This window comes from Photobacterium sp. Ph5, from assembly GCF_022129445.1.
Classification (GTDB): Bacteria; Pseudomonadota; Gammaproteobacteria; order Enterobacterales; family Vibrionaceae; genus Photobacterium.
The window spans coordinates 1-54,523 of the sequence record NZ_JADQAQ010000031.1 but is presented as its reverse complement, the minus strand read 5'-3'; the positions used below and the strand labels follow the sequence as shown (position 1 = coordinate 54,523).

Annotated in this window: 48 protein-coding genes; 17 read left to right on the top strand and 31 right to left on the bottom strand. The window is 42.6% G+C overall.

What is annotated here, in order from left to right; all coding sequences use genetic code 11:
- The first annotated feature begins 351 nt into the window (after nt 1-351).
- Both I3259_RS20255 and brnQ read left to right on the top strand, forming a co-directional pair.
- On the top strand, nt 352-474 hold the full coding sequence (locus tag I3259_RS20255) for a hypothetical protein (protein ID WP_006647695.1): 123 nt from the start codon (nt 352-354) through the stop codon (nt 472-474).
- A gap of 115 nt (nt 475-589) precedes the next feature.
- Nucleotides 590-1,897, top strand: a complete 1,308-nt coding sequence (gene brnQ, locus I3259_RS13010) for a branched-chain amino acid transport system II carrier protein (RefSeq protein WP_238030010.1) — start codon at nt 590-592, stop codon at nt 1,895-1,897.
- Between the two features lie 66 nt (nt 1,898-1,963).
- Here the strand turns inward: brnQ and I3259_RS13005 are convergent, their stop codons facing one another.
- The gene (locus tag I3259_RS13005) at nt 1,964-3,022 is read right to left on the bottom strand and encodes a hemolysin family protein (protein WP_238030009.1); all 1,059 of its coding nucleotides are present in this window, start codon (nt 3,020-3,022) and stop codon (nt 1,964-1,966) included.
- 227 nt (nt 3,023-3,249) lie between these two features.
- Here I3259_RS13005 and hupA point away from each other — a divergent pair, with 227 nt between their 5' ends.
- Nucleotides 3,250-3,522 carry a nucleoid-associated protein HU-alpha gene (gene hupA, locus I3259_RS13000; RefSeq protein WP_005372678.1) on the top strand — a complete coding sequence of 91 codons (273 nt, stop codon included), beginning with the start codon at nt 3,250-3,252 and terminating at the stop codon, nt 3,520-3,522.
- A gap of 42 nt (nt 3,523-3,564) precedes the next feature.
- Nucleotides 3,565-4,251, top strand: a complete 687-nt coding sequence (locus I3259_RS12995) for a DUF1481 domain-containing protein (protein ID WP_238030008.1) — start codon at nt 3,565-3,567, stop codon at nt 4,249-4,251.
- Nucleotides 4,252-4,298: 47 nt separating this feature from the next.
- Here I3259_RS12995 and purD read toward each other — a convergent pair whose 3' ends face one another.
- Both purD and purH read right to left on the bottom strand, forming a co-directional pair.
- The gene (gene purD, locus I3259_RS12990; RefSeq protein ID WP_238030007.1) at nt 4,299-5,588 is read right to left on the bottom strand and encodes a phosphoribosylamine--glycine ligase; all 1,290 of its coding nucleotides are present in this window, start codon (nt 5,586-5,588) and stop codon (nt 4,299-4,301) included.
- A gap of 106 nt (nt 5,589-5,694) precedes the next feature.
- Complete coding sequence (purH, locus tag I3259_RS12985; RefSeq protein WP_107207959.1) at nt 5,695-7,287, bottom strand: bifunctional phosphoribosylaminoimidazolecarboxamide formyltransferase/IMP cyclohydrolase; 1,593 nt, start codon at nt 7,285-7,287, stop codon at nt 5,695-5,697.
- 241 nt (nt 7,288-7,528) lie between these two features.
- Here purH and zntR point away from each other — a divergent pair, with 241 nt between their 5' ends.
- A complete protein-coding gene (zntR, locus tag I3259_RS12980; RefSeq protein ID WP_238030012.1) occupies nt 7,529-7,990 on the top strand; it encodes a Zn(2+)-responsive transcriptional regulator in 462 nt (153 codons plus the stop codon).
- A 10-nt stretch (nt 7,991-8,000) separates the two neighbouring features.
- On the opposite strand, the gene I3259_RS12975 is transcribed toward zntR, so the two are convergent.
- Entirely contained in the window at nt 8,001-8,204 is a 204-nt protein-coding gene (locus I3259_RS12975; RefSeq protein ID WP_005372666.1) for a hypothetical protein, read from the bottom strand.
- 181 nt (nt 8,205-8,385) lie between these two features.
- Here I3259_RS12975 and I3259_RS12970 point away from each other — a divergent pair, with 181 nt between their 5' ends.
- Nucleotides 8,386-8,667: a pyrimidine/purine nucleoside phosphorylase gene (locus tag I3259_RS12970; protein WP_238030006.1), complete on the top strand. Its 282-nt coding sequence runs from the start codon at nt 8,386-8,388 to the stop codon at nt 8,665-8,667.
- A 71-nt stretch (nt 8,668-8,738) separates the two neighbouring features.
- Here I3259_RS12970 and malI read toward each other — a convergent pair whose 3' ends face one another.
- Complete coding sequence (malI, locus tag I3259_RS12965; RefSeq protein ID WP_238030005.1) at nt 8,739-9,764, bottom strand: Mal regulon transcriptional regulator MalI; 1,026 nt, start codon at nt 9,762-9,764, stop codon at nt 8,739-8,741.
- 286 nt (nt 9,765-10,050) lie between these two features.
- Here malI and malX point away from each other — a divergent pair, with 286 nt between their 5' ends.
- From malX to I3259_RS12950, 3 genes are all read left to right on the top strand, one after another.
- On the top strand, nt 10,051-11,631 hold the full coding sequence (malX, locus tag I3259_RS12960) for a maltose/glucose-specific PTS transporter subunit IIBC (RefSeq protein ID WP_275949793.1): 1,581 nt from the start codon (nt 10,051-10,053) through the stop codon (nt 11,629-11,631).
- Between the two features lie 71 nt (nt 11,632-11,702).
- Nucleotides 11,703-12,881 carry a MalY/PatB family protein gene (locus I3259_RS12955; RefSeq protein ID WP_238030003.1) on the top strand — a complete coding sequence of 393 codons (1,179 nt, stop codon included), beginning with the start codon at nt 11,703-11,705 and terminating at the stop codon, nt 12,879-12,881.
- Between the two features lie 304 nt (nt 12,882-13,185).
- Nucleotides 13,186-14,823, top strand: a complete 1,638-nt coding sequence (locus I3259_RS12950) for a methyl-accepting chemotaxis protein (RefSeq protein WP_238030002.1) — start codon at nt 13,186-13,188, stop codon at nt 14,821-14,823.
- Nucleotides 14,824-14,929: 106 nt separating this feature from the next.
- Here I3259_RS12950 and fis read toward each other — a convergent pair whose 3' ends face one another.
- The 9 genes from fis to acs all read right to left on the bottom strand — a co-directional run bounded on the left by fis (nt 14,930) and on the right by acs (nt 24,116).
- Nucleotides 14,930-15,226, bottom strand: a complete 297-nt coding sequence (fis, locus tag I3259_RS12945; RefSeq protein ID WP_005372656.1) for a DNA-binding transcriptional regulator Fis — start codon at nt 15,224-15,226, stop codon at nt 14,930-14,932.
- A gap of 23 nt (nt 15,227-15,249) precedes the next feature.
- Entirely contained in the window at nt 15,250-16,215 is a 966-nt protein-coding gene (gene dusB / locus I3259_RS12940; RefSeq protein WP_199187146.1) for a tRNA dihydrouridine synthase DusB, read from the bottom strand.
- 176 nt (nt 16,216-16,391) lie between these two features.
- Nucleotides 16,392-17,276, bottom strand: a complete 885-nt coding sequence (prmA, locus tag I3259_RS12935) for a 50S ribosomal protein L11 methyltransferase (RefSeq protein WP_238030001.1) — start codon at nt 17,274-17,276, stop codon at nt 16,392-16,394.
- A gap of 163 nt (nt 17,277-17,439) precedes the next feature.
- On the bottom strand, nt 17,440-18,897 hold the full coding sequence (gene panF, locus I3259_RS12930; RefSeq protein ID WP_238030000.1) for a sodium/pantothenate symporter: 1,458 nt from the start codon (nt 18,895-18,897) through the stop codon (nt 17,440-17,442).
- Nucleotides 18,890-19,171, bottom strand: a complete 282-nt coding sequence (locus I3259_RS12925; protein ID WP_238029999.1) for a YhdT family protein — start codon at nt 19,169-19,171, stop codon at nt 18,890-18,892. Before I3259_RS12925 ends, panF begins: the two co-directional genes overlap by 8 nt.
- Before the next feature lie 197 nt (nt 19,172-19,368).
- The gene (accC, locus tag I3259_RS12920; RefSeq protein ID WP_105061397.1) at nt 19,369-20,712 is read right to left on the bottom strand and encodes an acetyl-CoA carboxylase biotin carboxylase subunit; all 1,344 of its coding nucleotides are present in this window, start codon (nt 20,710-20,712) and stop codon (nt 19,369-19,371) included.
- 14 nt (nt 20,713-20,726) lie between these two features.
- Complete coding sequence (gene accB / locus I3259_RS12915) at nt 20,727-21,188, bottom strand: acetyl-CoA carboxylase biotin carboxyl carrier protein (protein ID WP_238029998.1); 462 nt, start codon at nt 21,186-21,188, stop codon at nt 20,727-20,729.
- A gap of 27 nt (nt 21,189-21,215) precedes the next feature.
- Entirely contained in the window at nt 21,216-21,668 is a 453-nt protein-coding gene (gene aroQ / locus I3259_RS12910) for a type II 3-dehydroquinate dehydratase (protein WP_238029997.1), read from the bottom strand.
- A 498-nt stretch (nt 21,669-22,166) separates the two neighbouring features.
- A complete protein-coding gene (acs, locus tag I3259_RS12905; RefSeq protein WP_238029996.1) occupies nt 22,167-24,116 on the bottom strand; it encodes an acetate--CoA ligase in 1,950 nt (649 codons plus the stop codon).
- 385 nt (nt 24,117-24,501) lie between these two features.
- On the opposite strand from acs, the gene I3259_RS12900 reads away from it, so the two are divergent.
- Nucleotides 24,502-25,677, top strand: a complete 1,176-nt coding sequence (locus I3259_RS12900; protein ID WP_238029995.1) for a 3-phenylpropionate MFS transporter — start codon at nt 24,502-24,504, stop codon at nt 25,675-25,677.
- A 169-nt stretch (nt 25,678-25,846) separates the two neighbouring features.
- Nucleotides 25,847-29,299, top strand: coding sequence for a PAS domain-containing hybrid sensor histidine kinase/response regulator (locus I3259_RS12895; RefSeq protein WP_238030011.1), 3,453 nt, complete (start codon nt 25,847-25,849; stop codon nt 29,297-29,299).
- A gap of 85 nt (nt 29,300-29,384) precedes the next feature.
- On the opposite strand, the gene I3259_RS12890 is transcribed toward I3259_RS12895, so the two are convergent.
- The 6 genes from I3259_RS12890 to aspA form a co-directional block, all read right to left on the bottom strand.
- Nucleotides 29,385-31,088, bottom strand: coding sequence for a sodium:solute symporter family protein (locus I3259_RS12890; RefSeq protein WP_005372636.1), 1,704 nt, complete (start codon nt 31,086-31,088; stop codon nt 29,385-29,387).
- Between the two features lie 11 nt (nt 31,089-31,099).
- Nucleotides 31,100-31,366, bottom strand: coding sequence for a DUF4212 domain-containing protein (locus I3259_RS12885; RefSeq protein WP_238029994.1), 267 nt, complete (start codon nt 31,364-31,366; stop codon nt 31,100-31,102).
- Between the two features lie 203 nt (nt 31,367-31,569).
- The gene (locus tag I3259_RS12880) at nt 31,570-32,205 is read right to left on the bottom strand and encodes a response regulator transcription factor (protein WP_238029993.1); all 636 of its coding nucleotides are present in this window, start codon (nt 32,203-32,205) and stop codon (nt 31,570-31,572) included.
- A 165-nt stretch (nt 32,206-32,370) separates the two neighbouring features.
- Nucleotides 32,371-32,943 (bottom strand): thioredoxin fold domain-containing protein, encoded by a 573-nt coding sequence (locus tag I3259_RS12875; RefSeq protein ID WP_238029992.1) that lies wholly within the window; start codon nt 32,941-32,943, stop codon nt 32,371-32,373.
- Nucleotides 32,944-33,078: 135 nt separating this feature from the next.
- Complete coding sequence (locus I3259_RS12870) at nt 33,079-34,386, bottom strand: anaerobic C4-dicarboxylate transporter (protein ID WP_238029991.1); 1,308 nt, start codon at nt 34,384-34,386, stop codon at nt 33,079-33,081.
- A 131-nt stretch (nt 34,387-34,517) separates the two neighbouring features.
- Entirely contained in the window at nt 34,518-35,981 is a 1,464-nt protein-coding gene (gene aspA / locus I3259_RS12865; RefSeq protein WP_238029990.1) for an aspartate ammonia-lyase, read from the bottom strand.
- A gap of 448 nt (nt 35,982-36,429) precedes the next feature.
- On the opposite strand from aspA, the gene I3259_RS12860 reads away from it, so the two are divergent.
- On the top strand, nt 36,430-36,945 hold the full coding sequence (locus I3259_RS12860; RefSeq protein WP_238029989.1) for an FxsA family protein: 516 nt from the start codon (nt 36,430-36,432) through the stop codon (nt 36,943-36,945).
- A gap of 80 nt (nt 36,946-37,025) precedes the next feature.
- Here the strand turns inward: I3259_RS12860 and I3259_RS12855 are convergent, their stop codons facing one another.
- Nucleotides 37,026-38,393, bottom strand: coding sequence for an MATE family efflux transporter (locus I3259_RS12855; protein ID WP_238029988.1), 1,368 nt, complete (start codon nt 38,391-38,393; stop codon nt 37,026-37,028).
- A 209-nt stretch (nt 38,394-38,602) separates the two neighbouring features.
- Here I3259_RS12855 and I3259_RS12850 point away from each other — a divergent pair, with 209 nt between their 5' ends.
- On the top strand, nt 38,603-38,893 hold the full coding sequence (locus I3259_RS12850) for a co-chaperone GroES (protein ID WP_005372610.1): 291 nt from the start codon (nt 38,603-38,605) through the stop codon (nt 38,891-38,893).
- Nucleotides 38,894-38,934: 41 nt separating this feature from the next.
- Nucleotides 38,935-40,578 carry a chaperonin GroEL gene (groL, locus tag I3259_RS12845; protein WP_105061388.1) on the top strand — a complete coding sequence of 548 codons (1,644 nt, stop codon included), beginning with the start codon at nt 38,935-38,937 and terminating at the stop codon, nt 40,576-40,578.
- 887 nt (nt 40,579-41,465) lie between these two features.
- On the opposite strand, the gene I3259_RS12840 is transcribed toward groL, so the two are convergent.
- The 3 genes from I3259_RS12840 to epmB form a co-directional block, all read right to left on the bottom strand.
- The gene (locus I3259_RS12840) at nt 41,466-41,924 is read right to left on the bottom strand and encodes a molecular chaperone GroEL (protein WP_238029987.1); all 459 of its coding nucleotides are present in this window, start codon (nt 41,922-41,924) and stop codon (nt 41,466-41,468) included.
- 434 nt (nt 41,925-42,358) lie between these two features.
- Nucleotides 42,359-43,261: a 30S ribosomal protein S6--L-glutamate ligase gene (rimK, locus tag I3259_RS12835; protein WP_045137470.1), complete on the bottom strand. Its 903-nt coding sequence runs from the start codon at nt 43,259-43,261 to the stop codon at nt 42,359-42,361.
- A gap of 438 nt (nt 43,262-43,699) precedes the next feature.
- Nucleotides 43,700-44,722 carry an EF-P beta-lysylation protein EpmB gene (epmB, locus tag I3259_RS12830; RefSeq protein WP_238029986.1) on the bottom strand — a complete coding sequence of 341 codons (1,023 nt, stop codon included), beginning with the start codon at nt 44,720-44,722 and terminating at the stop codon, nt 43,700-43,702.
- 33 nt (nt 44,723-44,755) lie between these two features.
- On the opposite strand from epmB, the gene efp reads away from it, so the two are divergent.
- Nucleotides 44,756-45,322: an elongation factor P gene (gene efp / locus I3259_RS12825; protein WP_006647659.1), complete on the top strand. Its 567-nt coding sequence runs from the start codon at nt 44,756-44,758 to the stop codon at nt 45,320-45,322.
- A 178-nt stretch (nt 45,323-45,500) separates the two neighbouring features.
- Here the strand turns inward: efp and frdD are convergent, their stop codons facing one another.
- From frdD to frdA, 4 genes are read right to left on the bottom strand one after another with little or no spacing between them, the layout of a single operon-like run.
- Nucleotides 45,501-45,863 (bottom strand): fumarate reductase subunit FrdD, encoded by a 363-nt coding sequence (gene frdD, locus I3259_RS12820; RefSeq protein WP_005372597.1) that lies wholly within the window; start codon nt 45,861-45,863, stop codon nt 45,501-45,503.
- Between the two features lie 10 nt (nt 45,864-45,873).
- Complete coding sequence (gene frdC / locus I3259_RS12815; protein ID WP_045084711.1) at nt 45,874-46,257, bottom strand: fumarate reductase subunit FrdC; 384 nt, start codon at nt 46,255-46,257, stop codon at nt 45,874-45,876.
- 2 nt (nt 46,258-46,259) lie between these two features.
- Nucleotides 46,260-47,000 carry a succinate dehydrogenase/fumarate reductase iron-sulfur subunit gene (locus tag I3259_RS12810; RefSeq protein WP_238029985.1) on the bottom strand — a complete coding sequence of 247 codons (741 nt, stop codon included), beginning with the start codon at nt 46,998-47,000 and terminating at the stop codon, nt 46,260-46,262.
- A complete protein-coding gene (gene frdA / locus I3259_RS12805) occupies nt 47,000-48,823 on the bottom strand; it encodes a fumarate reductase (quinol) flavoprotein subunit (protein ID WP_238029984.1) in 1,824 nt (607 codons plus the stop codon). Before frdA ends, I3259_RS12810 begins: the two co-directional genes overlap by 1 nt.
- A gap of 531 nt (nt 48,824-49,354) precedes the next feature.
- On the opposite strand from frdA, the gene epmA reads away from it, so the two are divergent.
- A complete protein-coding gene (epmA, locus tag I3259_RS12800) occupies nt 49,355-50,323 on the top strand; it encodes an elongation factor P--(R)-beta-lysine ligase (RefSeq protein WP_238029983.1) in 969 nt (322 codons plus the stop codon).
- 277 nt (nt 50,324-50,600) lie between these two features.
- Here epmA and I3259_RS12795 read toward each other — a convergent pair whose 3' ends face one another.
- The 3 genes from I3259_RS12795 to rsgA form a co-directional block, all read right to left on the bottom strand.
- Nucleotides 50,601-51,317 (bottom strand): carbonic anhydrase family protein, encoded by a 717-nt coding sequence (locus I3259_RS12795; protein WP_238029982.1) that lies wholly within the window; start codon nt 51,315-51,317, stop codon nt 50,601-50,603.
- 294 nt (nt 51,318-51,611) lie between these two features.
- Nucleotides 51,612-52,478: an archaetidylserine decarboxylase gene (asd, locus tag I3259_RS12790; protein ID WP_238029981.1), complete on the bottom strand. Its 867-nt coding sequence runs from the start codon at nt 52,476-52,478 to the stop codon at nt 51,612-51,614.
- A gap of 198 nt (nt 52,479-52,676) precedes the next feature.
- Entirely contained in the window at nt 52,677-53,729 is a 1,053-nt protein-coding gene (rsgA, locus tag I3259_RS12785; protein WP_238029980.1) for a small ribosomal subunit biogenesis GTPase RsgA, read from the bottom strand.
- A gap of 72 nt (nt 53,730-53,801) precedes the next feature.
- On the opposite strand from rsgA, the gene orn reads away from it, so the two are divergent.
- A complete protein-coding gene (gene orn / locus I3259_RS12780; protein WP_238029979.1) occupies nt 53,802-54,347 on the top strand; it encodes an oligoribonuclease in 546 nt (181 codons plus the stop codon).
- The last annotated feature ends 176 nt before the right edge of the window (nt 54,348-54,523 follow it).

Here is a 54,523-nt window from a genome sequence, read left to right as displayed (position 1 = left end):
CGTTATTACTAATATTGTAGTTGCAATAACGGGGCGGACCATACATTTTTGTATCGGGTGAAAGTGCGTTTTTCAGCATAAAAATATTTCGTTATATAAGCAAAATTTCGTAGAAAAGACCGTTATTTCATCGATTGTATTGTTTTTGTTTCAGTATGTTTGGGTTTGGTGAAGTTTTTAATTCTGGTTTTTGGTTTTGTATCCAGTTAATGCCACTACTTACTGGTTTAACTTTGCACCATTCCACTTATTTTATTTTGGCTATTGTAATTCGATCCCTTCGCCGTTTATAACATCACAACACCAAAGCACATTGCTTATGGTAATAATGATTTTTTATGGGGAGGTACAATGCATACAGTCACAGCAATGACATTCGCTACCTGTTTTTGTGGCCGTAAAATTACTGCGCAATATGCGATGTGTGACGGTAATATACGCCAACTTCTCATGCTCTCTCTAAAACGTATTTAGAGCTGGCAGCTTATACCTAAACATTACTGTCAGCTTGCGAAGAAGCTGATAGGTTCCTTGAAATATGTCCCCATCTCGCTTTCTCCAAGCTGAAAGTCACAATAAAAGGAATACTATGTTAAGTGCACGCAATATTGCCGCATTAGGCTTTATGACATTCGCCATGTATTTAGGCGCAGGAAATTTAATTTTCCCTCCATACTTAGGCTATCAAGCTGGAGATAACTTTTTAAGTGGCATGACGGGCTTTCTCTTAACGGGGGTTGGTTTACCTGCGATTGCGTTGGTGATAGTGGCTTGGGTTAGAGGTTCAGATAACTTAACCGCAGCATTACCGAAACCTTTAGCGACTAGCTTTTGGGTGATGCTGTTTATTGTGATTGGCCCCGCTTTTATTATTCCTCGTACGATCACAGTGGCTTACCAATTTAGCCTTGCTCCTTTTATGGGTGATGCTGGGCTTATCCCTTTTTCTATAACATTTTGTATCGCTGCTATTTTGTTCTCGTTATATCCTGGTAAGTTGGTGGACACCCTCGGTAAGTGGTTAACGCCAATATTACTTACGATTTTAGGTGTGATGGCTGTTGTCGCTGTTTTATATCCATCAGGTTATGTCACTGAAGCGACAGGCGCTTATGTTAATGGTGCGATGGCTGAAGGCTTAACCCAAGGTTACATGACGATGGATGCGTTAGGATCGATTGGTTTTGGCTGGGTTATCTTCCGTGCTATTGAAGGCATGGGGGTGAAGGAGCCGAAAGCTATCGCTAAATATACTTTTATCGCCGCATTAATGTATTCAAGCGCAATGGCATTGGTGTATTTGTCTCTTGCTTATATTGGCGTAACAAGTGAAGGGCTGGGATTAAACTTCACTAATGGTGGCGAGATCTTAACCGCTTTTACCAATTACCATTTTGGTGTGTTTGGTACTTTGTTATTAGGTGCGGTATTAGTATTGGCGTGCTTAACAACGGCGATTGGGGTGACAACTGCGGGTAGTGAGTTTTATAGCCGTACGTTTACTCCTGTGACTTATCGTAAAAGTGTCATCATAATCATGGTGCTATCAGGCATTATTGCTAACGTTGGCTTATCGCAATTGTTGAAAGTGACATTACCTGTGGTTGTTGCGTTACACCCTATTGCGATTTCATTACTGATTATTGCACCGTTACGCCATCAATTATCACAAAAGATGGTACTGGCAACCTTAGCCGTTGCGATGATTTTTGGCTGTATTGATGCAACGCATATTCTTGAAGCTATGCCAGCACAGATGGATAAGGTACTAGAGGCTAACCTACCGTTATATCACTATTACGCAGGTTGGATTTTACCTACGGTAATCACTTTGGTTATCGGATTAATTGCGCAGCGTTTGACAGTAAAACGCCAAGTACTGACTAAAGAATACTAATGTACTGAGTGGGTTAAAGAGATAATAAAAAAGGGACCGAAAGGTCCCTTTTTTCATGATAGAGGATTATTTTTCTTCATCATTATTTTGAATTACGCCATGCTTTTTCTTCCACTTTTCCCAACGTTGGAAAGCCAGTTGCTGCATGTCGGTATTTTTATCGGCTTCATCGACAATCTCTTCACCAACAAGGCTTTCGAAGATGTCTTCTAGCGTCACAAGGCCTTGTACAGTGCCGTATTCGTCAACGATTAAGATAAGCTGTGAACGTTCTTGCATTAAGCGTTCAAAAGCCTTAGGTACGCTAACGTTATTCATAATAACGGGCAGTGGGCGCATTAATACACCGAGCTCTTGACCCCCTTTTCCTGCTTGGCTTTCTGCAAATAGCTCTAGGCGGTGAACGAAACCGACAATATTGTCACTCTGATCGCTATATACCAATGGGCGAGAGAACGGGCTATTTTTATGCTGAGACAAGAATTCATTAATGGTTTGCTCAGCATTAACACGGAATAGTACCGGGCGTGGCGTCATAATTTTCGTTACGCTTACATCACGGAATTGCAGTAAGTTGGTTAGAATTTTTGACTCGCCTTCACCTAACTCACCCGTTTCGTGTGCTAGCAATGCCATTGCTGAGATTTCATCACGTAATTTTGGTTGCTCATGACCGCGTGATAAGCGACGCGTAATTTGTTCTGATACCCATACTAGAGGGATCAGTAGCAATACCATCCAACGCAGCATACTCGCTGAGAATGGTGCTAGTTGACGCCAGTATGTGGCACCAATGGTTTTTGGCACAATTTCAGACAGTAATAAAATACCTATTGTTAATACGCCTGAGAAAACACCCAGCCACTCGCTACCAAATACGATAGTCGCCTGTGCACCAGCGGTTGCCGCACCGATAGTGTGAGCGATGGTGTTTAGGGTCAAGATCGAGGCAAGAGGCCGATCAATATTATCTTTGAGCGCGGTGAGTTTTGCCGCTGCAGGGTGGTTTTGCTGGCGTAATGTGGCGATATAACTTGGTGAAATACTAAGTAACACCGCTTCTAATACAGAACAAATAAACGAAACACCAATCGCAACGGAGATGTAAATCGTAAGGAGTACCATGTCAACCTATCAGTAAATTAGCGAATATCCGCTATATTAATCGGGGCTGGACAGAATAAATACAACTATTTTCATGCGGTATTTAGTAACATTTTGTGAACTTGCGCTCAGATTGTGGTTAAAGAGTCCGCATCTGAGTCGAATAAAGCAGACAAACCTTTGCCACACGGGCTTCTTTTGAATTAGAGTTGTCCCGTCTTACGAAAAAACCTTAGAAGGGAAACCTAATGAACAAGACCCAACTGATTGACCTGATCGCAGAAAAGGCGGATCTATCTAAAGCACAAGCAAAAGCAGCTTTGGAATCTACTCTTGACGGCATTACTGATGCGCTAAAAGACGGTGACCAGGTTCAACTAATTGGCTTTGGTACATTTAAAGTAAATCATCGTGCAGCTCGCACTGGCCGTAACCCACAAACTGGTGCTGAAATTCAAATTGCTGCAGCTAACGTTCCTGCGTTTGTTGCTGGTAAAGCACTAAAAGATGCATTGAAGTAATTGTGATACCGCCAGAATGAATTATTCGTCTGGCGTTTTTTTATGTCTAAAATTTCATTTCTCTTTTCTTTTCTTCTTCCTTTCCTCCTTTCTGGATGTGTTGCAGGAAACCTTGCTGATAACATGACATTACCAATCACGATGGTGAATGTTGCTGAGCAAAAATCAGATGGCACACATATCTATTGGTATTTATCCCAGCAGAGTGCTCCAGAGCGGCTAGGAGAGCGTGTTTATAGTATCAAGCAAGGTGATTATCAAAGTGATTACCTGTGGCAGTCAGGTAAGCTTAAGACGCTGTTGCAACAGGGGGTACGGTTAATTGATGGTCAGCAAGTTCCTTTTGAATTACAGCTTCGTTTTGATAGTCAAGGGCTAGCGGTTTATCAACGCTACAAAGAAAATGGTCATATTTTACCGTTGACGATAAATGAGATAGCAGAGCTCAAACAGTACAGTGAATATTTAGTCCATCGAGTTGAACGACTAAAAAAATCAAAACAGTATTTTGAGCAAGGTTATAGACAGCAACAACAGCTGCTCTCTTGTCAAACTCAACAACCGATCGCTATTGATGATCCTAATGTCTTATCCGTATTTGCCCCATCGGGATATTGGGCGGCAATTGGCGAGCAGAAAAACGGTAAGTTAAGAATTAATAAGTTGTTATCGGGTGTGGTGAGTGAGACTTGTCTACAAGCACCGACATTGATTGATACGAAGCAATAAAAAAACGCGCTCATTAAGCGCGTTTTTTAACTCTGAGGGAATGAGTTTTATTGCTGTTGCTCACGTGCAATGGCGCGATAACCAATATCGTCGCGATGGAACATGCCATTCCACGAAATTTGTTTTGCCAACGCATAAGCGCGCTGTTGTGCTTCAAGAACAGTATCGCCCATCGCCGTTGCACATAACACTCGACCACCGTTGGTGACGATATTACCGTTGTTATTTGCAGCCCCTGCATGGAAGACTTTTTCGCCAGCGATTTCTTGTTGTGGTAAACCTGAAATCACATCTCCTTTGTTGTAGCTTGCAGGATAGCCGCCAGCAGCTAAAACAACACCGATAGAAGCGCGAGGATCCCACTTAGATTCTACAGTATCGAGTTTTTCATCAATCGCTGCTAAACAGAGTTCAACTAAATCTGACTGCATACGTAGCATGATAGGTTGGGTTTCAGGGTCACCAAAACGGCAATTATATTCGATCACCTTAGGTGTGCCATCGCTCATGATCATCAAGCCTGCATAAAGGAAACCTGTGTAAGGTGCACCTTCTGCAGCCATGCCTTCAACGGTTGGGTAGATCACTTCTTTCATTACACGGTCATGGATCTCTTGTGTAACAACTGGGGCTGGAGAATATGCACCCATACCGCCAGTGTTAGGACCTGTATCACCATTACCAACACGCTTGTGATCTTGGCTGGTGGCCATAGGTAAAACGTTTTTACCGTCTACCATTACGATGAAACTGGCTTCTTCACCGTCTAAGAATTCTTCGATAACAACACGGTGACCGGCTTCGCCAAAAGCATTGCCTGCCAACATATCACGAACAGCATCTTCTGCTTCTTGCTCAGTCATTGCGACAATAACGCCTTTACCTGCCGCTAGACCGTCTGCTTTTACCACAATCGGGGCGCCTTTTTGCTTTAGGTAAGCAAGAGCAGGTTCGATTTCAGTAAAGTTTTGGTATTCCGCCGTTGGAATGTTGTGACGTGCCAGAAAGTCTTTAGTAAATGCTTTAGAGCCTTCAAGCTGAGCTGCTGCTTCTGTTGGGCCAAAAATTGGCAATTTAGCTGCACGGAAGGCATCAACCACACCAATAACTAGAGGTGCTTCAGGGCCGACAATGGTTAAACCAATTTGATTATTTTGCGCAAATTCGACTAATGCTGCGATGTCTTCAACACCTATCTCAACATTTTCCAGTTTTGGCTCTAATGCTGTACCTGCATTACCAGGTGCAATAAATACTGTTTCTACTTGCGGGTTTTGCGCAACCTTCCAGCCTAATGCGTGTTCACGGCCGCCGTTACCAATGATCAGTACTTTCATCGTTAATCCTTATTGCTTCGCGCTAAATACTTAAAAATCTCTGCTCTTTAAAAAAGAGCAGAGACTAAATCGATAGTGTTTATTCACTTAAGTTTGTGATGACAACTTAGTGGCGGAAGTGGCGCATACCGGTAAATACCATCGCCATGCCATGCTCGTCAGCGGCAGCAATGACTTCATCATCACGCATTGAACCACCCGGTTGTATAACACAAGTAATACCTGCTTCTGCTGCTGCATCAATACCATCACGGAACGGGAAGAATGCATCTGATGCCATTACGCTGCCTGCGACTTCTAGGTTTTCGTCAGCAGCTTTAATACCTGCAATTTTGGCAGAATAAACGCGGCTCATTTGGCCTGCGCCGACACCGATGGTCATATTGCCTTTTGCATACACAATCGCGTTTGATTTCACGTATTTCGCTACTTTCCAGCAAAATAGAGCATCACGCAGTTCGTCTGTAGTTGGTTGACGTTGAGTGACAACGGTTAAATCATCAACTGATACCATGCCTTGGTCACGGTCTTGAACCAATAAACCACCATTAACACGTTTAACGTCAAAGCCAGTGGTTTTGGTTGTCCATTCGCCACACTCAAGAAGACGTAAGTTTTTCTTGGTTGCAACAACGGCTGCCGCTTCTGCTGATACTTTCGGCGCGATAATAACTTCGACAAATTGACGATCAACAATCGCTTGTGCAGTTGCTGCATCTAATTCACCGTTGAACGCAATAATGCCGCCAAATGCTGAGGTTGGGTCTGTTTTGTAAGCGCGATCGTAGGCTTCAAGTAAATTGTCACCAAGTGCTACGCCACATGGGTTAGCATGCTTTACAATCACACAAGCGGGTAAATCGAATTCTTTCACACACTCTAGTGCAGCATCTGTATCTGCGATGTTGTTGTATGATAGCGCTTTACCTTGAAGTTGCGTTGCCGTTGCGACAGACGCTTCTTGTGGGTTTGCTTCAACATAGAATGCTGCTGCTTGGTGGCTGTTTTCACCGTAGCGCATGTCTTGTTTTTTCTCGAACTGCTGATTGAAAGTGCGTGGAAACTTCGATTCCTCATCACCTTCTTTGTTGTCGCCGTATGATGGCACCATAGTACCGAAGTAGTTGGCGATCATACCGTCGTAAGCTGCAGTATGTTCAAAAGCCGAGATAGCTAAATCAAAGCGTGTTGCCTGAGTTAGTGAGCCATTGTTCGTGCTAATTTCTGTTAGTACGCGGTCGTAATCGTGCGCATTAACGACAATCGCTACATCTTTATGGTTTTTTGCTGCAGAGCGAACCATTGTTGGTCCACCGATATCGATGTTCTCAACCGCATCGGCTAGTGTACAACCGGCTTTGGCAACGGTTTCAGCGAAAGGGTAAAGGTTAACAACAACCATATCGATAGGGTTAATGCCGTGCTTTTCCATTACTTCGTCGTCAGTACCACGACGACCTAGTACGCCACCATGAACTTTTGGGTGAAGGGTTTTGACACGGCCATCCATCATCTCTGGGAAACCGGTGTAATCAGAAACTTCGGTGACTTGAATGTTTTTTTCGGCAAGTAAACGAGCGGTACCGCCAGTCGATAAGATTTCTACGCCGCGATTGGCAAGAGCCTGTGCGAATTCCACAATACCTGTTTTGTCTGATACGCTGATCAGCGCACGGCGAATAGGACGAGCGTTTTCCATGGCTACTATCTCTTTTAATTACACGGTGAATAGAATATTTCCCAAGACCAAGCCCATTTGGTGTGAATTGGTTTTGGGAAATATCCTGATTCTCATCACATCTACAAAGTGTGGGTGATGACAATAGTGATTTATCAATAATGGTCATTTGTGCGTAATGTGACCATTATTTTACATGAATAGGAAGATTACGCAAACGTTTGCTTTTGGGGTGTCTTTAGGAGAAATAAGCAAGATGGCGATGTATTTGATTGGTCAATTAGCAAAGTTATGTCAGGTCAGTAGCGATACATTACGGTTTTACGAAAAAAATAATTTGCTCCAGCCTGCAGGCCGAAGCGACAGTGGTTATCGTTTATATAGTGAGGATAATTTATCGCGAGTTAAATTTATCTTACGGGCTAAAGCTATTGGTTTAAGTTTGGAAGAAATTCGTGAGCTATTAGATATCCGACTGGAAGCAAGTCAACATAGTTGTGCGGAAGTAAAAGCGATCACTCAAGCGAAGCTTGATGAAGTGGACATGAAAATAAAGGAACTCACGCGTATTCGACGCGCGTTAAAAAAGATCAATGATGCGTGTTGTGGCCATGTGGATGATGATGCGAGCCATTGCTCAATCCTTGAGGCCTTGAACGATAGTTGTGATACGCCGGATCCTAAGGGTGACACCAAGCCATGTTGTTCAAGGCACAAGAAATAGAACGTGTAACTTAATCGCTGGTGGCTTCTTTTGCATTTTGGATCGCATCTTTTGTGGTATCACGGAAAAAGTGTCCCGTTGCCTTGGTTGCATCACGGGTCGCGTGACCAATTTCAGTGAAGCCATCTTTAATACTTTGCTTATCGCTACTGCTACAACCAACTAATGGTAACGAAGCGATCAGTAATACCGCTAAAACATGCTTATTTAACATCTGAGATCCCTCGGTAAAATTTCGAAGACTAGTGTAGCGTTTTTTTATCATGAACCAAGTTAAATTCATGTCATGAATATCGTGATTAGCGTCATTATATTTCATTAGGGCATTGTGAAATTTTGTGATAATTTTCAGTCAATAGCGTATTGCTAATACGAATCAAAGATAAGGATAATCGATGTTAAAAGTAAATGAATATTTTGATAGCCAAGTAAAATCAATTGGCTTTGAATCTTCGGGCGATCATGTCAGTATTGGTGTAATGGCACCTGGCGAATATACCTTTGGTACTGTAGCACCTGAACGTATGACTGTGGTTAAAGGTGCATTAACTGTAAAACTACCAGGCCATGTTGACTGGGAAACTTACAACGCAGGTGATAACTTTGAAGTTCCTGGTGACAGTTCATTTAATGTGAAAGTATTGGTTACTACTGCTTATCTTTGTGATTACTTATAATTTTAACTTATTGTGATTATATAAAAGCTTCACTTCGGTGGAGCTTTTTTGTTTGTCACTATTTGGTATCTCTATGCCGAGCCTCGCTCAATTAATTGTGGCGGCAAAATAAACTGTTGTGCAGTTTCCTTATGAGCCTTCATTTTTGCGAGTAACCGTTGTCCTGCAAGTTGTCCCATTTGTCGGGTAGGAGAGCTGATCATGGTTAAACTAGGCTGAGTTAACGCTGCTTCAGGGGTATCATCAAACCCAATTAAGCCGATTTGTTGACCAATATAGTTATCTTTTCCGACACTTTTCCCGACCCGTTGAATACCATACATCGCCCCTAATGCAATGGCTGGTCGGTGACATAATAGTGCGGTAATTTTGGGATGCTGAGTCAGCAGTTGTTGAACATGATCAGCGGCTTGGCACTGGTTATTCTGAGCTTCAATTATCCATTCATTTTTAAACGGTAAGCCATATTGCATTAATGTCGTGCCATAGCCGCCAATACGCTCTGCACGGGTGAGAGAATCACTGCTGCCGCCAATATACGCAATATGACGATGACCTTGTTGGATCAAATGCTGAGTTGCAAGCATTGCGGCTTGATGATTATCAGGCCCAATATAATCGACCTCATTATTCACGGCTGATCGGGCTAAGCAAACCGCAGGAATATTGGCTTGTTTTGCCATTTCGAGTACTTGGTTTGTCGCTTCTCTTACAGGGCTAAACGCAATACCTGCGACACCTTGTTGGATCATCGATTGGACACATTGGATTAATTTGTCTGCTTGATGGTTGGATTGGGCAAGAAACAACATATGGTCATGTTGTTCAAGCTCGTCGCTTAACCCTGCCGTAACTTCGGTATAAAAGGGATCTGTAATATCCGCTAAGATCCAGCCGATCAAATTTGAGTGATTGGATCGTAAATTAGCTGCGGCGTTATTGCGAACATAGCCTAGGGCTTCAACTGCTTGATTGACCTTATCAATTGTCGCTTTTGATATACGGCCTTTATTGCCCAGCACCAAAGAAACAGTGGAAACGGAGACACCGGCATAGTCGGCAACATCGGTGATCTTTACTTTGCTTGATTTAGCCATTAGATAGTTAATTACCCTGTATTTATCTATCAATATAAAACGTTATATCTATGATCTGAATATTAACAGGATCACAGTTTTTAATATGCGTTCTGGCGCGAGATATGTTCCGTGATCTCGATGCCGATAAAAGTTGATAAAACGTTTTATCATTTATTTCGTAATTCAGCAAAAGCGTTGGCAGAAGTTTTGAGCTCATCTTCGTCGACGTTTTTTTTCAACAAAGTGATAAAACGTTTTACCACTTTGTTTTTGACGAAGATAAAACAGTGATCAGGTGACAATGATGTCTAAATCTGCAAATAAAACAACGCTATGGGAATTTTTCCAAAGCTTAGGTAAAACGTTTATGTTGCCAGTGGCGCTCTTGGCGTTTTCCGGTATTTTACTGGGTATTGGTAGTTCGTTATCAAGTGCTGCAGTAAAAGAAAGTATGCCTTTTCTTGATAATACCGTACTGCAATTGCTGTTCATGTGGATGACCAAAGTTGGTTTGGTCGCATTTATCTATTTACCTATCATGTTTGCCGTAGCCATTCCACTTGGCCTTGCCCGTGAAGAAAAAGGCGTTGCCGCGTTTGCAGGTTTTGTTGGTTACGCAGCACTTAACTTATCAATTAACTTTTACCTAACAGTGGCTGGCGTATTAGGCAATGCGACCGAAGAAAAAGCCTACGGTGTGAAGTCTGTTTTAGGCATAGAGTCGATTGATACTGGCATTTTAGGGGCAGTGATCGTCGGTATTATTGTGGCGAAACTGCATGCACGTTTCTATACCTACAAAATGCCTGATGCATTAGCTTTCTTTGGTGGCGCGCGCTTTGTTCCGATCATCTCAACCTTAACGCTCGGTGTGGTTGGCCTATTAGTACCGCTAGTATGGCCTTACTTTGCTATGGGTATTAATGGTATTGGTAGCTTAATCTCTCACTCAGGCCCATTTGGTCCATTCCTTTTCGGTACCGGTGAGCGTTTGTTATTGCCATTCGGTTTACATCACATTCTTGTTGCACTGGTGCGTTTTACGGAAGCGGGTGGCACATTGGATGTGTGTGGTAATACGGTAAGTGGGGCACTAAATATTTTCTATGCAGAGCTTTCTTGCTCAACAACTAACGGCTTCTCTAACTCGGCAACATCATTCTTGTCGCAAGGTAAAATGCCGGCTTTCCTTGGTGGATTACCCGGTGCCGCTCTTGCGATGTACCACTGTGCTCGTGTTGAAAATCGCAGCAAAGTAAAAGCGTTATTGTTATCAGGTGTGGTTGCATGTGTGATTGGTGGTATCACAGAGCCATTAGAATTCTTATTCCTGTTCGTAGCACCAGCACTGTACTTTGTTCACGCTATTTTAACGGGTGTTGGCTTTATGGCGATGCACTTATTAGGCGTAACGATTGGTAATACTGATGGCAACATTATCGACTTTTTGATTTTCGGCGTACTTCAAGGTACGGCAACAAAATGGTACTTAGTACCTCTTGTGGCTGCAATATGGTTTGTGATGTATTACAGCGTATTCCGCTTTGTGATCACTCGCTTCAATTTAAAAACCCCAGGTCGTGAAGTAACTGATGTAAAAGATGAGTTAGCCTTTGCGGAAACGGGTGAGAAAACGACGGGTTACAAAGGCGATATTATTTTAGAAGCACTGGGTGGTGCTGCAAACATTACGTCACTTGATAACTGTATTACTCGTTTGCGTTTATCGGTTAACGATATGAGTTTAGTGAATGACGCCGTACTCAAAGCTAACGGTGCATTGGGGGTCGTTAAGCTTGACGATCATAACTTACAAGTTGTGATTGGGCCTCAGGTGCATATGGTCAAAAATGAAATGCAGGGCTTAATGCCAGCAACGGCATAATATGATTGCGGAGCCTAGTGCTCCGCTTTTTTGTTTTGGATAACTGTTTTCGCTTGTTACAAGAGGTTGATATGTTTGATTTCTCTACTCCAGTTAACCGTTATGGTACCTATTGTACCCAGTGGGATTATGTTGAAGATCGGTTTGGTGAAGCGGATTTATTGCCGTTTACTATTTCTGATATGGATTTCGCCGTTGCGCCATGTATTGAGAAAGCGTTATCTGAACGATTAGCACATGGTGTATTTGGCTATAGCCGATGGAATCATGATGATTTTAAATCTGCGATCACTGGCTGGTTTTCACGCCGTTATCATAGTCCAATTAATACCGAGCATATTGTGTATGGTCCATCGGTGATTTACATCATTTCGCAATTAGTGATGCAGTGGACAAAGCCGGGGGAAGGTGTCCTCATTCATACCCCTGCCTATGATGCGTTTGGTAATATGTTAGCGGCTAATGATCGTCTCATGTTAACAAGTCCGTTGTTAAAAACGGCTGGTGGTCGTTATGAGATTGATTGGGCACAGTTTGAAGCACAAGCGGCAAAACCCGATTGTAAAGTGTTGTTACTATGTAGCCCACAAAATCCAACCGGACGAGTATGGACACGTGATGAGCTTAGCCGTATGGCACAGATCTGTTTGCAACATCAGGTGAAAGTGATCTCCGATGATATCCATATGGATATGGCATTTAATGATTATATTCCGTGGTCTGAAGTGGCGTTAGATGATAATTGGGCCTTGGTTTCTTCAGGGTCAAAGTCATTTAATATTCCTGCATTAACGGGTGCATATGCGTTTATTGCCGATCAAACTGTACGTGAACGTTACTTAACTCAGTTAAAAGCGGCACATGGTTTATCGTCACCGTCGATTTTAGGTGTGATAGGACATATTGCCGCTTATAACCAAGGTGAAGTATGGCTCGATAGTTTAAAAGACTACCTTCAAGCTAACCTCCGTTATGTCGCAGAGCAGTTAAATCAGGCCTTTCCTGAGTTGAATTACCAAGTGCCAGAGGGGACATATTTAGCGTGGATTGATTTAACGCCATTGAGCGTGGATATGGATGCCCTACAACAACGTTTAATTAGTCATTACAAAGTCGCCATTATGCGCGGTGATACTTATGGCAAAGAGGGACAAGGCTATATACGACTCAATGTTGGATGTCCTCGTAGCAAAGTAGAAATAGGTCTCAAGGCATTGATGGGTGCATTGCATGATTTAAAACATCAATAGAAAATTTCTTGTTTTCTAATTAAGAAAAGCTTCGCTACGGCGGAGCTTTTTTGTGTCTATAGTTAGCTGAATTTAAGAGATTGAGTTTTATATCAGTTACGTATAAATATGACACATTGCGCATATATTAAAATTAAAAAAATTATCTAATGAGAAAGCATTATAGTAAAGCTATTTAGCAAGGTTGATATCTAGTTAATCACGCCTAACGTGTTGATTTAAGCTGTTTAGAACCTAATTAATCTTGTGCGTTATAGAGAAAGTATTTCACGACTAAACGTCATGATTAGGATAGGGAGGTTCTATGAATCCATCATTAACACATGCATCTATTCGTACCAAAGCTTGGATCATTTGGTTGTTATTTGCCATCGGTCTTATTTCTATTGCCATATTAAATATTTCTTCCACTAACCAACATATGCGAGCTAATTATGAGAGAGGCGTTAAGCAAATAGTAGAAGGAGCGGTAGGGGTCGTAAACCACTATCATACTCTTAGTACCAATGGCACATTGAGCGAAGAAGAAGCGCAAAAGCAGGCGCTGGCCGCAATTAACGCAATGCGTTTTGATGGCGGTAACTATATTTTTGCGGGAAACCGAGAAGGTTACCAAATCGCGACGCGTTTTGATGAAATGATGGGTACTGACATTTTGTCATTAAAAGATGGTAATGGCCGACGATTCGTTGAAGAGCTTTACAGTGTAGGTAAGCAAGGTGGTGGTTTTGTTGATTACATGTGGAAGTCATCGTCAGATCCTAATCAACTGATTTTAAAAACCAGCTATGCTGATTATTTTCATCCTTGGGGATGGATGATTGGTGCAGGAATAAATATCAAAGCTTTAAACCAAGATATTCAAGCTAGCCAATGGCTATCGTTTGTGAATGTTGCTGTTATTTTGGTAATTCTGTCACTATTGATGGCATATTTTATTCGTAGCATTACTTTACCGATTAAAAAAACCGTTGCTGCGATGCGTGATCTATCAACGGGAGAAGGCGATTTAACTCAGCGTCTAAAAGAAGAAGGCGGCCCAGAATTAATAGCGCTGGCAAAACACTTTAATCGTTTTGTCAGTTCTATTCAGACTATTATGCATAGTATTAGCGATGCTGGCTCACAGCTGACTCACTCTTCGCGTTGTTTATCACAGTCGGTGTTATCGGTGGATAGTAATTTAAATCAACAGAAAGAAGACACGGATCAACTTGTTGGATCGATGGGGGAAATGCTAACTGCGGTTGAAGAAATTGCAGGTAGAACGGTTGATGCGACAGATTTTAGTGTTAAAGCGGCGAAGCAAACAGAAGCGAGTAAAGTAATCATTCAACGTAATATTGAAGAGTCACAATTGCTTGCATTAGATATTGGTGAGGCCAGTAAAGTGATATCCCAACTCGCAATAGATAGTCGCAATGTTGATACGGTATTGGAAGTAATACGTGGTATTGCAGAGCAGACCAATTTATTAGCGTTAAATGCCGCGATAGAGGCTGCACGCGCCGGTGATGCAGGGCGAGGCTTTGCTGTTGTTGCTGATGAAGTCCGTACGCTATCACAGCGCACACAAGAGTCGACGATTGAAATTCAAACCATTATTGAAAAATTACAACAAGGTGCAGAGCAAGCGGTCGGTGTTATGAATCAAGGGGCTAAAAAAGCACAAAATGCCTCGGAGATCTCAGCCTCAGCAGGCGATGCATTAAACCTCATTGTCGAAGAAGTTCATGCGATACAAGGGATGAATCAACAGATCTCAGCGGCAACAGAGCAGCAATCATTAACCGTCAATAACATTAATCAAAATGTAGCGAGCTTGAATGATAGCTCGATATCATTGTCGACTGAATCCAATCAGATGTCGTCATCGAGTGAAGAGCTCAATCAAATATCAGAAGATCTGATGGTGACAATTCAGCGTTTTAAATTGCATTAAAGTATAGGGTTATTGGGGTTTTACAGAGCTAAATAGCAGCGAATAAAAAAGCCATGCCTGATGTAATAGGCATGGCTTTTTTATCATTAGCGAGAACTAGCTATTTTTAGTTCATGCCGTATTTTTTTAGCTTCTTACGTAGCGTACCACGGTTGATACCCATCATAGTTGCTGCGCGAGTTTGGTTACCGCGAGTGTACTGCATGATAGTATCTAGTAGTGGTTGTTCAACTTCTGCAAGCACAAGCTCGTACAGATCGTCGACTTCCTGACCATTTAATTGAGCAAGGTAGTTTTTAAGGGATGCCTTCACTGAATCACGTAGAGGTTTCTGTGTGATTTGGTCTTGTGAAGTTACAGTTGTTACTGTTAACGCTTCGGAAGTCAGATTTTGTTCGAACATAATTCTGTAAGCTCTTCTAGTATTTATGCAACGTTTTCGAAGTAGCCTTGCAGCGCATCAAGTTGCTGTTGGGCATCCTCGAGTGCGTTGAAGGTCTGGCGGAAATCACCGGCTGGTGCATGCTCTTTCAAATACCAAGACACGTGTTTACGTGCAATGCGCAGCCCTAGGTATTCACCGTAGAACTGGTGGAGTTCTTGAACATGTCCCAACATTATTTCACTGATCTCATCAATTGATGGCGCAGCGAGGTGTTCACCAGTTGTTAAGTAATGGTGGATTTCTCTAAAAATCCACGGCTTCCCTTGTGCAGGTCGGCCAATCATTAGAGCATCGGCACCCGTATAATCGAGTACAAAGCGTGCTTTTTCCGGGCTATCGATATCACCGTTAGCGATAACTGGGATCGAGATGGCTTGTTTCACCGCTCTAATGTAGTCATATTCCGCCTCACCTTTGTACATACATGCCTTGGTACGTCCGTGGAGGGCGAGGGCCTGTATGCCGCATTGCTCGGCGAGTTTGGCTATGTCGACACAGTTTCTATTTTCCAGATCCCAACCAGTACGGGTTTTAAGCGTAACGGGTACATCTACCGCATCTACCACAGTTCGAAGAATATCTTCGATGAGATTGGGGTACTGCAGTAGGGCAGAACCGGCTAATCGTTTGTTTACTTTCTTTGCTGGGCATCCCATGTTGATATCGATGATTTGCGCACCGTTTTCAACACTGAACTGCGCAGCTTCAGCCATCAACTTTGGATCAGCACCTGCTATCTGAACCGAACGAATACCTGATTCACCTTCGTGAACCATACGATTGAGCGATTTAGATGTCTTCCAGAGATCTGGGTTCGACGACATCATCTCGCTGACAGCCATACCTGCACCGTAGCGAAGGCATAACTCACGAAATGGCCGATCGGTCACACCCGCCATAGGCGCGACTATCAGCTGGTTTTTAAGTTGATAAGGACCGATCTGCAAAATGTCTCTACCTGACTGTGCCAGTAAGGGCGCGCATTTTACGCATTTTTTACGCTGCTGAAAAGGCCAATAATTGAGCATGATGATTTTGTTTACTAAAATCGTATGATTTTCAATCGATTGACCAATTAAATTTATAAATAAAAATCAGCAAGAGCACCCAAATTCTAGTGTGATTACGCCTTACGACCTGAGATACGACACCACTCTTCGCGTGCCATTACAGGGTCTAAAGTCAGTTCATCGCTATAGTAAGTTGATACATCTGCCGCTTGGCTTTCAAGTACACCTGAAATAGCTAAGTCGCCACCATCTTTAACAAGGCTCTTGATCACTGGTGATAGTTCACGCAGTGGACCCGCAAGGATGTTAGCAACTACAACGTCAGCTTGAATGCCTTGAGGCTGGTCTTGTGGAAGGTATAGCTCTAGGTTGTCAGATACACCGTTACGCTCAGCATTATCACGTGACGCTAAGATAGCTTGTGGGTCGATATCAATACCGATAACTTTTGCGGCGCCAAGTTTTAGCGCGGCAATAGCCAAGATGCCTGAACCACAACCAAAATCGATCACTGTTTTACCGGTTAGATCTTGACCGTCTAACCACTCAAGACACAGTGATGTTGTTGGGTGAGTACCTGTACCAAATGCTAAACCTGGGTCTAATAGCACGTTCACTGCGTCTGGCTCTGGCGCTTCACGCCAGCTAGGGCAGATCCATAGGCGACGACCGAAACGCATAGGGTGGAAGTTGTCCATCCACTCACGTTCCCAGTCTTTGTCTTCTAACTGCTCGATTTTATAAGCAAAATCATCAGCAATTAGCGGGCTGTTTTTAAGCATGTTCAGCACGAAATCCATGTCGGCTTCAGCATCATACAAACCAATTACATCGGTATCACCCCAAAGACGGGTTTCACCTGGCATAGGCTCGAAAACTGGCGTGTCTTGTGCGTCTAGGAAGGTAACCGACAGAGCACCAGTCTCTTCCATTAGCATGTCGCCAATTGCTTCTGCGCTCTCTGCAGTTGCGTTCAGTTTAATTTGAATCCAAGGCATGGTTTATTCGCTTATTTTGTGACTACTTGAACATAGGGGGCGAAGTCTAGCATGAAATTTCACCAATCCCCATTATCAGATGCCATTCTAGAGATAAAAAAAAGATAGTACCGACTGGCACTATCTTTAATGTAGTGGATTATTTAGCGTGATATAGCCGATTTTAGTCGCTTAATTGCGGTGTTTCTACTTTTGTTGGTTTAACGTAGCTACCAATCACAAAAGCAATTAAACCTAATAAAAGCGTTGGAACAATTGCGTGAACGCCATTCATATCTGGCTTACTAAATGACAAAATAATATAGCTACTCAAACCGACAATCATTGAAGCAAAAGCACCGGTTGCAGAGGCTTTTTTCCAATATAAGCCGAGTACCAGCGGCCATAAAAAGACGGCTTGTAAACTACCAAAGGCCAAAAGGTTAAGCCAAATGATCATATCTGGCGGGTTCATCGCGGCTATAAAGACTAATGCAGAGAAGATCCCTGTTACCCATAGTGATAGTTTCGGTAGACGTTTTTCTGCATGTTCATTGGTCGCAATACTTGGATTGATATAGTTAATATATAAATCTTTGAGCAGTGTTGCTGAAGCTTGAATAAGCTGTGAATCGATAGTCGACATAATCGCCGCCATTGGGCCTGCTAAGAACACGCCAGCTACAACAGGCGGCAATACGGTTACCATGAGAGTTGGCATGATTTGATCGGGGCTGGCGATATCTGGCACGATAGCACGACCTAATGCGCCTGCTAAGTGCATACCAAACATCAGTAGTGCCACCATTATGGTACTGAGTACCATGCCTTTGTGCAGAGAGTTACTGTCTTTATAAGACATACAACGTACCGCAGCATGAGGCAGACCTATCACACCAAAACAGACCAAAATCCAAAAACTCAACATAAAGGGCTGACTCAGAAAGTGATTCGGGCCGTAAGGGGTAATTAACGCCGGATCAATATCGTGAAGCTTGGTGACTAATGCGCCGATACTTCCGCCGGCATGCACGATCCCAACCAGTAACGCAATGGTACCGATGATCATCATCAAGCCTTGTAAAGTATCAGTCATCACAACAGCACGAAAGCCACCAATTGTGGTGTATAGACCTACAGTGATCGCAAAGATCATTAAGCCATGCATATATGATAAGCCTGTCACGGTTTGAAGCAATCGCGCACCGCCGACAAACTGTACGACCATGGTGCCAAAGAAGGCGATCAGTAATGACAGTGAAGCAAAAATGACAACGCCACGGTTTTTATAGCGAGCATAAAGGATGTCATTAAGGGTTAATGCGTTATGACGTCTCGCTTCGATGGCAAATTTCTTACCGAGTACACCAAGGGTCAGCCACGCTGCGGGTAACTGGATCATCGCAAGTAATACCCAGCCTAAGCCCATTTTATAGGCAGCCCCTGGGCCACCAATAAAGGTGCTGGCACTAGCGTAAGTAGCAGCAAGGGTCATCGCAAGGACAAAGCCGCCCATGCTACGTCCACCGACTAGGTACTCGGTAAGAAAGTTTCCTTTGCTTTGAAAGCGTCGGGTATAAAGTGCCATCGCAAAGACTGCGGCAAGGTACAGTACGATAGGAATAATGAGTTGGCTATTCATGGGGGTCTTCGTGGTTAATATCTAAGGGAAGATCTCGGTAGACGACTTTGACCATCACGCCGCACAGTACGGTAAAAATGATCGGGCCGACAATGCATGACATCAAGAACCAGAGTGGAAAGCCAAAATATAGGGTTGGCATGCTTAGATCACCGATAGTGGGTGCTAAGCCGTAGGCGGATAGGTACCACCAAAGAAAATAAGCTAACGCTAGTCCTATCGCCCAAAGTGCCTCTTTATGGGCTTGGCGATAGCGTGCTGAGAGCGTTTTCATGCTGTATCTCCAGTTGTTATCAAGTGTTTTCCTACTCAATACAGTGTAGTAACTAGTAGGGTTGGTCAAAAAGGTGGGCTATTGTGGCAAAAGATACTGTGTTATGCCATGTGAACCGATCAATCGAGGTGAATTGAGATTGTGTATAAACAAAAAAGACTACCCGAAGGTAGCCTTTTATCGTCAAGCAAGTGCGCTTATTGCAGACCGAGTTTCTTCTCAAGGTAGTGGATGTTTGCGCCACCTTTTTGGAAGTTCTCGTCAGCCATAATATCTTGCTGAAGCGGAACGTTGGTTTTAATACCGTCGATGATCATTTCGCTCAATGCATTACGCATACGAGAAATAGCGACATCACGATTTTCACCGTACGCAATTAACTTACCGATCATTGAATCGTAGTAAGGCGGTACTGTGTAACCTGAGTAGATGTGTGATTCCCAACGGATACCCATACCACCTGGCGCATGGAAACGCTCGATAGTACCAGGGCAAGGTAGGAAACGTTCTGGATCTTCAGCATTAATACGACATTCGATAGCATGGCCACGAATTTGAATATCGCTTTGACTAAATGACAGCGGTTGACCTGCGGCAATACGGAGCTGCTCTTTGATTAAGTCAACGCCAGTTACCATTTCAGTTACTGGGTGCTCAACCTGAATACGGGTATTCATTTCAATGAAGTAGAACTCACCGTTTTCGTAAAGGAATTCGAATGTACCTGCGCCACGGTAATTGATTTCTAAACATGCACGGGTACAACGCTCACCGATGTACTTACGCATTTCTTCTGTAATACCCGGCGCTGGTGCTTCTTCAACCACTTTCTGGTGACGACGCTGCATCGAACAGTCACGCTCACCTAAGTGAATAGCGCCACCTTGTCCATCAGCTAAGACTTGAACTTCAATGTGACGTGGGTTTTCAAGGTATTTCTCCATGTAAACCATGTCGTTATTGAAACAAGATTTTGCTTCAGCACGGGTCATTGCGATCGCTTCAGTCAATTCATTTTCTGAACGAACCACACGCATACCACGACCACCGCCGCCACCAGAGGCTTTGATGATCACAGGATAACCAATACGTTTAGCAAAAGATTTGTTCTTTGCTTCATCGTCATCAAGCGGGCCGTCAGAGCCAGGTACACAAGGAACCCCTGCTTTTTTCATTGCCGTAATAGCAGAAACTTTATCGCCCATTAGGCGAATAGTGTCAGCTTTTGGACCTACGAAAATAAAGCCTGAACGCTCAACTTGTTCTGCGAAGTCAGCATTTTCAGAAAGGAAACCGTAGCCCGGGTGGATAGCGACTGCACCTGTAATTTCAGCCGCACTGATAATACGAGGAATATTTAAGTAGCTATCGATACCGCGTGCTGGACCAATACATACTGACTCATCAGCAAGTAGAACGTGCTTAAGATCGCGGTCAGCAGTTGAGTGAACCGCAACCGTTTTAATCCCTAGCTCTTTACAAGCGCGCAAGATACGAAGTGCAATTTCACCTCGGTTTGCAATTACTAATTTATCTAACATAGCCAGAGCCTCGATTACTCGATGATGATAAGAGGCTGATCGAATTCAATCGCATCGCCGTCTTCTGCAAGAATAGCGACAACTTTACCAGCTTTATCAGCTTGGATTTGGTTCATCATTTTCATCGCTTCAACGATACATAGTGTGTCGCCGATATTCACTGATTGGCCAACTTCAACAAATGATTTTGCTTCAGGGCTTGGAGAGCGGTAGAAAGTACCAACCATAGGTGAAAGCACTGAGTGACCTGATGCAACTGGTGCGGGTGCTTCAGTTGCAGGTGTTGCTGCAACCGCTACAGGCGCAGGAGCCGTTGGCTGTTGTGCCATTGGTGCTGCCATGTATTGTTGTGGCATTGCTGTTGCTGGAACACTACGGCTGATGCGTACTGATTCTTCACCTTCAGAGATTTCTAGCTCAGCGATACCAGATTCTTCTACAAGCTCAATTAGCTTCTTGATTTTACGAATATCCATTTATATTTCTCTTTTTATATTGTTCAGTTAGCTATCTGTATGCAGGCGACGTACTGCTGCATTCAGGGCGAATTCATAGCCGTCAGGGCCTAAGCCACAAATCACGCCTACTGCTTTATCGGATAAGTAAGAATGATGACGGAAAGGTTCACGAGCGTGGACATTAGATAAATGCACTTCAATAAACGGAATAGCGACGCCGAGTAAGGCATCACGAAGGGCTACACTCGTATGAGTAAAAGCTGCAGGATTGATAATGATGAAATCGACCTTGCCATAAGCTTGATGGATTGCATCAATTAACACATGTTCCGCGTTAGATTGAATATGTTCTAATGCCACGCCTAATTGGGTCGCTTTAGCAGTGAGCCCATCAACCAGTTCAGTTAATGTTTGATGGCCATAATGACCCGGCTCTCGTAGACCTAGTAAGTTAAGGTTAGGTCCGTTTATTAATAAAATTCGTTTAACGGTCGACATCTTGACGTATTTTCACTTGTTTATGAGGTTAAACTCTAACAACTTGCAAGCTTATGCAATTTTGTTTCCGTGTGTCCGTTTTTTTACTGCTAAACGTTCATTGTTGAGCAATTATAGAGAATTCACCGCAAATCGCAGCAAAATACTGGTCTAATCACCACTTTTTTGTGCTAACACGTGTAAGCTGTAGTGAGGTGTGTTGTTACTATTAGAGGTTTTATCTTACGACAAGTTCATTCAACTAAGTGTAAGAATTTAGTGATAATTATGACTAAATTCGCAGCATTCCCACAACATGAAAAACGGTTAAGATCAGTAGATGATATTTGGCGAATAAATCAACAACAAAGCTGTCGATTTATTCAACATTGCGATCAAAGTAGCGTATTTTAGGTTGAAGATGCTGGTGGTTAGCTGAATTAAGTCCAGAAAATGATGATCTAAAAATAAAAAAGACCGCTATTGAGCGGCCTTTGTGTTGGATGAAGTGAAGTTGATTTACATCACTTTTTGTTTTTCTTCAATTAATCGATCAACAACGGTAGGATCGGCAAGAGTTGATGTATCACCTAAGGTTGAAGTATCACCAGTTGCTATCTTACGAAGAATTCGACGCATGATCTTACCTGAACGTGTTTTTGGTAATGCGTCTGTCCAATGTAAGAAATCTGGTGTAGCGATAGGGCCTATTTCCTTACGTACCCAGTTTTTCACTTCTTTATGCAGTTCAGCACTTGGAATTTCACCATCGTTTAGGGTGATGTAAGCGTAAATCGCTTGGCCTTTTATCTCATGTGGTACACCCACAATCGCCGCTTCTGCAATCTTATCGAAAGCAACGAGTGCAGATTCAATTTCAGCCGTACCCATACGGTGACCTGAAATATTTAATACATCATCAACACGACCTGTGATCCAGTAATAACCGTCTTCATCGCGACGAGCACCGTCACCAGTAAAGTACATGCCTTTAAAGGTAGAGAAGTAGGTCTGCTCAAAACGTTCGTGATCGCCCCAAAGCGTACGCATTTGACCTGGCCATGAATCGGTCATGACTAAGTTACCGTCAGTCGCGCCTTCAAGGATATTACCGACGTTATCAACGAGTGCTGGTTGTACACCAAAGAATGGACGCGTAGCAGATCCTGGTTTTAGTGCGGTTGCACCCGGTAGTGGGGTAATTAAAATGCCGCCTGTTTCTGTTTGCCACCATGTATCTACGATTGGGCAACGTTTGTCACCAATTGTACGGTGATACCATTCCCATGCTTCAGGGTTAATGGGTTCGCCAACAGAGCCCATGATACGCAGTGATGAACGGTTAGTACCTTCAATTGCTTCATCACCTTTCGCCATTAGTGCACGAATCGCAGTAGGTGCTGTGTATAAAATGCTGACTTGGTGCTTATCAACCACTTCACTCATGCGACTGGTTGATGGGTAGGTTGGCACACCTTCAAATAAAACGGTTGTTGCACCATTAGCGAGTGGTCCGTATACCAAGTAGCTGTGACCTGTGATCCAACCCACATCTGCGGTACACCAGTACACATCACCTTCTTGGTAATCAAAGACGTATTTAAACGTCATCGTGGCGTAAACGAGGTAGCCACCTGTGGTGTGAAGTACACCTTTAGGCTTACCCGTTGAGCCTGACGTGTAAAGAATAAATAGAGGGTCTTCAGCGTTCATTGGCTCTGGAGCACAGTGAGCCGAAGCTACAGCTGTTGCTTCATGCCACCATACATCGCGAGCATCATTCCAAGCGACTTCACCGCCTGTGCGTTTAAAGACAACCACTTTCTCAACCGTCGTTACTTCAGGGTTTGCTAGCGCGTCGTCTACATTTTTCTTAAGGGGAACGGCACGCCCACCACGCACGCCTTCATCTGCAGTAACAACCACTTTTGCATTTGAATCGATAATGCGACCAGCCAATGCTTCTGGAGAAAAGCCACCAAAGACGATAGTGTGCACCGCACCAATACGGGTACAAGCAAGCATTGCAATTGCCGCTTCTGCAACCATTGGCATGTAAAGACAAACGACATCACCTTTACGTACACCTTGACTCTTTAGGGCGTTAGCAAACTGACATACTTCTTGATGTAATTCATTGTAGGTTAAGGTGGCATCATCATTAGGATCATCACCTTCCCAAATAATAGCCGCTTGATCACCTTTGGTCGCGAGGTGGCGATCAATACAGTTAGCAGAGACATTAAGCTCACCGTCTTCAAACCATTTAATGCTGACGTGACCGGTATCAAATGAGGTGTTTTTAACTTTAGTAAATGGTGTCATCCAATCAACGATTTGGCCGTGTTCACGCCAAAAACCTTCAGGGTTAATCACTGATTGCTGATACATCTCACGGTATTGCTCTTCATTGATATGAGCTGTTTTTGCGATGGTCTCATTGACCGGATAAACGTGAACCTCACTCATCCTATTCTCCTTGAGTTCTTATACTTTCTGCGCCCTGCATCCTTAGCCGATGTAACAAGGGTGAGCAAACTGACTTTTTATAGTTGTTTTGTGCTGCCTATACGGTGTTCCATTTTGTGTATGTCTACAATTAGACTTTAGGATGAGAGAGCTAGATCAAAGGGAGTAAATGCGAGTTACATGGATTTTTCATGACAATTTGTAGGGGAATATCTGAACTGGAGTGATTGCGTGAGATAAATAAAAACAGAAAAGAGATCTCTATCGCACTATTAGAGTAATTACGTGTTGTTGGTGGGGTTAAATTGCGCGATGACATTAGTTTGAGAAGAAAACTACGTCATAATATGTTGCTTTTTTATTCACCACATTATGCGAGATCACTATGTTTACACGTTCGCCCTACAGTTGGAGCTCACAATACTTGTGGGGATTTTTCTTCTCTTACGGTGTTTATCTGCCATTTTGGGCTATTTGGTTTAAGCATATTGGAGTGGATGATTCTGATATTGGTTTGTTGTTGGGGTTAGGTTTTGCCGTTCGTTGCTTGGCTAATTTAGTCTTAACCCCGCGTATCCACAAAGTAGAGCATCTTATCCCTGCTTTACGAGGTTTTACTCTGCTCGGTCTGCTTGCTTGTATTCTTTATATTGTCGGTGGCGGGGGATTATGGGTACTTGCCGCTGTCACTATCTTATTTAATTTATCCGCTGGGCCTATTGTGCCAATTTCTGATGCTATCGTGAATCATTATGCAAAAGATGGGCATCTTGATTATGGTCGCACCCGTTTATGGGGCTCGATTGCCTTTATTGCGGGCTCAACGGTAGTAGGGATGCTGGCTAATCACTATGGTGCCGATATTATTCCGTGGGTGGCATTATCTGGATTAGCTTTCTCACAGTTAATGGCGGCAAGAAATCCTGCGATTATGCCATTCGATGAGGGAGGTTCTGAGCAAGTGCGTCCTGCATTGTGGGGAATTTTATGTAATGGTGCGGTGATTAAGTTGATTGTGATTGCGGCATTACTGCAAGGTAGTCATGCGGCTTATTATGGCTTTAGCTCTATCTATTGGCAGAAAATTGGTTTTAGTGAATCAATGATTGGTTACTTATGGAGCTTCAGTGTTGCGGCAGAAGTGATGGTATTTCTGGTTAGTAAGCGCTTATTTTCTGGTTGGTCGGTAAATAATATGTTCCGCTTAGCAGCATTCGGCGTCTTGGTACGATGGGGATTAACCGCCACTTTGACAGATCAATGGTTGATGTTTCCCATTCAAGCTCTACATGGCGTAACTTTTGCTGCTGCTCACTTAGCCGCGATTCGTTATATTCAACAACAGCCGAGTAACCATTCTGTCGCGCTGCAATCGCTATATAACGCGATCCCTCTTGGGGCGGTAATGGCAGTATTAACGTCGATGAGTGGGTGGATGTATGGTAATTGGGGCGCGAATGTGTTTTGGATCATGGCTGCGATGGCTTTTCCTGTGTTCTTTATTCGTTTAACACCACCTCAACAGATCGCGACGACGGAATATAAAATCAGTAAAGTATAGTGATTACTAACTTCTATTTTAAAGCGCAGTCTTGATGGCTGCGCTTTTTATTGCGACAAAGAAAAGAGAAGACTCACTATCTTACTGAGAGAACTGTGATCAGACAGGATTGAGTAATCTGTGACAACTTAGTTACAGTGGTGAATCAGTTTAAAAAGGATGATGTGTGATGGTACAGGGATGGATTGTTATAACCGTATCACTGGTATATCTCGGTGTACTGTTCGCGATTGCATGGTATGGCGATAAAAAAAGCCAATGGTTAGCAGGGTGGCGACCGTGGATATATAGTTTATCCATTGCGGTGTATTGTACCTCGTGGACTTTCTTCGGCACGGTGGGACAAGCTAGCCGTGAGCTGTGGTCTTTCCTCCCCATTTATCTCGCGCCAATTATCGTATTTACTTTAGGCTGGAAAGTCTTAGCTCGGCTGATCTTTATTGCTAAGCGTGAACACATTACTTCGATAGCCGATTTCATCGCGGCCCGTTACGGAAAATCGCAAGGATTAGCGATGCTCGTCACCGTGATTGCGGTGATAGGTATTTTGCCTTATATCGCGTTGCAGTTGCGTGGTATTACGTTGGGGCTTGAACAGATCTCGCCGAATTTAGGCGAGGTGTTTAATCAAGAAGGGCTAGATACTGCGTGGATAGTATCAGGTGTATTAGCATTATTTTCTATTTTGTTTGGTACTCGGCATATTGATTCTACCGAGCACCACCGCGGTATGATGATGGCGATAGCGTTTGAGTCATTGATCAAGCTTGCTGCGTTTCTCGCGGTCGGAATTTTTGCGCTGAGTTTATTTCAAACGGCCCCTCAGCTTAACGCACTAAGTTGGCAATCACTTACTTATACATCGCCTAATGTTGGTAGCCTATTTATTCATATGCTACTTACCATGGCGGCAATTATCTGTTTGCCTCGTCAATTTCATACCATTGTAGTGGAAAACCATAGCCAAGCTGATTTACATAAAGCCCGTTGGATTTTTCCTTGTTACCTGTTCTTAATGGGGATTTTTGTTATCCCTCTTGCTTTGATTGGCCAGCAATTACTGCCGAATGTGTTAGCCGATACTTACGTGATTAATTTGCCCTTACAGCAAGGTGCGAACGGCATTGCGCTACTCGCTTTTATCGGTGGTGCTTCAGCGGCGACAGGGATGGTCATTGTATCAACTATCGCTTTGGCAATTATGGTATCGAATGATTTAGTGATGCCATTAATGCTACGTCGAGTACGCATTGGACCGCGTAATTTTTCTGCCTTTTCAGGTTTATTATTAAATGTCCGTCGGGTGTTAATTGCGGTGTTATTACTTGCGGCATGGGGCTTTTACCATGTGCTAGATAACGTCCATTCACTGTCGGCGATAGGTTTATTATCATTTGCTGCGATTGCACAATTTGCCCCAGCGTTGCTCGGCGGTATTTACTGGCGCTTTGGTAATAAAAAAGGCGTGTATACCGGTTTAGTTGGTGGGATGACGATTTGGCTTATTACCATGATGAGCCAAACCAGTATGCTGGCAGGGGATGCGGGCAGCAATGTTTTACTGTGGTTATTAAGCCCACCGCAACTGCCTATTTTACGAAGTTTATCTTCCGTTGACTGGGGCATGTTGTTGAGTTTATGTGTCAATGTCAGTTTGTTTGTCGGGATTTCATTAATAACGCGCTCGTCACTCACTGAACGTTTGCAAGCGGCTTCTTTTGTTGGTGCCTCTCCTGCAGAAACAGAAGATGGGAGCTTATATCAAACCCGTGTGACGGTCGCAGAATTAGAAATGTTGGCTTCTCGTTTTGTTGGCCGTAAACGCGTTCGACATGCATTTGCTCAGTTTGCCGAGCAGCAAGATGATCATTTAGAGCCTCAACAACAAGCTTCTGCCAGTATGATCCGCCATACCGAAAGAGTATTGGCTGGCGTTTTTGGTGCTTCTTCAGCAAGGTTAGTGCTTACTTCCGCTTTGCAGGGGAGAAACATGCAATTAGAAGAAGTCGCAACGATTGTTGATGAAGCTTCTGAGTTGTTTGATTTTAGCCGAGGATTATTACAAGGAGCGATTGAACATATTAGCCAAGGTATTGCTGTGGTTGATAAACAGCTTCGGCTGGTGGCATGGAACCAACGGTATTTAGAGCAGTTTTCTTTTCCTCCGGGGTTGATCCAAGTCGGTCGCCCAATTACTGATGTGATTCGGTATAACGCTGAGCAAGGATTATGTGGCCCCGGCGATCCTGAAGCACATGTTGCTAAGCGAGTTGAGCATTTACAGCGGGGAACGGCACATACGTCATCGCGAATTCGCTCTGATGGGCAAGTGATAGAAGTGCAAGGTAACCCAATGCCTGGTGGTGGCTTTGTGATGAGCTTTAGTGATATTACCGCGTTTCGTCAGGTAGAAATGGCATTAAAAGAAGCTAATGAAAACCTTGAAGCGCGAGTCAAAGAGCGAACTCAACAGCTTGAACAACTGAATCATCAATTAATGATAGCCACCCAGCAAGCTGAGCAACAAGCGCAATCAAAAAGTCGCTTTTTAGCGGCGGTCAGTCATGATTTGATGCAACCGCTTAATGCTGCACGCCTTTTTTCATCGTCGTTAACCGAAGTCGCTGAGGGTAAAGAAAGTGCACGTCTAGCCACTCATATTGAAAGTGCATTAGGTGCGGCAGAAGATCTGATTGGAGATCTATTAGATGTCTCTCGTTTAGAAGCCGGTAAATTACAAACGCATATAGTGCCGTTTAAAGTCAGTGATGTATTCAATACATTATCAGCTGAATTTGGTGCTTTAGCACAGCAACAGCAGATCACCTTTGATGTGGTATGCAGTGATGCGGTGATCATTTCAGATGCCAAGCTCTTACGCCGTGCTTTGCAAAATTTCTTAACCAATGCCTTTCGTTATAACCCTAGCGGTAAAGTGTTGTTAGGTGTGAGACGTCGAGGTCTGCGTTTACAGATTGAAGTTTGGGATAATGGACCAGGGATCCCGACAGAAAAGCAGACCAATATTTTTGATGAATTTACTCGTATAGAGCAAACAGGGAGCGAGCATGGCTTGGGGTTAGGGCTGGCGATTGCACGTGGGATCTCACGGGTATTGGATCATCCATTAGATTTACGCTCATGGCAGGGAAAAGGCACGGTATTTTCGTTATCAGTACCATTAGGTAATGCGTCTATGCTAGCAGCTTGTACACAGGCATCTACAACCGAGAGCAAAGCGCCATTAGCTGGGCTAAAAGTACTATGTGTCGATAATGAAAGTGATATTTTATTAGGAATGGAAACCTTACTCACTCGCTGGGGCTGTAAGGTTAAATTAGCTGAAAATCTTGATGAAGCTATGTGTGCTCTCGATCAACAGTGGCAACCTGATGTGATCTTTAGTGATTACCATTTATCCCATCAACAAACAGGATTAGAAGTTTTGCTGCAATGCCGTTCAAGGTTAGGTGATAGTTTTAAAGGGGTGGTGATTAGCGCAGATAGAATGACCGAAAATCAGGCCGCGATCCGAGGGCATGGTTTTGGATTTATTAGTAAACCGGTTAAGCCATTAAAGCTTCGTACGGTACTGAATCAATGTTTGCCTGTAGATGCGTAATGTGAATTAGCACAAAGAAAAAGGCGGAGTCCAATGGACTCCGCAAAAGCTAGGGAAGTATAGCTAAGGAGAAGTGAGGTGTTACTTAGTGATCTTGGGCAGCGCCAGAGCCTTGAGGGAAGCGGATAGATTCCACCATCTCTTGGACATCGTCAGGTACTTCGGCAGTAAACTTATTCACCACAATTGCGACAACAAAGTTTAAACACATACCGAGAGTACCGATCCCTTCTGGGCTAATACCAAAGAACCAGTTGTCAGGTGTACTTGCTGCAGGGTTAATAAATTTGAAGTAAATAATGTAGGCTGCAGTGAAAGTAATACCCGAAATCATGCCTGCTATCGCCCCTGATTTATTCATCTTCTTATAGAAGATCCCAAGAATAATGGCAGGGAAGAAAGATGCGGCGGCTAAGCCAAATGAGAAAGCAACCACTTGAGCAACAAAGCCCGGTGGATTGATCCCTAAGTAACCTGCACCCACAATCGCTACGGCGGCACCAATACGGGCAGCGAGTAACTCTTGTTTGTCGGTCATGTTCGGTTTGAAGCCTTTTTTCAGTAAATCATGTGAAATCGAGGTGGAGATCACCAGTAGTAACCCCGCAGCGGTTGATAGTGCGGCAGCCAAACCACCGGCGGCAAGAAGGGCGACAACCCAGTTAGGTAATTTAGCAAGTTCAGGGCTAGCTAATACAATGATGTCACGGTTGATTTTCATCTCGTTGCGATCATCGCCAGAGTAGAACATCTTGCCATCATTATTTTTATCTTCCCACGCCACAAGGCCCGTTTTTTCCCAGTTTTTCACCCAACCTGGTGCTTGCTCAGCAGGAACCCCTTTCATGTCTGGACCGTTAATCGTATCAATCATATTTACACGGGCAAATGCAGCAACCGCAGGTGCCGTGGTGTAAAGGATAGCGATAAAGACTAATGCCCAACCTGCTGATACACGCGCATCTTTTACTTTTGGTACAGTAAAGAAACGGATAATAACGTGTGGTAGACCTGCAGTACCTACCATAAGAGCGGCACAGATAAAGAACACATCTACCATGCTCTTAGAGCCATCAGTGTAGGCGGTAAAGCCAAGTTCAGTGGTTAAGCCATCGAGTTTTTCAAGCAGATATGTTTCAGAACCATTGACCGTTGATCCTAAACCAAATTGTGGAATAGGTGAGCCAGTCATCATTAAAGAAGTAAAAATAGCGGGAACCATGAAGGCAAAAATTAACACACAGTATTGTGCGACTTGGGTGTAGGTGATCCCTTTCATGCCGCCCATTACGGCATAGAAGAAGACGATCCCCATACCGATAATGATCCCCATGTTGATATCCACTTCTAAGAAACGAGCGAATACCACTCCAACCCCACGCATTTGGCCTGCTACATAAGTGAATGAAACAAAAATGGCACAGAACACAGCCACCATGCGGGCAGTTTTAGAGTAATAACGATCGCCGATAAAATCAGGTACGGTAAATTTACCGAATTTACGTAAGTAAGGTGCCAGACATAACGCTAATAATACGTAGCCACCTGTCCAACCCATTAAGTAGACGCCACCATCGTAACCAATGAATGAGATGATCCCCGCCATTGAAATAAATGAGGCTGCTGACATCCAGTCTGCTGCTGTTGCCATGCCATTAGCGACAGGATGAACACCACCGCCTGCGACATAGAACTCACTGGTTGATCCCGCACGAGCCCAAATGGCAATGCCGATATAAATGGCGAATGTAATGCCGACTAGAATAAAGGTCCAAGTTTGAATATCCATTTGACGCTTCCTTAATCTTCCTGAACGTTGAATTTACGATCGAGAGCATTCATGCGATTAACATAAACAAAGATCAGAACGACAAAGGTATAAATCGCTCCTTGCTGTGAGAACCAAAAACCTAACTTGAAGCCACCAATTTGAATGGTATTGAGGGCATCAACAAATAAGATCCCAGCGCCATACGACACACCAAACCAGATTGCGAGTAGCGATCCCATGATACTGAGATTTTCTTTCCAATAGGCTTGTGCTTGCTCCTTGGATGCGAACGCCATTGTTATCTCCTTCACAATTACAAATACAATATTTGTTGTTAATAAATTGTTACAAGGAAACAATAGCAATGAAAGTAGATTCTATCTGTGCAACTTTAGTCGAGGGGGAAAAAGCAAAAACGCCCAGATAAGGGCGTTTTTGTGAGTAGACAATCGCTTTTATGGTCTAATTATTGATTAGGATTAGCCTAAAGTCTAAAGGGTTAATCATTTAGATCGAGCTGTTGTAGCAATATAACGGCTTGGGTTCTATTTTTTACTTCAAGCTTGCGAAATATCGCGGTCATGTGTGCTTTGATTGTCGCTTCAGAAACGGTTAGCTCATAAGCGATCTGTTTGTTGAGCAAGCCATCTGACAACATGCCTAATACTTTATATTGCTGTGGTGTTAGGGTGGCGACTTTATCTGCTAGGTCCCGATAAGCTTGATTGTTATCTGTGATGTCTTCAGGAAAAAAAGGTTCTCCATCGAGGACTTGATTCAGTGCTGAGATCAACGCACGCATATCACTTGATTTTGGAATAAATCCAAACGCACCATGACTATGGACCTGACGAATGACTTTTTCTTCTTCGCTGGCTGAGATCACAACTGTCGGTAATTCGGGGTATTGCTGACGGAGTTGGATTAATCCAGACATGCCATTTGCGCCAGGCATTTTGAGATCGAGTAAGAGCAAATCGACATCGGACTCTTTTTCTAACAACGAAAATAAAGAATCAAGGGAGTCTGCCTCGAGAAGGTTGGCACCGCTAATCGCCATATGGACCGATTGGAACAGGGCATTACGAAACAGAGGATGATCATCGGCGATAATGATAGTGTGCTGAGCTTCCATAGCAGTACTTATTTTTATTATTAATAAACTAACGCTAACACTTCACTGATCTCTGCGCAATTTTCATACCATAAAGATCGGATGTTGATCCTCTATCACTGGTTTGAGATGTAATACGCGATGCTTGTTTTGTTAAATGTGCCTCTTTTTAATAAGGATATTTGTTTACTGTGCTTGTTGGCTGAGATGATGACTAAATTTCTCGGCAGGCATTAAACCGGTGACGCGGGATTGAGGGGAGGTATTTCCCTTACTATCCCAAAATAATAAGGTCGGGAAACCGATAACCTTTAAGTGCTGCATTAATGCCAAATCTTGGGCGGTGTTTGCTGTTACATTGGCCTCTAGTAAGGTGTATTTTTGTAATTGTTGCGCTACTGCTGGCGAGGGAAATATTTCTTTTTTATAGGCAATACAAGGCGTACACCAGTCAGCTGTTACATCTAACAATACTGGTTTATGTTGGCTTGCGGCTTCGGCTAATGCCAGATTTAAATCATCAATAGATTGGATTGAGATAAAAGTTGGTATAGGCGAGAGGTGAGCTTGGCGCTCTAAATGTTTGATTGTAGTAAAAAGGAAAATAGAGCACAGGCCAATAATGATCCCAAGCCCAATACTGTATAACCCTTTATATGGGATAGGGTGGCGACAGATAAACCAGAGTGTCCCGCAAGATAATAGGATACAGATGATGGTTATAGCCATGATAATTGGGTAATTCGTTAATAACATCATAGTGATAACTCTTATCTTTCGGGATGTTATTAGCTTAGCAATAATTTCTCAAATTTGTGTAAATGGATGTCAAAGTTAAGACAAAAAAAAGATTGCTCAAGAGCAATCTTTTTTTATCAGTGGAGGGCTTTCTACTTAAAGTAAGAAGCCACCAACAACAAAACCAAGTGCTACGGAAGTCGCTATCGTAACGACACCAGGGACAAAGAATGGGTGGTTAAATACAAGGTTACCAATACGGGTGGAACCTGTGTCATCCATCTCAACGGCTGCCAAAAGTGTTGGGTAAGTTGGCAGAACGAACAATGCACTTACTGCTGCAAATGAAGCTATCATGGTTAGCGGTGCGACGCCAATTGCCAATGCTGCTGGCATCAGTGCAACAGTTGTTGCGCCCTGAGAGTAAAGTAGCATTGATGCAAAGAATAATACCAGTGATAGCATCCATGGGTAGTCACCTAATAGAGAGCCAGCAACTTCCTTAATACCATCAACGTGTGCATTAACAAATGTTGAACCTAACCAAGCCACACCTAATACACAGATACAGGCTGTCATACCTGAGCGGAACGTTGGTGCAGAAGCAATTTTTGATGCATCAATCTTACATAACCAAACTGTTGCTGCGGCTGCTGTTAACATTACCGACATGATTGCTTCGTTACGACCTAGAGTTGGGTTGTCAATTAAACCAATAGAGTGCGAGATAGCAGCGGCGTAGCAAACGACAAAGATAATCGCGACTAAAAAGATGTAAGTTGCACGTTTTGCTTCAGGCTTAATTTCTCGACGGCTTGTATTCTCAGCCGTTACTAGACCTTTTGCTAGACGTTCTTGATAAATAGGATCGTCTTTTAGTTCACATCCCATAAAATTAGCAACAAAAGCGCCAACCATACAAGCAATGAATGTTGTAGGAATACAGATTGCTAGCAGTGTTACGTAGCTTACGCCGATAGGTTCTAAAATACCGGAGAAAGCAACAACAGCCGCAGAGATTGGGGATGCAGTAATCGCAATTTGTGAGGCAATAACAGCAATAGAAAGGGGACGAGAAGGGCGAATACCTTGGCCTTTAGCCACTTCAGCAATAACCGGTAAGGTTGAAAATGCGGTATGTCCTGTACCTGCCATTACCGTCATTAAATAGGTCACGATTGGCGCATAGAAGGTAATGCGCTTGGGATTTTTACGCAGAAAATCTTCAGCAAGTTGAACTAGCCAGTCCATACCGCCCGCGACTTGCATAGCTGCAATAGCGGTGATCACTGACATGATGATTAAGATAACATCGACAGGGATAAATGATTGGCTGGTAGGTACACCTAACACTAGCGATAAAACAATTACACCGGCACCACCGGCAAAACCAATCCCGATACCACCAATTCTTGCCCCTAAAAAGATAAAGGCAAGGACAACAAATAGCTCTACTCCAATCATATAATTTTTCCTGTTTGAAAGTTTAAAAATATAAGTTAAAAATAAAAAGTTTGAGGTAAAAACAAAAAATTTCGCAAAAAAAAGCGGATCCTCTAGTGAAAATCCGCTGTTTTACTCATGTAGCGCAATGCTTAGTTATAGCGTTGTGCTTTGTATTGAGGGTGCATTAAGTTTTCGATGGAGAAGATATCATCTAATTGTTCTTCCGTCAGCAAGCCGCGCTCTAGAACAACTTCACGAACACTCTTACCGGTTTCAGCACAGATCTTACCTACGATATCGCCTTCATGGTGACCAATGAATGGGTTTAAGTAAGTCACGATGCCGATAGAGTTAAATACGTAGCTCTCACAGACATCTTTATTCACGGTGATGCCTTCGATGCACTTCTCACGTAAATTAACACATGCATTTTTCAGTAAGCTGATTGATTCAAATAATGCTTGACCAATAACAGGCTCCATCACGTTCAGTTGAAGCTGGCCGGCTTCTGCAGCAAAAGTAATGGTTGTATCGTTACCAATCACTTTAAAGCACACTTGGTTAACCACTTCTGGGATAACTGGGTTTACTTTTGCCGGCATGATAGAAGAGCCTGCCTGCATTTCAGGAAGGTTAATTTCGTTAATACCTGCACGAGGACCAGAAGAAAGTAAACGTAGATCGTTACAAATCTTAGATAGTTTCACAGCCGTACGTTTTAACGCGCCGTGAACCATAACATAAGCGCCACAGTCGGATGTTGCTTCGATCAAGTCTTCTGCTGGTGTAACAGGTAGACCTGTAATTTCAGCTAGACGTTGAACTGCTAAGTGCTGGTAACCCGTTGCAGCGTTTAAGCCTGTACCGATAGCCGTTGCACCTAGGTTGACTTCAAGCAGTAGTTGCGCGGTGTAATGCAGGTTTTTGATTTCTTCTTTTAACAATACACTATAAGCATGGAACTCTTGGCCTACCGTCATAGGTACTGCGTCTTGTAGCTGAGTACGGCCCATTTTTAAGATGCTAGCAAATTCCGTTGCTTTCACATCGAAGGCTGTCTTTAGGTACTCTAATGCTTCAAGCATGTTAATGATGCTGTTATATACCGCAACGCGGAAACCGGTAGGGTATGCACAGTTAGTTGATTGTGACTTGTTTACGTGATCATTTGGGTTAATGATGTCATATTCACCTTTCTCTTTGCCCATTAGTTCAAGAGCAAGGTTTGCAATCACCTCATTGGTATTCATATTTACAGAGGTGCCAGCACCACCTTGATATACATCAGAAGGGAACTGATCCATGCAACGACCTGTTTCTAAAATAAGATCACATGCTTGTTCGATGTAGTTACCAACCTCTGAAGGGATCGCGCCTAATTCTTTGTTCGCCATCGCAGCCGCTTTTTTGGTGAAGACCATGCCGCGAACAAACTCAGGTACGTCTGAGATAGTGGTGTTAGAGATATTAAAGTTTTCGATTGCACGTAGAGTGTGAATACCCCAATACGCATCTGCTGGAACGTGACGCTCACCAAGAAGATCTTCTTCGATTCTAGTTGCAACATTCAGTGTTGCTTCGTTATTTTTTTCAAGATCAATCATCTGAGACATAATATAGCCCTTTGGGAATCTTTTAATAAAATCAATAATTAAGCCAACTATTTAAGCAAAGAATCCGTTTCGCTAAGTTGAAGTAAGATGATCGTACCTGACATCTTAATTGGTGCTGATAATACTCCCCTGATTGACTAAAAACATAATCCAGATCACTTTTTACGTGAGCCTGAAAATATTTGCACAGAAACGCGATCATACTCACAAAAGTTGTTAACAGATAAGGGCTTTATTTATCTTGAAATGAAAATAAATAACAAAATATGAATAAAATGTTTGGGCGTGAAATGTGTTTTTAAGACCTAGTTCAAATTTAGCGATTGAATTATTTGTTAACGATTTTTTATCTTGGGCGACACGGTATTTAGGGGGTAAACATGTAATACTATATTGAGTCATTCAGTGCTTTAAATAACTGATACGTTATAAAAGAAAGAGGTTAGGTGTGTTTGCAATATTAATGCTGCTTTTTATTGCTGTTCCAATGATTGAAATTGGCTTATTTATTCAGGTTGGTGGTTTTTTAGGTTTTTGGCCAACCATGATGTTAGTGTTTATTACCGCCGTCGTTGGGGCTTCTTTGGTGCGTAGTCAAGGTTTAGCGACATTAATGTCTGTACAAACTAAGATGCAGCAAGGTGAAATGCCAGCACAAGAAATTGTTGAAGGTGTATTGTTAGCCGTAGCAGGTGTGTTATTGCTCACGCCTGGATTTATGACAGATGTATTAGGCCTGTGTATTTTACTGCCGCCTATTCGCGCAAAAATGGCACTGCAATTAATGCGGCGCGTAAAAGTGCAGAGCAACTTTAATCAGTTTGGTGGCGGTTTTAGCTCGGGGTTTGATGGACAATCAACGGGGCCGTTTAGTCATAAGAATGATAACGGTGATGTGTTTGATGGTGAGTTTGAGCGTAAAGATGATCAAAATGATAACCATCAAAACCCTCGCTTAAAGTAACTCTTTACTCTCGCGGTATAAAAAATTATGAATAAAAAAGGCAGCGTAAGCTGCCTTTTTTGCATTCACACTATTCATATTTATTTGAGTGTAACCGTTAAAGATACCGTCGTTTTTCGTAATCGCTGAGCATATAAATAAGCACAAATCCCCCCCATAACATTGGCAATAGAAATACCAATAAATAGTCCTTCTGTACCATAGTACAAACTCCCTACCCAAGCGCTTGGTAGAAGAAAGCCAAATAAACGCAATAGATTCCAAATAAGTGCATTGACGGTTTTATGTAATGCATTGAGCGCGCTAATGAGCAGCATACATACTGCTTGTAAACCATAACTAGCCGGTACGACTAATAAATAATGCCAAAGTTGATGTTGTACCGTTGCATCACGAGAAAACAGTGAAGCTAATGGCACACTGAGTGGCACCATGGCGATAAAAATCAACAGTTGGAATAAAATTGCAAAATGCATGGCCGTAAAAAGCGCTTCAAATGCGCGTTCAGGTTTATTGGCGCCAAGGTTTTGCGCCATAAACGGCATTAATGCAGAGCCTAATGCCATCATTCCTATCACCAAAATTGACTCAATGCGTATTGCAGCACCAAAAGCCGCAACCGATGCAGTGCCTTGTGTGGCAAGTAATGACATTAATAAAGCGCTCGATAATGGATTGAGTGCGTTAGATAGTCCAGCAGGTGCGCCAATATGTAATATTTGTTGCCAATCTGATTTTAATTTTCGAAATACTGGTGTTGTGAGCAATTTTTCTCGGCGATGAAGTAAATACAGAGAAGCAGTTAATGCCACAGCCCAACTGATCCCACTAGAAATTGCTGCGCCTTTTACACCTAATTCTGGAAAAGGGCCGTACCCAAAGATCAATAAAGGATCGAGGATACCGTTAATTAAACCCGCCATGATCATAATTTTAGCTGGGCTTTTAGCGTCGCCTGTTGCGCGTATTGCACTGTTGCCCGTCATTGGGATCACCAACAAGGGGATCGAGATGTACCACACTGTCATATATTCATGGATGATTGGCAGTAAATCGGCACTGGCGCCCATTAAGGAAAAGAGTGGATCGATTGTTAGCCAACCAACGGTTGAGCCTAACACCATTAAAATAACGGCAAGCAATAAACCATGCGTGGTGAGCCTTGCTGCACTTTTGGTATCACCACTTCCAAGTAAACGTCCAATGCTGGTGGAGATCCCAACACTCATTCCCATGGTGATACAGTTCAGACCAAAGGTAACGGGAAACGTAAAACTGACTGCGGCTAATGCATTGGTGCCAAGTAGTGAGATAAAAAATGTATCAACCAGATTAAACATTAAAATAGCAATCATACCGAATACCATTGGTACAGCTAAACGGCGTAATGCATCTGGGATCGGATCGGATAATAAGCCGTATTTATCAGGCTTGTTGTTGGTTTCCATGGCGGTCTCATTGTAAGGATGCTTGCATACCCTAATGCAAAGAATGTGATCGGGCAAAAGTTCTCAAATAAATAATGAAAAAAAATCGGTCTAAACCTTGGGTTCTCTCTAATTAGACCCAACATGATTAGATAATAGAAAAGTCGCCAAACATCAGTTTGTGTGTACATTCATGTATGGAAATTACCAATTATCAGGAGAGACGACCGATGAATATTCGTCCTTTACACGACCGTGTTATCGTTGAGCGCCAAGAAGTTGAATCTAAGTCTGCTGGCGGCATTGTATTAACAGGTTCTGCGGCTGAAAAATCAACACGCGGCAAAGTACTTGCAGTAGGCAAAGGTCGTATTTTAGAAAACGGTTCTGTTCAGCCACTTGACGTTAAAGTTGGCGACACTGTTATCTTTGCTGAAGGCTACGGCACTAAGACTGAAAAGATCGATGGCAAAGAAGTTCTAATCATGTCTGAAAATGACATCATGGCAATCGTTGAATAATCCGATCACATCGAATTAAAAATTAAGAAAGGAAACGCAAGATGGCTGCTAAAGACGTTAAATTTGGTAACGACGCACGAATTAAAATGCTAGAAGGTGTCAACATTCTAGCTGATGCAGTAAAAGTAACATTAGGTCCTAAAGGCCGTAACGTTGTACTAGACAAATCATTTGGTGCACCAACTATCACTAAAGATGGTGTTTCTGTTGCGCGTGAAATTGAACTGGAAGATAAATTCCAGAACATGGGCGCACAAATGGTGAAAGAAGTTGCATCACAAGCTAACGATGCGGCGGGTGACGGCACAACAACAGCAACAGTACTTGCACAAGCGATCATCGCTGAAGGTCTAAAAGCAGTTGCTGCGGGTATGAACCCTATGGATCTTAAGCGCGGTATCGACAAAGCGGTTATTGCTGCGGTTGAAGAGCTAAAAGCGCTATCTGTTCCATGTGCTGATACAAAAGCTATTGCACAAGTAGGTACGATTTCTGCGAACTCTGATGCAACTGTGGGTAACCTAATTGCTGAAGCGATGGAAAAAGTAGGCCGTGATGGCGTTATCACAGTTGAAGAAGGCCAAGCACTTCAAGACGAACTAGACGTTGTTGAAGGTATGCAGTTTGACCGTGGCTACCTATCTCCATACTTCATCAACAACCAAGAAGCGGGCTCTGTTGATTTAGAAAGCCCATTCATCCTATTGGTTGATAAGAAAGTATCAAATATCCGCGAACTTCTTCCTGCATTAGAAGGCGTTGCTAAAGCATCTCGTCCTCTACTTATCATCGCAGAAGACGTTGAAGGTGAAGCGCTAGCAACATTAGTTGTGAACAATATGCGTGGCATCGTGAAAGTGGCTGCTGTTAAAGCGCCAGGTTTCGGTGACCGTCGTAAAGCAATGCTTCAAGATATCGCAGTACTAACAGCTGGTACCGTGATTTCTGAAGAGATCGGTCTTGAGCTAGAAAAAGTTCAGCTAGAAGATCTTGGTCAAGCTAAGCGTGTAACTATCACTAAAGAAAACACAACAATCATCGACGGTTCTGGTGAAGAAGCGATGATTCAAGGTCGTGTTGCACAAATTCGTCAACAAATTGAAGATGCAACATCTGACTACGACAAAGAAAAACTTCAAGAGCGTGTGGCTAAACTTGCTGGCGGCGTAGCGGTTATTAAAGTTGGCGCAGCAACTGAAGTTGAAATGAAAGAGAAGAAAGACCGCGTAGAAGATGCACTACACGCAACTCGCGCAGCGGTTGAAGAAGGCGTTGTTGCAGGTGGTGGTGTTGCACTTATCCGCGCAGCATCTAAAGTTGCAGGCCTTACTGGCGACAACGAAGAGCAAAACGTGGGTATCCGTGTAGCACTTCGTGCAATGGAAGCTCCTATCCGTCAAATCACGAAGAACGCAGGTGATGAAGAATCTGTTGTTGCTAATAACGTACGTGCAGGTGAAGCGAACTACGGTTATAACGCAGCAACTGGCGAGTACGGTGATATGATTGAAATGGGTATCCTAGACCCAACAAAAGTAACTCGTTCAGCACTTCAGTTCGCAGCATCTGTTGCTGGTCTTATGATCACGACAGAAGCAATGATTACTGACAAAGCGACTGATACTCCTGCAATGCCTGATATGGGCGGCATGGGTGGTATGGGTGGCATGGGCGGTATGATGTAACCCATTCATAACAGTAGAGATTTGTCTCTTTGTAATTTGAAAAGCCGAGCGTGATGCTCGGCTTTTTTATTGTCTGATAAATATAGAACCAAGATAAGTAATATTGTTTTTATTGTCGGACATAGTTTATCGGGAATATTCCTTAAAAAGCTGCACAAAAATAAAGTTATTTTAAAACAATGACTTATATGTGTATCGCGATGTGCTAGCTTACAACCCTAAAAGTGTACACCTATTTGCTGTTATTGTGCTGTGAAGGTGTTCGTTTTGTCTGGCCATCCTTTCTAATACACTTAAGATAAAAATAAGTCACGGTTGTTATAATCAAGATGTAATCAGCAAAAAATAATGTACAGCATTATTTTTAAAAATCACCAATAACTATCCTTTAAATCATATTCATTAAAAATATTATATTAGTTTGTTTTTTATTAAATGCTGTTTTTATATTTATATTATATTCGAACTTAAATAAGCTACTTAATTAGTGTTAAATTTTTAGATCATGTTTTTTGTGTAATAACATTAGAAATGTGTTCGATAAGTATTGGTTTAATAACACTTAATCAAATTATCAACCTTGACGTGGTCGATAAGTATGATTTTCCCAGCATAGCGCCTACCACGAACTATTGCTCACTCAGAAAAAAGCTACAAAAGCTGTACGTTGTTTTTATTGTTTTATTTCAATGACTTATGCATAATTTGGGCGGCGCTATAAATGCGGGTAAACTTGATCATAAAAAAGCTGTAATTTTCATTTTTAGCTGTACGGTTTGGTTTGGGGAGGAGATTTTGATGTCTGATAGGGCTGGAAACGATGGTATTTAGTTATAAAAACGCCCCTGTATTGACAGAGGCGTAGTGAATATCAAAAAGGGAGTCTATTAGCTCTCGCTAGGTAGGTTATCCTGATTTAATGAGACCCACGCAGCCATAAAGCAAACAATGAAGGACTGGATGAAACCACGTAAATCGATATCACCTTGAACTAATACATCATCGGCGTTAGTTTCCATGTTAAAAGAAACGGCACGATCCTTTATGCTGAAGAATACACGACCAACCAGTACTAAGTTCTCACCATTATCGTCTGGGTTGTAAACCATACCTGCGCCAATTTGATCGTGTTCAGTGATAGGTAAGGCGCTAAACGCTAACTTCTCAGCTCCTTCAAAGCCAAAGCCTGCGTAATGCTTACTTGGATCTTCTTGTTGTAATAGCTGAGAAAGCATCTCTGTATAAGTCTCTAGGGCTTCTTCTGGTACATCTTTAGTATTTACCTGTCCCATGTCAAAAGGCTTTTCATCTTCAATCATAGCAACGTTATAGGTAAAGTCTGTCATTGTTAATCCTTTGATTTTTAATATCATCATCATTATATAACGTACTACGTTAACGTAATTTTGAACTGTCTGATAGTGTTAATCTCATCAGTGATTAGTGGATGTTTTAACGATCACATTTATAGAGATGTGATGATATATTGTTCCAAATTTTGTTTTTGTCAGTGAAGAAGTAAGCTGTTACTTACTAACTATATTAATAATAAAGAAGTCATAAAGAACTCGGTGGTATTAAAGCTTTAGTTTGTTGAGGAAAAAGCTTAAAAAGCTGTACGGAATTAATTTGTTTATAATCAATAGGTTAGATTGGTTGTTTGAGCTTTTTACTTGCGGGTGATTTTGTTCTGCTTTTTGCTGTATTTTAAGTATAAAGCTGATCTTTATTTAAGTTCATAGTTGCCGTTGTTATGTCTTATAACAACGGCGAGTTCAACTTATTGATTTAATTGAAATCTTTTGCTCTTGTTGGCATTTTTTTCAATATATTCGATGATCATACCAGCAATATCTTTACCAGTTGCGGCTTCAATGCCTTCAAGGCCTGGTGATGAATTGACTTCCATGATTAATGGACCACGGTTAGAACGCAGTAAATCTACACCTGCCACGCTTAATCCCATTGCTTTCGCGGCTGCAATCGCCGTTTTACGCTCTTCTGGTGTAATACGGATCAGTGATGCACTCCCACCACGGTGTAGGTTTGAGCGGAACTCACCTTCAGCTGCTTGGCGCTTCATTGACGCAATGACTTTATCGCCAATAACAAAACAACGGATGTCTGCACCACCGGCTTCTTTAATATATTCCTGAACCATAATATTGGCTTTTAGGCCCATAAAAGCCTCAATCACACTCTCTGCTGCTTTTTGAGTTTCAGCTAATACTACGCCAATCCCTTGAGTACCTTCTAATAACTTAATAACTAAAGGTGCACCACCGACCATTTTGATTAAATCAGGCACGTCATCTGGTTTACTCGCAAAGCCAGTAACAGGCATACCAACACCTTTACGGCTTAATAACTGTAATGAACGTAGTTTGTCGCGTGAACGGGAAATAGCAATGGATTGATTGACGGGGAAGACACCCATCATTTCAAACTGACGTAACACAGAGCAGCCATAAAAGGTAATGTCTGAGCCAATACGCGGAATAATGGCATCAAAACCTGTTAAATCATTACCCTCAAAGTGAATTGAAGGCTGCACGGAGTTGATGTTCATATAACAACGCAGTGCATTAATAATCACAGCTTCATGTCCTCGTTGCTCACAAGCTTCAACAAGGCGACGGGTGGAGTATAGGTTAGCGTTTTGCGACAAAATGCCAATTTTCATTGCGTTACTCGCGACAAATAAGAGGAGATAGTCAGCAGCGTTAAGTTTGGCGAACTTGTTAAATATATGCTGCTGTATGAATCGCGACTATGCGCTTAAAACAATAAAAAATCGATAGCCTTAAAGATGATTTTTTTTGATTGTTTTAGATAAATTTATTTATCGAATAAGTAAAAGTAACATGATGTTCTTTTTAATGTAATCATAAAGAATATCATGTTACTAATGCTTGGTGGTTATTTTGCTGGAAAAGCTGTACATGTCATTTTAAATCTTAATAATCAATATATTATATAAGGGTTACCGTATTACTTTAAGTTGTTATATTTTGCGTTCAGCTTTTTGGTGTTTCTTGGTTGAAAAGGTGTCTGTTTTCTAGTGGGTATAAAAAAAAGACGATAAAATCGTCTTTTTTTATGTTGCTGTTGGCTTTATGGTCTATTCCAGCTGTAAGTCCAGCGGCGTTTTACTTGCTCGTCCACCGATTTCTCTGGTGAGTTTAGGGACTAAATACCCTGAGACTTGAGTGATTAACCCGGCCATTAATTGACGTGCCGTTTCATCATCTACCATAAAATGGGCTGCGCCTTGCACACGGTCTAAAACGTGGAGGTAATAAGGCTGAATGCCTGCATCAAATAATGCTTCGCTGAGGTCTGTTAATGTTTTTACAGAGTCATTAACGCCTTTTAAGAGCACTCCTTGATTAAGAAGAGTGACATTGGCTTGTTTTAGCTTTTGCATTGCAGTGGTTAGCGCATCATCGATTTCGTTAGCATGATTAATATGGGTAACCAAAATCGTTTGTAAGCGTGTCTCTGACAGTATTTGACACAAATCATCGGTAATACGGTTAGGGATCACCACGGGTAGCCTGCTGTGGATGCGTAGGCGCTTGATATGAGGTATTGCTGCAATATGCTCTATCAGCCATTGGAGTTCATGATCTTTAGCCATTAAAGGGTCGCCACCAGATAAAATCACTTCATTAATTTCTGGGTGGGTGGCGATGTACTCAAGGCTCTGCTGCCACTGGTGTTTATTTCCTTTATTGTCGCTATACGGAAAATGACGACGGAAACAATAACGGCAGTTCACCGCACAGCCACCTTTGACTATCAGCAATACTCGATTGTGGTATTTATGCAGCAACCCTGGAATATCATTCTGCTGCTCTTCTAGGGGATCGACAGAATAACCTTGGTGAACTTCGAATTCTTGCTTTAAGGGCAATATTTGACGTAAAAGTGGGTCATGTGGGTTGCCGATTTCCATTTTATCAACAAAGCTCAATGGAACACGTAGCGCAAACAGCTTCCTTGCGGCAAGGCCATTTTCCCATGGTGTGGGATCAATTTTGAGCAATTTGAGTAGCTGAAAGGGATCAGATATCGCATTCGATAGATCATTCAGCCAGTTTTGCTCAACAGATGGCACGTTTAGGGGTATGATATGCGACATTAAATACAACTCGAAGATGTTAAGAGGATTAGAATGGCGTCTTTCAGCACCAATGAATTCCGCGGCGGAATGAAAATTATGCTAGATAATGAACCATGTGTCATTATCGAAAATGAATTTGTTAAGCCTGGTAAAGGTCAAGCGTTCAACCGCGTACGAATCCGTAAACTTATTTCTGGTAAAGTTTTAGAGAAGACTTTTAAATCAGGTGAAACAGTTGAAGCTGCGGACGTAATCGATACTGATCTTGATTACCTATACAATGATGGTGAATTCTACCACTTCATGAACAACGAAACGTTTGAGCAAATTGCTGCTGACGTTAAAGCTGTTGGTGATAATGCTAAGTGGTTAGTTGAAAACGATCCTTGTACATTAACGCTTTGGAACGGTAACCCTATTGTTGTAACACCACAGAACTTTGTTGAGTTAGAAGTAACGGAAACAGATCCTGGTCTTAAAGGTGATACACAAGGTACTGGCGGTAAGCCTGCAACACTAAGTACTGGTGCTGTTGTTCGCGTACCTCTATTTATCGCTATCGGCGAAGTGATCAAAGTTGATACTCGCTCTGGTGAATACGTAAGCCGCGTTAAGTAATTAATCGGTTTATAAGATCGTTATATCATTAACGGTGAAAAGGTCGCGTAAGCGGCCTTTTTTGTTTCTATTTTTTGATATTGATGGAATAAAGGTCAAATAAGAAACTGTCGCTATCATAAGATTTAGATAATAAAAAAGCACCGCTTGCGGTGCTTTTTGTGTTTTTGTATACAGCTTAAATCATGAATACAAAAATAATGGATAGTGCGGTGATCAAAAACGCAAATGCGTAACAAACAATCTTACCGACTACACCTGCATGGATTTTTAAATCATGCATACCGTGATGTAAACGGTGCATCGCATGCCACATTGGAAGTGATAGCGTTGCAATAACAAATAGCGCACCAATAAAGCTTGTTGCGAAATCTGCTGCGCGATCGTAAGTCATTGCTTCTGGGCTAATAATGCCAAGAGGAACAAGAATACCGAGTACTAAAATCGTAACCGGTGTGATCATTGCAAACCAAGTACCGCCAGCACCGAACAGACTCCACCATACTGGCTCGTCAGAACGTTTAGGATGTAAATTAACCACGACGGACTCCTTAAACTATCGCAAGAACAAACAAGGTAATAACAGCAACAATTGCCCACTGAGCAAGAATGATAATTTTCTTATCAAGTAACTTGCCTTTAATACGAATTGGCACAACTTGCGGCATCATATTGAAGTAGGTGAAGGCGTGGAACAAGCTACCTGCTAGAGCAAGAATATTTAAAATAATCACAATAGGGTTAGCCATGAAATCTAACCAGCCTTGCCATGCTTCAGGTCCTTTTACTAGGCTACCTAAACCAAAGGTTAAGCAGATAGTAAAAAAGATCAAAGGTAGTACTGTAGCTTCGCGGATCATGTAGAAGCGATAGAAAGAGCTGTCTTTCCACCATGTACGCTTCATCTCACGAACGTAAGGTTTACGGTTGCTCATCCTTATGCCTCCATTGGTTTGATCATTGCAATAACGAAATCTTTAGAAGATTCCACTTTGCCTTGGTTAACAGCCGCAGCGGGATCAACATGCTTAGGACAGACTTCAGAACAGTAACCTACGAATGTACAACCCCAAGCACCGTTTTCACCATTAATAAGCTCCATACGCTCATGTTGACCGTTATCACGACTATCAAGGTTGTAACGGTGAGCAAGGGTTAGCGCAGCAGGACCAATAAACTCAGGGTTTAAACCAAATTGAGGACACGCTGCATAACACAAACCACAGTTAATACAGCCTGCAAATTGCTTGTATTTCGCCATTTGCTCAGGCGTTTGCAGGTTAGTACCGTCTTCCGGTGTACGATCGTTACCAATGATGTATGGCTTAATCGCTTCAAGACGCTCAATGAATGGCGTCATATCAACAATTAAGTCTTTCTCAATCGCGAAGTTCGCTAATGGCTCAATTTTTACACCGTTAGGGTAGTCACGTAAGAAGCTCTTACAAGCGAGCTTTGGCACACCGTTTACCATCATGCCGCAAGAGCCACAGATAGCCATACGACAAGACCAACGGTAAGACAGATCTTTATCTAGGTGATCTTTAATGTAACCAAGTGCATCAAGAACAGACATGGTTTCATTGAAAGGTACTTCGAATTTCTCAAGGTACGGTTCTGCGTCTTTTGCTGGGTCATAACGCAGAATTTCAACCAGTTGAATGCGATTTGCTGACATTATGCCTGTTCCTCTTGTTGCTCAGTTACTGCTGGTGCTTCAGCGGCGTCTTTTGCTGCTGCTTCATCGGCTGCTGCACCGTATAGACGTGCTTTTGGCTGCGACTTAGTGATAGTGACGTTGCTGTAATCGATGATTGGCGCATCGCCATTGTTGTAGAACGCTAAGGTGTGTTTTAGGTAGTTAACATCATCACGTTCAGTACAACCATCATCAAGGCGTTGGTGTGCACCACGAGACTCTTTACGATTGATCGCAGAATGCGCCATTGCTTCAGCCACTTCTAGGCCGTAACCCACTTCGATTGCGTATAGCAGATCAGTGTTAAATACTTTGCCTTTATCCTTGATAGAGATGTGCTTGTAGCGATCTTTTAGCTCAGCAAGTTTATCAATCGTTGCTTGCATCAAATCTTCTTGGCGGTAGATACCACAACCCGCTTCCATGGTATGACCCATTTCTGTACGGATATCAGCCCAGTTCTCATCGCCTTCTTGTGCCATTAGGGCATCGATACGCGCTTGAACAGCATCAATTTGTGCATTGATAGAAGCGTCGTCCCAGCCTTTAAATTCAGCGGCATGTTTCACGGCGTTTTCACCCGCAACACGACCAAATACTACGAACTCAGCGAGTGAGTTAGAACCTAGACGGTTAGCACCGTGAAGACCAACAGAAGCACATTCGCCCACTGCAAATAGACCTTTAATGCGTGTTTCACAATGTGCGTCAGTTTCAATACCACCCATGGTGTAGTGCACCGTTGGGCGAATTGGAATTGGCTCTTTTGCAGGATCAACGTTGACGTAAGCTTTTGCCAGCTCACAGATAAACGGTAGACGCTCATGCAAGTACTCTTCACCTAGGTGGCGAAGATCAAGGTGTACCACATCACCTAGAGGGTGCTTGATGGTGTTGCCTTTTTGTTGTTCATGCCAGAAAGCCTGTGACACTTTGTCACGAGGACCTAATTCCATGTATTTGTTCTTTGGTTGGCCGACTGGTGTTTCAGGGCCCATACCGTAGTCTTGTAGGTAACGGTAACCGTTTTTGTTAACGATGATACCGCCTTCACCACGACAACCTTCCGTCATCAAGATGCCTGTACCTGGAAGACCTGTTGGGTGGTATTGCACAAATTCCATATCACGTAGGGGAATACCGTGACGGTAAGCCATCGCCATACCATCGCCCGTTACGATACCGCCGTTAGTGTTACAGTGGTAAACACGACCAGCGCCACCTGTTGCTAGGATCACTGATTTTGCTTTAATGCAGATCAGTTCACCTTCTGACATGTGAATTGCAATTAGGCCTTGTACTTCACCTTCTTCAACTAACAGATCAACCACGAAGTATTCATCAAAACGTTTAATTTGAGAGTACTTAATAGATGTTTGGAATAGAGTGTGTAGCATGTGGAAGCCGGTTTTATCTGCGGCAAACCATGTACGTTCTACTTTCATCCCACCAAAACGACGAACGTTCACTTCACCGTTTTCTTTACGGCTCCATGGGCATCCCCATTGCTCCATTTGGATCATTTCGCGTGTGGCGTTTTCTACGAAATACTCAACAACGTCCTGTTCACATAACCAGTCACCACCGCCAACGGTATCGTTAAAGTGGTTATCTAAGCTATCTTCGTCCTTGATTACGGCAGCAGAGCCACCTTCAGCCGCAACAGTGTGCGAGCGCATTGGATACACTTTTGAGATCAGTGCTATTTCTAGTTCTGGGTTAGCTTCTGCAGCAGCGATGGCAGAACGTAGGCCTGCACCACCTGCGCCGATTACAGCGATATCTGTGGTAATAGTCTTCACAGCTATCCTCCGAAGGTAAGACGGTAAAAATTGAAAAGATGCGCATGGCGCATCTATCCTTGAAATCCTGAGCGCATTCTATGAAACCTTGTGATTAGATAAATTGATTTAGACGCAGGTTTTTACCGAAATAGTCAAAAAATGTAAGAAGATTACAAATGCTGTGATATTTGTCACATTCGGTCATGTTTTTAAATTGTTATCTCTTTGTATTTATTGGTTTTTATGTTTATTAAATGTTAATGGGTGTGGGGCGGATATTTTGTTTGTTGTCAGTGTTGTTTTCTAACCTGATGATAGACAAGATAAATGAAGCGATGGTTTAGCGAAAAGATGGTGGGTGTTGAAAGCTAATGCTCTGATATTAAGTTTTCACTAGAGATAAAAAGAGAAATGTTTTTTTTCATAACTTATTCACATCTCTATCGGAAATAGAGACTTTGTTGTGATCTCTTGTTTGAATCTGCGACGTTTATTGTTGAGCTCTGATAAAATATGCGCATTACTCAATTTCATCAAAGAAGAAAGTTTATGTCTACTTGGCAACCTACGGCATCTATCGAGCAACTAAAAAAACGCGCTCATTTGTTAGCGGTTATTCGTCAGTTTTTCGCCGCTCGTGAGGTGATGGAAGTGGATACTCCCGCCATGAGTCAAGCGACAGTGACAGATGTTCACCTACATACGTTTCAAACCGAGTTTGTTGGGCCTGGGTATGCTGATGGGCAAACATTATTTTTAATGACTAGCCCTGAATTTCATATGAAACGCTTACTTTCAGCGGGAAGTGGTGCGATTTATCAGATCTGTAAATCTTTTCGTAATGAAGAATCAGGTCGATACCATAACCCCGAATTCACCATGTTAGAGTGGTACCGCCCTAACTTTGATCACCATTTGTTGATGGATGAAATGGATGATTTACTGCAGTTAGTTTTAGGTTGTGACGCGGCTGAGAAGATGACGTATCAACAAGCCTTTATTAACCAACTTGGTGTGTGTCCTTTAACAGGTACAATGACTGAACTTAAAGCGGCAGCTGCAACCCTTGGGCTATCTGATATTGCCGAACCTGAAAACGATCGCGATACCTTATTACAGTTGCTATTTAGCATTGGCGTTGAAGGTAAAATTGGTCAGCATATGCCAGCTTTTGTTTATGACTTTCCTGCCTCGCAAGCGGCATTAGCGCAAATTAACCCAACGGATCCTCGTGTAGCAGAGCGCTTTGAGGTGTATTTTAAAGGCATTGAATTGGCGAATGGCTTTCATGAGTTAGCGAATGGTGATGAGCAATTACAACGTTTTGAGCAAGATAATCAAAAGCGTTTAGAGATGGGATTAAAGTCTCAACCGATTGATATGAATTTGGTTAACGCATTACGTGCTGGTTTCCCTGACTGTGCGGGTGTCGCCCTAGGTATTGACCGTTTGATCATGTTGGCATTAGGACTTGATCACATTGAAAAAGTGACGGCCTTTCCGATTGATCGAGCATAATCGACAATATTTTTGAGACGTTACGTTTGTTATAAGCGTAAAAAGCACGGTAATTATCATTATTACCGTGCTTTTTTATTACGTAAGATAAATTTAACTGATACGTCCAAGATGCAGATAAACATCAAAAGAGGACAGTATCAGGGCGACCGCAAATTTACCCAAAACAGCTTAAATTCATTTAGATAGTCAGCAAGTAGGATTTCAAGGCGTCTTATCTTTAATAATGTAATATAGATAATTCACACTTTAAATGCAAATAATTCTCATTATATGCTTATTCAACGATAATTCGAGCATTAATGGGCTGTACTGGTCGGTTGTTGTCACCCATAATTTGGTGTAATTGCTCGGTTTGATCTTTTGAGCTGTATTGTGGTGTTTCTAACACAAACCAGCGCACGCCTTCAGTACATGGTGGTGTCGTTAGTGAGCCATTGAATTGATAGTATTCGCGTTCACGAGGGAGAAGGTTATCTGGACTTAGATCATCGGTGAAATCGATAGTCTTCCCTTTAGTTGGGATCTGTTTGAGTAAGGTACTTAGAGCGCTATTAGCACGTAACCCGTTTTCAAACATGACTGCAACAACAGCAATATTGCCTTTATCATCGACATTCACAAAATGCGCTTCTAACGGGTATTGCTTACCGTCGATATAGTTTTCAGATGGCGTATGGAAATGAAATTGCTTTAGAGTATATGTATCACCATCCACAATCAGCTTATTATCGCCACTGACATGGGCTTCGATCGTATGACCGTTATTGGTGATATCAGTGATTTTTCCGTTGTATTCAATATTCAATGGAGCAAGGTTAGCTTTGAGTGCTGAAGTAATATTTATCGGGCTTTGGTTTTTACCTAACCCACACGTTGGGTAGCTGTCAGACCAGTGTTCAGTGCTATTGCCATATCCCCAGTCAGCGGCTTGTGCTGTTAAAGATACCCCTGCAAGTAGGGACAAAAGCAGTATAGATGCTTTTTTTATCATGTGAGACCTTCTTATTTATCGCATTGTAAAGGGATAGTACGTGTTTATGCTTATTGGAGTAGATCAATATAAAACAACTATTCTTTAAAGGTATGATATTAAGACGGATTGGAGCGAAAGGAAAATTAGAATGTCTTTCGTTCGTGTTTAAAATTTTAGAATGTAGAAAATATCATACTCTTGAATGTAACAACCGAGATGAGGTTGCAATTCACCATTATGACAAAAGTTGTGCTAGCTATATTTGAGGTTAGAAAAAAGGGCAGAGAAAGCCCTTTTTTCTTTTTTTGACCGTTACTGTGTGATCTGCTCTGCGTAAGGCTGTCCCATACGTGTTGTTTGTAGCGGCTTCATTTCTTCTACAAAACGTATCGCATCTTTAGGGAATAAGTTGATCACTGTTGAACCAAGCTTAAAGCGCCCCATTTCTTCACCTTTTTTCAGGCTAATTGCTTCAGTTCCAGTCGCTGGGTAATCCCAACGACGGACTTCAGGTCCAGTTGGTGGTGTTACTGTACCCGCCCAGGTGGTTTCGATACTGCCCACAATCGTTGCGCCAACCAGTACTTGCGCTAATGGACCAAACTCGGTATCAAAGATACACACAACACGCTCGTTACGTGCAAATAGGTTAGGGACATTTGCTGCGGTTAGTGGATTAACAGAGAAAAGATCGCCTGGTACGTAAATCATTTGGCGTAGAGTACCGTCACATGGCATGTGTACGCGGTGGTAATCGCTTGGTGATAGGTATAGGGTTGCGAAGTCACCACCGATGAATTCATCAGCGAGAGATTTATCGCCACCTAATAGTTCACAAGCATCAAAGTAGTGACCTTTTGCCTGAAATAGGCGGCCTTCTTTGATTGGACCGAGTTGACTTACACAAGCATCCGCTGGATGGCTAATGATACGCGCATCGTCATTAATTGGACGTGCGCCATCTTTTAATTCTCGGACAAAGAAAGCGTTAAACGTAGGGTAAGCCGTAGGATCGGGATTACGTGCTTCTGCCATATCAACATTGTATTGTTTGATGAACCAACGAATGATCGCTGTGGTGACTTTGCCGCCTTCAAATGAAGCCAGTTTGCCAACTAAACGTGTTAGCGCATGCTTTGGCGTACAATATTGCAGGCCGATTTTTATTTTATCTAGCACAATTAATCTTCCGAAAAATACCACTTAATCAACAGTCTAGCTGCTTCTGTTACAGACAGAGAACAACCCGAACCGGCAATGATACCTAACTCTTAGGGGAAAGTCAGTTTATCTGCATGAGAGGTTAAGGGTTTGAGAGTAGAATCAAAAATGGAGAGCTTCCCTAAGAGAGTATAGGCACCCTCTTAGGGGAGGGGATCAGTCAGGCTTGTTGCGAGAAAATTGGCGGTTAGCAATATTTTCCGACATGCTTTCAATTATCTTATGGTAGCTATTGAAACGGTCTTGGCTTATTTCACCTTTTTCAACGGCTTCACGCAAAATACAGCCTGGATCGTTTTTGTGTTTACAGTCGCGGAATTTACATCCACCAAGGTAATCACGAAATTCCACAAAAGCTTCTGTTACTTGTTCTGACTCTAAGTGCCATAAGCCAAATTCACGCACTCCTGGTGAATCAATCAAATCACCACCTTGCTCAAAGTGGTATAAACGTGCGGCTGTCGTGGTATGCTGACCTAACCCTGAGTTACTTGAAACATCACCGATATCCGCTTCAACTTCAGGCATTAACGCATTAACCATACTTGATTTCCCGACACCCGATTGGCCTGCAAAAATACTGGTATGATCTTTTAAGTCTTGCTTTAAACCATCTAAGCCTTCACCTGTATCGGTACTAACAAGGCGTACGTGGTAACCAATCTTCTCGTATTGTGCGAGTTTTTGTTCAACACCTTTACGCTCGTCCGCGCTCAATAAATCAACTTTATTTACAACAATAAGCGGCTTTATGCCGATAGTTTCTGCGGCAATAATATAGCGGTCGATTATGTTAAGTGATAACTCTGGTAAAATAGCAGAAACGATAACAATACGGTCAACGTTGGCTGCAACTGCTTTTACGCCATCATAATAATCAGGACGAGTCAGCATTGATTGGCGCTCATGCACCGCTTCAACCACGCCGGCAATACCTTGTAAGGTTTCAACACCGGGACGCCAAACGACACGATCGCCAGAGACGAGACTTTGAATGCTGCGACGTAAGTTACAGCGATGAATTATGCCTGTTTCGGGATCTTCGACATCAGCATGTTGACCGAAACGAGTGATCACCAACCCTTCTCGCGCATTTTCTAATAATGACTCATCCCATTGGACGTCATTTTTTTCGCGAGTTAGGCGTTTATTTTGGTTTGAGCGGACGCGTCGGCTCTGACCTTTAGTTAGCTTTTTCTTTTTTGCCACAAGAATATCATTCAATTTGGTTAGCTTTCGGTATTATCATACATGGTTTAGTCACAAAATAGGCAATATCGAATGACAATCAGCGACAAGAATCTCATTTGGATCGATCTGGAAATGACAGGATTAGATCCAGAAACCCATAAAATCATTGAAATAGCGACAATTGTTACTGATCCTCAACTTAATATTTTAGCGGAAGGCCCTGTACTTGCGATCCATCAGCCAGAAGCTGAGTTGGATAAAATGGACGATTGGTGCACAAATACGCACACAAATAGTGGTTTAGTTGAGCGTATTCGTAAAAGTACCGTGACAGAGCAACAAGCGGTGGCACAAACAATTGCATTTTTAGAGCTGTGGGTTCCTAAAGGAGCTTCACCTATTTGTGGTAACAGTATTGGTCAGGATCGTCGTTTCCTATACAAGCACATGCCTGAGCTTGAGCAATACTTCCATTACCGTTATTTAGATGTCAGTACCCTAAAAGAATTAACGCGCCGTTGGAAACCTGAGTTATTAGATGGTCTTAATAAAAAGGGCAGCCACTTAGCACTTGATGATATTCGCGACTCAATTGATGAATTACGCTACTATCGAGAGAATATATTCACAATTTGATGTTTAAATCAGCACTTAAAAAACTTTCTTCGTTTTTTTTTGCAGAAGCCTTGCATCAGTCAATTTTAGTCGTATAATGCGCAGCCTCGAAAGGAGATAACGTGTTTGTTTCCTTTCGATAAAAATCGGACGCGGGGTGGAGCAGCTTGGTAGCTCGTCGGGCTCATAACCCGAAG

Coding starts and splice junctions, on each gene's coding strand:
- I3259_RS12970 (WP_238030006.1), top strand. CDS start 8,386: ATGTTAAAAGTAAATGAATATTTTGATAGCCAAGTAAAATCAATTGGC.
- fis (WP_005372656.1), bottom strand. CDS start 15,226: ATGTTCGAACAAAATCTGACTTCCGAAGCGTTAACAGTAACAACTGTA.
- I3259_RS12900 (WP_238029995.1), top strand. CDS start 24,502: ATGTTTACACGTTCGCCCTACAGTTGGAGCTCACAATACTTGTGGGGA.
- efp (WP_006647659.1), top strand. CDS start 44,756: ATGGCGTCTTTCAGCACCAATGAATTCCGCGGCGGAATGAAAATTATG.
- malX (WP_275949793.1), top strand. CDS start 10,051: ATGTCTAAATCTGCAAATAAAACAACGCTATGGGAATTTTTCCAAAGC.
- rimK (WP_045137470.1), bottom strand. CDS start 43,261: ATGAAAATTGGCATTTTGTCGCAAAACGCTAACCTATACTCCACCCGT.
- I3259_RS12995 (WP_238030008.1), top strand. CDS start 3,565: ATGTCTAAAATTTCATTTCTCTTTTCTTTTCTTCTTCCTTTCCTCCTT.
- I3259_RS12890 (WP_005372636.1), bottom strand. CDS start 31,088: ATGGATATTCAAACTTGGACCTTTATTCTAGTCGGCATTACATTCGCC.
- I3259_RS12870 (WP_238029991.1), bottom strand. CDS start 34,386: ATGATTGGAGTAGAGCTATTTGTTGTCCTTGCCTTTATCTTTTTAGGG.
- I3259_RS12810 (WP_238029985.1), bottom strand. CDS start 47,000: ATGTCAGCAAATCGCATTCAACTGGTTGAAATTCTGCGTTATGACCCA.
- orn (WP_238029979.1), top strand. CDS start 53,802: ATGACAATCAGCGACAAGAATCTCATTTGGATCGATCTGGAAATGACA.
- I3259_RS12955 (WP_238030003.1), top strand. CDS start 11,703: ATGTTTGATTTCTCTACTCCAGTTAACCGTTATGGTACCTATTGTACC.
- purH (WP_107207959.1), bottom strand. CDS start 7,287: ATGGAAAACGCTCGTCCTATTCGCCGTGCGCTGATCAGCGTATCAGAC.
- frdC (WP_045084711.1), bottom strand. CDS start 46,257: ATGAGCAACCGTAAACCTTACGTTCGTGAGATGAAGCGTACATGGTGG.
- I3259_RS12880 (WP_238029993.1), bottom strand. CDS start 32,205: ATGGAAGCTCAGCACACTATCATTATCGCCGATGATCATCCTCTGTTT.
- panF (WP_238030000.1), bottom strand. CDS start 18,897: ATGAATAGCCAACTCATTATTCCTATCGTACTGTACCTTGCCGCAGTC.
- I3259_RS12840 (WP_238029987.1), bottom strand. CDS start 41,924: ATGACAGACTTTACCTATAACGTTGCTATGATTGAAGATGAAAAGCCT.
- epmA (WP_238029983.1), top strand. CDS start 49,355: ATGTCTACTTGGCAACCTACGGCATCTATCGAGCAACTAAAAAAACGC.
- I3259_RS12875 (WP_238029992.1), bottom strand. CDS start 32,943: ATGATGTTATTAACGAATTACCCAATTATCATGGCTATAACCATCATC.
- purD (WP_238030007.1), bottom strand. CDS start 5,588: ATGAAAGTACTGATCATTGGTAACGGCGGCCGTGAACACGCATTAGGC.
- prmA (WP_238030001.1), bottom strand. CDS start 17,276: ATGCCTTGGATTCAAATTAAACTGAACGCAACTGCAGAGAGCGCAGAA.
- I3259_RS12975 (WP_005372666.1), bottom strand. CDS start 8,204: ATGTTAAATAAGCATGTTTTAGCGGTATTACTGATCGCTTCGTTACCA.
- zntR (WP_238030012.1), top strand. CDS start 7,529: ATGTATTTGATTGGTCAATTAGCAAAGTTATGTCAGGTCAGTAGCGAT.
- hupA (WP_005372678.1), top strand. CDS start 3,250: ATGAACAAGACCCAACTGATTGACCTGATCGCAGAAAAGGCGGATCTA.
- epmB (WP_238029986.1), bottom strand. CDS start 44,722: ATGTCGCATATCATACCCCTAAACGTGCCATCTGTTGAGCAAAACTGG.
- I3259_RS12855 (WP_238029988.1), bottom strand. CDS start 38,393: ATGGAAACCAACAACAAGCCTGATAAATACGGCTTATTATCCGATCCG.
- I3259_RS12885 (WP_238029994.1), bottom strand. CDS start 31,366: ATGGCGTTCGCATCCAAGGAGCAAGCACAAGCCTATTGGAAAGAAAAT.
- aspA (WP_238029990.1), bottom strand. CDS start 35,981: ATGTCTCAGATGATTGATCTTGAAAAAAATAACGAAGCAACACTGAAT.
- I3259_RS12850 (WP_005372610.1), top strand. CDS start 38,603: ATGAATATTCGTCCTTTACACGACCGTGTTATCGTTGAGCGCCAAGAA.
- I3259_RS12925 (WP_238029999.1), bottom strand. CDS start 19,171: ATGAAAACGCTCTCAGCACGCTATCGCCAAGCCCATAAAGAGGCACTT.
- I3259_RS12895 (WP_238030011.1), top strand. CDS start 25,847: ATGGTACAGGGATGGATTGTTATAACCGTATCACTGGTATATCTCGGT.
- I3259_RS13005 (WP_238030009.1), bottom strand. CDS start 3,022: ATGGTACTCCTTACGATTTACATCTCCGTTGCGATTGGTGTTTCGTTT.
- accB (WP_238029998.1), bottom strand. CDS start 21,188: ATGGATATTCGTAAAATCAAGAAGCTAATTGAGCTTGTAGAAGAATCT.
- I3259_RS12795 (WP_238029982.1), bottom strand. CDS start 51,317: ATGATAAAAAAAGCATCTATACTGCTTTTGTCCCTACTTGCAGGGGTA.
- aroQ (WP_238029997.1), bottom strand. CDS start 21,668: ATGTCGACCGTTAAACGAATTTTATTAATAAACGGACCTAACCTTAAC.
- I3259_RS12950 (WP_238030002.1), top strand. CDS start 13,186: ATGAATCCATCATTAACACATGCATCTATTCGTACCAAAGCTTGGATC.
- acs (WP_238029996.1), bottom strand. CDS start 24,116: ATGAGTGAGGTTCACGTTTATCCGGTCAATGAGACCATCGCAAAAACA.
- groL (WP_105061388.1), top strand. CDS start 38,935: ATGGCTGCTAAAGACGTTAAATTTGGTAACGACGCACGAATTAAAATG.
- accC (WP_105061397.1), bottom strand. CDS start 20,712: ATGTTAGATAAATTAGTAATTGCAAACCGAGGTGAAATTGCACTTCGT.
- malI (WP_238030005.1), bottom strand. CDS start 9,764: ATGGCTAAATCAAGCAAAGTAAAGATCACCGATGTTGCCGACTATGCC.
- I3259_RS20255 (WP_006647695.1), top strand. CDS start 352: ATGCATACAGTCACAGCAATGACATTCGCTACCTGTTTTTGTGGCCGT.
- brnQ (WP_238030010.1), top strand. CDS start 590: ATGTTAAGTGCACGCAATATTGCCGCATTAGGCTTTATGACATTCGCC.